52 protein-coding genes and 1 riboswitch (1 of these 53 running past the window's edge) are annotated in these 56,303 nt (G+C 72.2%); of the genes, 17 read left to right on the plus strand and 35 right to left on the minus strand.

The genetic code is table 11. The annotated features are described in order from the left end of the window. The first annotated feature begins 216 nt into the window (after positions 1-216). Together ACZ4NT_RS21160 and ACZ4NT_RS21165 are read left to right on the plus strand one after the other, a co-directional pair. Positions 217-1,941, plus strand: a complete 1,725-nt coding sequence (locus tag ACZ4NT_RS21160) for an AMP-binding protein (RefSeq protein WP_467727028.1) — start codon at positions 217-219, stop codon at positions 1,939-1,941. Between the two features lie 13 nt (positions 1,942-1,954). Further along, complete coding sequence (locus ACZ4NT_RS21165) at positions 1,955-2,779, plus strand: PaaX family transcriptional regulator C-terminal domain-containing protein (RefSeq protein ID WP_121406593.1); 825 nt, start codon at positions 1,955-1,957, stop codon at positions 2,777-2,779. 49 nt (positions 2,780-2,828) lie between these two features. Here ACZ4NT_RS21165 and ACZ4NT_RS21170 read toward each other — a convergent pair whose 3' ends face one another. Both ACZ4NT_RS21170 and ACZ4NT_RS21175 read right to left on the minus strand, forming a co-directional pair. Next, complete coding sequence (locus tag ACZ4NT_RS21170; protein ID WP_467726896.1) at positions 2,829-5,213, minus strand: bifunctional salicylyl-CoA 5-hydroxylase/oxidoreductase; 2,385 nt, start codon at positions 5,211-5,213, stop codon at positions 2,829-2,831. After that, positions 5,210-6,037 (minus strand): enoyl-CoA hydratase family protein, encoded by an 828-nt coding sequence (locus ACZ4NT_RS21175; protein WP_467726898.1) that lies wholly within the window; start codon positions 6,035-6,037, stop codon positions 5,210-5,212. The genes ACZ4NT_RS21170 and ACZ4NT_RS21175 overlap by 4 nt, the downstream gene beginning before the upstream one ends. 367 nt (positions 6,038-6,404) lie before the next feature. Here ACZ4NT_RS21175 and ACZ4NT_RS21180 point away from each other — a divergent pair, with 367 nt between their 5' ends. After that, complete coding sequence (locus tag ACZ4NT_RS21180; protein WP_121406590.1) at positions 6,405-6,875, plus strand: ATP-binding protein; 471 nt, start codon at positions 6,405-6,407, stop codon at positions 6,873-6,875. On the opposite strand, the gene ACZ4NT_RS21185 is transcribed toward ACZ4NT_RS21180, so the two are convergent. The 3 genes from ACZ4NT_RS21185 to ACZ4NT_RS21195 all read right to left on the minus strand — a co-directional run bounded on the left by ACZ4NT_RS21185 (position 6,820) and on the right by ACZ4NT_RS21195 (position 10,899). Beyond that, positions 6,820-8,352 (minus strand): amino acid permease, encoded by a 1,533-nt coding sequence (locus ACZ4NT_RS21185; RefSeq protein WP_467726900.1) that lies wholly within the window; start codon positions 8,350-8,352, stop codon positions 6,820-6,822. The genes ACZ4NT_RS21180 and ACZ4NT_RS21185 overlap by 56 nt on opposite strands. Positions 8,353-8,533: 181 nt before the next feature. Then, positions 8,534-9,541: an ornithine carbamoyltransferase gene (gene argF, locus ACZ4NT_RS21190; protein WP_467726902.1), complete on the minus strand. Its 1,008-nt coding sequence runs from the start codon at positions 9,539-9,541 to the stop codon at positions 8,534-8,536. 134 nt (positions 9,542-9,675) lie between these two features. Then, a complete protein-coding gene (locus ACZ4NT_RS21195; protein WP_183117057.1) occupies positions 9,676-10,899 on the minus strand; it encodes an arginine deiminase in 1,224 nt (407 codons plus the stop codon). Between the two features lie 163 nt (positions 10,900-11,062). Here ACZ4NT_RS21195 and ACZ4NT_RS21200 point away from each other — a divergent pair, with 163 nt between their 5' ends. Both ACZ4NT_RS21200 and ACZ4NT_RS21205 read left to right on the plus strand, forming a co-directional pair. Beyond that, positions 11,063-12,103, plus strand: coding sequence for an SPFH domain-containing protein (locus tag ACZ4NT_RS21200; RefSeq protein ID WP_121406586.1), 1,041 nt, complete (start codon positions 11,063-11,065; stop codon positions 12,101-12,103). Then, entirely contained in the window at positions 12,100-12,999 is a 900-nt protein-coding gene (locus tag ACZ4NT_RS21205; protein WP_121406585.1) for an NAD(+)/NADH kinase, read from the plus strand. The genes ACZ4NT_RS21200 and ACZ4NT_RS21205 overlap by 4 nt, the downstream gene beginning before the upstream one ends. A 353-nt stretch (positions 13,000-13,352) precedes the next feature. On the opposite strand, the gene ACZ4NT_RS21210 is transcribed toward ACZ4NT_RS21205, so the two are convergent. The 3 genes from ACZ4NT_RS21210 to ACZ4NT_RS21220 form a co-directional block, all read right to left on the minus strand. Further along, positions 13,353-15,908, minus strand: a complete 2,556-nt coding sequence (locus ACZ4NT_RS21210; protein ID WP_121406584.1) for a polynucleotide kinase-phosphatase — start codon at positions 15,906-15,908, stop codon at positions 13,353-13,355. Next, positions 15,905-17,503 carry a 3' terminal RNA ribose 2'-O-methyltransferase Hen1 gene (locus ACZ4NT_RS21215; RefSeq protein WP_121406583.1) on the minus strand — a complete coding sequence of 533 codons (1,599 nt, stop codon included), beginning with the start codon at positions 17,501-17,503 and terminating at the stop codon, positions 15,905-15,907. The genes ACZ4NT_RS21210 and ACZ4NT_RS21215 overlap by 4 nt, the downstream gene beginning before the upstream one ends. 212 nt (positions 17,504-17,715) lie before the next feature. Continuing rightward, positions 17,716-18,639, minus strand: coding sequence for an LLM class F420-dependent oxidoreductase (locus ACZ4NT_RS21220; protein ID WP_467726905.1), 924 nt, complete (start codon positions 18,637-18,639; stop codon positions 17,716-17,718). A gap of 239 nt (positions 18,640-18,878) precedes the next feature. On the opposite strand from ACZ4NT_RS21220, the gene ACZ4NT_RS21225 reads away from it, so the two are divergent. Beyond that, the gene (locus ACZ4NT_RS21225; protein ID WP_467726907.1) at positions 18,879-19,049 is read left to right on the plus strand and encodes a hypothetical protein; all 171 of its coding nucleotides are present in this window, start codon (positions 18,879-18,881) and stop codon (positions 19,047-19,049) included. 302 nt (positions 19,050-19,351) lie between these two features. Here ACZ4NT_RS21225 and ACZ4NT_RS21230 read toward each other — a convergent pair whose 3' ends face one another. The 5 genes from ACZ4NT_RS21230 to ACZ4NT_RS21250 form a co-directional block, all read right to left on the minus strand. Beyond that, positions 19,352-19,828, minus strand: a complete 477-nt coding sequence (locus ACZ4NT_RS21230) for a DUF6099 family protein (protein WP_121406581.1) — start codon at positions 19,826-19,828, stop codon at positions 19,352-19,354. Between the two features lie 197 nt (positions 19,829-20,025). Next, the gene (locus ACZ4NT_RS21235) at positions 20,026-20,358 is read right to left on the minus strand and encodes a nucleotide pyrophosphohydrolase (protein WP_121406580.1); all 333 of its coding nucleotides are present in this window, start codon (positions 20,356-20,358) and stop codon (positions 20,026-20,028) included. Then, complete coding sequence (locus ACZ4NT_RS21240; RefSeq protein ID WP_121407528.1) at positions 20,355-21,452, minus strand: ATP-binding protein; 1,098 nt, start codon at positions 21,450-21,452, stop codon at positions 20,355-20,357. The genes ACZ4NT_RS21235 and ACZ4NT_RS21240 overlap by 4 nt, the downstream gene beginning before the upstream one ends. A gap of 572 nt (positions 21,453-22,024) precedes the next feature. Further along, a complete protein-coding gene (locus ACZ4NT_RS21245) occupies positions 22,025-22,414 on the minus strand; it encodes a cell division protein SepF (RefSeq protein WP_121406579.1) in 390 nt (129 codons plus the stop codon). Between the two features lie 134 nt (positions 22,415-22,548). Further along, positions 22,549-22,908 carry a metalloregulator ArsR/SmtB family transcription factor gene (locus ACZ4NT_RS21250; RefSeq protein WP_121406578.1) on the minus strand — a complete coding sequence of 120 codons (360 nt, stop codon included), beginning with the start codon at positions 22,906-22,908 and terminating at the stop codon, positions 22,549-22,551. Between the two features lie 81 nt (positions 22,909-22,989). Beyond that, positions 22,990-23,228: riboswitch (cobalamin riboswitch) on the plus strand. A 28-nt stretch (positions 23,229-23,256) separates the two neighbouring features. Between ACZ4NT_RS21250 and nicT the strand changes: the two genes are divergently transcribed. The 3 genes from nicT to ACZ4NT_RS21265 all read left to right on the plus strand — a co-directional run bounded on the left by nicT (position 23,257) and on the right by ACZ4NT_RS21265 (position 25,726). Beyond that, entirely contained in the window at positions 23,257-24,348 is a 1,092-nt protein-coding gene (nicT, locus tag ACZ4NT_RS21255) for a Nickel transporter NicT (RefSeq protein ID WP_183117055.1), read from the plus strand. A 101-nt stretch (positions 24,349-24,449) separates the two neighbouring features. Further along, the gene (locus ACZ4NT_RS21260; protein WP_467726911.1) at positions 24,450-25,172 is read left to right on the plus strand and encodes a TetR family transcriptional regulator; all 723 of its coding nucleotides are present in this window, start codon (positions 24,450-24,452) and stop codon (positions 25,170-25,172) included. 104 nt (positions 25,173-25,276) lie between these two features. Next, positions 25,277-25,726, plus strand: coding sequence for a Zn-ribbon domain-containing OB-fold protein (locus ACZ4NT_RS21265; protein ID WP_467726913.1), 450 nt, complete (start codon positions 25,277-25,279; stop codon positions 25,724-25,726). Positions 25,727-25,815: 89 nt separating this feature from the next. On the opposite strand, the gene ACZ4NT_RS21270 is transcribed toward ACZ4NT_RS21265, so the two are convergent. The 5 genes from ACZ4NT_RS21270 to ACZ4NT_RS21290 all read right to left on the minus strand — a co-directional run bounded on the left by ACZ4NT_RS21270 (position 25,816) and on the right by ACZ4NT_RS21290 (position 32,493). Beyond that, the gene (locus tag ACZ4NT_RS21270; protein ID WP_467726915.1) at positions 25,816-27,327 is read right to left on the minus strand and encodes a cryptochrome/photolyase family protein; all 1,512 of its coding nucleotides are present in this window, start codon (positions 27,325-27,327) and stop codon (positions 25,816-25,818) included. A gap of 291 nt (positions 27,328-27,618) precedes the next feature. Continuing rightward, positions 27,619-27,762: a hypothetical protein gene (locus tag ACZ4NT_RS21275; protein ID WP_183117054.1), complete on the minus strand. Its 144-nt coding sequence runs from the start codon at positions 27,760-27,762 to the stop codon at positions 27,619-27,621. A 228-nt stretch (positions 27,763-27,990) separates the two neighbouring features. Continuing rightward, positions 27,991-28,821, minus strand: coding sequence for an SDR family NAD(P)-dependent oxidoreductase (locus ACZ4NT_RS21280; protein WP_467726916.1), 831 nt, complete (start codon positions 28,819-28,821; stop codon positions 27,991-27,993). Positions 28,822-29,020: 199 nt separating this feature from the next. Further along, positions 29,021-30,349 carry a class I SAM-dependent RNA methyltransferase gene (locus tag ACZ4NT_RS21285; RefSeq protein ID WP_121406573.1) on the minus strand — a complete coding sequence of 443 codons (1,329 nt, stop codon included), beginning with the start codon at positions 30,347-30,349 and terminating at the stop codon, positions 29,021-29,023. A gap of 98 nt (positions 30,350-30,447) precedes the next feature. Further along, positions 30,448-32,493 (minus strand): APC family permease, encoded by a 2,046-nt coding sequence (locus ACZ4NT_RS21290; RefSeq protein ID WP_121406572.1) that lies wholly within the window; start codon positions 32,491-32,493, stop codon positions 30,448-30,450. A gap of 379 nt (positions 32,494-32,872) precedes the next feature. Between ACZ4NT_RS21290 and ACZ4NT_RS21295 the strand changes: the two genes are divergently transcribed. Beyond that, positions 32,873-33,544: a potassium channel family protein gene (locus tag ACZ4NT_RS21295; protein WP_121406571.1), complete on the plus strand. Its 672-nt coding sequence runs from the start codon at positions 32,873-32,875 to the stop codon at positions 33,542-33,544. After that, the gene (locus tag ACZ4NT_RS21300) at positions 33,544-34,221 is read left to right on the plus strand and encodes a potassium channel family protein (RefSeq protein WP_121406570.1); all 678 of its coding nucleotides are present in this window, start codon (positions 33,544-33,546) and stop codon (positions 34,219-34,221) included. The genes ACZ4NT_RS21295 and ACZ4NT_RS21300 overlap by 1 nt, the downstream gene beginning before the upstream one ends. Before the next feature lie 84 nt (positions 34,222-34,305). Here the strand turns inward: ACZ4NT_RS21300 and ACZ4NT_RS21305 are convergent, their stop codons facing one another. The 8 genes from ACZ4NT_RS21305 to ACZ4NT_RS21340 all read right to left on the minus strand — a co-directional run bounded on the left by ACZ4NT_RS21305 (position 34,306) and on the right by ACZ4NT_RS21340 (position 42,127). After that, positions 34,306-35,022 (minus strand): DUF3159 domain-containing protein, encoded by a 717-nt coding sequence (locus ACZ4NT_RS21305; protein ID WP_121406569.1) that lies wholly within the window; start codon positions 35,020-35,022, stop codon positions 34,306-34,308. Positions 35,023-35,025: 3 nt separating this feature from the next. After that, entirely contained in the window at positions 35,026-35,424 is a 399-nt protein-coding gene (locus tag ACZ4NT_RS21310) for an OB-fold nucleic acid binding domain-containing protein (protein ID WP_121406568.1), read from the minus strand. Positions 35,425-35,470: 46 nt separating this feature from the next. Continuing rightward, the gene (locus ACZ4NT_RS21315; protein WP_467726919.1) at positions 35,471-36,187 is read right to left on the minus strand and encodes a response regulator; all 717 of its coding nucleotides are present in this window, start codon (positions 36,185-36,187) and stop codon (positions 35,471-35,473) included. Beyond that, on the minus strand, positions 36,175-38,727 hold the full coding sequence (locus ACZ4NT_RS21320) for a DUF4118 domain-containing protein (protein ID WP_467726921.1): 2,553 nt from the start codon (positions 38,725-38,727) through the stop codon (positions 36,175-36,177). The genes ACZ4NT_RS21315 and ACZ4NT_RS21320 overlap by 13 nt, the downstream gene beginning before the upstream one ends. A 150-nt stretch (positions 38,728-38,877) precedes the next feature. After that, on the minus strand, positions 38,878-40,098 hold the full coding sequence (locus ACZ4NT_RS21325) for an alginate lyase family protein (RefSeq protein WP_121406565.1): 1,221 nt from the start codon (positions 40,096-40,098) through the stop codon (positions 38,878-38,880). A gap of 169 nt (positions 40,099-40,267) precedes the next feature. After that, positions 40,268-41,029 (minus strand): DUF3710 domain-containing protein, encoded by a 762-nt coding sequence (locus ACZ4NT_RS21330; protein WP_121406564.1) that lies wholly within the window; start codon positions 41,027-41,029, stop codon positions 40,268-40,270. Between the two features lies 1 nt (position 41,030). After that, complete coding sequence (gene dut, locus ACZ4NT_RS21335; RefSeq protein ID WP_121406563.1) at positions 41,031-41,546, minus strand: dUTP diphosphatase; 516 nt, start codon at positions 41,544-41,546, stop codon at positions 41,031-41,033. Next, positions 41,543-42,127 carry a PaaI family thioesterase gene (locus ACZ4NT_RS21340; protein ID WP_121406562.1) on the minus strand — a complete coding sequence of 195 codons (585 nt, stop codon included), beginning with the start codon at positions 42,125-42,127 and terminating at the stop codon, positions 41,543-41,545. Before ACZ4NT_RS21340 ends, dut begins: the two co-directional genes overlap by 4 nt. A 58-nt stretch (positions 42,128-42,185) precedes the next feature. Here ACZ4NT_RS21340 and ACZ4NT_RS21345 point away from each other — a divergent pair, with 58 nt between their 5' ends. After that, complete coding sequence (locus tag ACZ4NT_RS21345) at positions 42,186-42,650, plus strand: DUF3093 domain-containing protein (protein WP_467726924.1); 465 nt, start codon at positions 42,186-42,188, stop codon at positions 42,648-42,650. A 60-nt stretch (positions 42,651-42,710) separates the two neighbouring features. Here the strand turns inward: ACZ4NT_RS21345 and ACZ4NT_RS21350 are convergent, their stop codons facing one another. The 4 genes from ACZ4NT_RS21350 to ACZ4NT_RS21365 form a co-directional block, all read right to left on the minus strand. Continuing rightward, positions 42,711-43,622, minus strand: coding sequence for a hypothetical protein (locus ACZ4NT_RS21350; protein WP_467726926.1), 912 nt, complete (start codon positions 43,620-43,622; stop codon positions 42,711-42,713). 13 nt (positions 43,623-43,635) lie between these two features. Continuing rightward, positions 43,636-43,932 (minus strand): DUF4193 domain-containing protein, encoded by a 297-nt coding sequence (locus ACZ4NT_RS21355; RefSeq protein WP_005481602.1) that lies wholly within the window; start codon positions 43,930-43,932, stop codon positions 43,636-43,638. 393 nt (positions 43,933-44,325) lie between these two features. Then, complete coding sequence (locus tag ACZ4NT_RS21360; protein WP_121406559.1) at positions 44,326-45,564, minus strand: sensor histidine kinase; 1,239 nt, start codon at positions 45,562-45,564, stop codon at positions 44,326-44,328. Between the two features lie 5 nt (positions 45,565-45,569). Next, positions 45,570-46,223 (minus strand): response regulator transcription factor, encoded by a 654-nt coding sequence (locus ACZ4NT_RS21365; protein ID WP_055615445.1) that lies wholly within the window; start codon positions 46,221-46,223, stop codon positions 45,570-45,572. 424 nt (positions 46,224-46,647) lie between these two features. Between ACZ4NT_RS21365 and ACZ4NT_RS21370 the strand changes: the two genes are divergently transcribed. Next, positions 46,648-46,821: a hypothetical protein gene (locus ACZ4NT_RS21370; protein WP_183117053.1), complete on the plus strand. Its 174-nt coding sequence runs from the start codon at positions 46,648-46,650 to the stop codon at positions 46,819-46,821. A 128-nt stretch (positions 46,822-46,949) separates the two neighbouring features. Here ACZ4NT_RS21370 and ACZ4NT_RS21375 read toward each other — a convergent pair whose 3' ends face one another. Together ACZ4NT_RS21375 and ACZ4NT_RS21380 are read right to left on the minus strand one after the other, a co-directional pair. Next, positions 46,950-47,762: an inositol monophosphatase family protein gene (locus ACZ4NT_RS21375; RefSeq protein ID WP_467726929.1), complete on the minus strand. Its 813-nt coding sequence runs from the start codon at positions 47,760-47,762 to the stop codon at positions 46,950-46,952. An 8-nt stretch (positions 47,763-47,770) separates the two neighbouring features. Then, on the minus strand, positions 47,771-48,898 hold the full coding sequence (locus ACZ4NT_RS21380) for a ferrochelatase (protein ID WP_121406557.1): 1,128 nt from the start codon (positions 48,896-48,898) through the stop codon (positions 47,771-47,773). Positions 48,899-49,025: 127 nt separating this feature from the next. On the opposite strand from ACZ4NT_RS21380, the gene ACZ4NT_RS21385 reads away from it, so the two are divergent. Together ACZ4NT_RS21385 and ACZ4NT_RS21390 are read left to right on the plus strand one after the other, a co-directional pair. Continuing rightward, entirely contained in the window at positions 49,026-50,264 is a 1,239-nt protein-coding gene (locus ACZ4NT_RS21385) for an MFS transporter (protein WP_121406556.1), read from the plus strand. After that, positions 50,224-51,543, plus strand: a complete 1,320-nt coding sequence (locus ACZ4NT_RS21390; RefSeq protein WP_467726931.1) for a D-arabinono-1,4-lactone oxidase — start codon at positions 50,224-50,226, stop codon at positions 51,541-51,543. Before ACZ4NT_RS21385 ends, ACZ4NT_RS21390 begins: the two co-directional genes overlap by 41 nt. On the opposite strand, the gene ACZ4NT_RS21395 is transcribed toward ACZ4NT_RS21390, so the two are convergent. Then, complete coding sequence (locus ACZ4NT_RS21395) at positions 51,467-52,267, minus strand: hypothetical protein (RefSeq protein WP_467726933.1); 801 nt, start codon at positions 52,265-52,267, stop codon at positions 51,467-51,469. The two genes, ACZ4NT_RS21390 and ACZ4NT_RS21395, sit on opposite strands and share 77 nt — an antisense overlap. 438 nt (positions 52,268-52,705) lie before the next feature. Here ACZ4NT_RS21395 and sepH point away from each other — a divergent pair, with 438 nt between their 5' ends. Beyond that, positions 52,706-53,785: a septation protein SepH gene (gene sepH / locus ACZ4NT_RS21400; protein WP_467726935.1), complete on the plus strand. Its 1,080-nt coding sequence runs from the start codon at positions 52,706-52,708 to the stop codon at positions 53,783-53,785. Between the two features lie 107 nt (positions 53,786-53,892). Here the strand turns inward: sepH and ACZ4NT_RS21405 are convergent, their stop codons facing one another. After that, a complete protein-coding gene (locus tag ACZ4NT_RS21405; RefSeq protein WP_121406552.1) occupies positions 53,893-54,720 on the minus strand; it encodes a sulfurtransferase in 828 nt (275 codons plus the stop codon). A 324-nt stretch (positions 54,721-55,044) separates the two neighbouring features. Here ACZ4NT_RS21405 and ACZ4NT_RS21410 point away from each other — a divergent pair, with 324 nt between their 5' ends. Beyond that, a complete protein-coding gene (locus tag ACZ4NT_RS21410; protein ID WP_121407526.1) occupies positions 55,045-55,848 on the plus strand; it encodes a VOC family protein in 804 nt (267 codons plus the stop codon). Positions 55,849-55,947: 99 nt separating this feature from the next. Here the strand turns inward: ACZ4NT_RS21410 and ACZ4NT_RS21415 are convergent, their stop codons facing one another. Then, positions 55,948-56,303 carry the 3' portion of a thymidine kinase gene (locus ACZ4NT_RS21415; protein ID WP_121406551.1) on the minus strand. Its footprint extends 292 nt past the window's final position, so the window shows 356 of its 648 coding nt (coding positions 293-648); the start codon falls outside the window, past its right edge; the stop codon is at positions 55,948-55,950.

Consider the following 56,303-nt stretch of genomic DNA (forward strand, 5'->3'; position numbering starts at 1 on the left):
CCGCCCCCCCCCCCCCCCCCCTCCCCTCCCCCCCCCCCCCCCCCCCCCCCCCCCCCCCCCCCCCCCCCCCCCCCCCCCCCCCGCCGCCACGCCGGCGCCCGCCGAGGCGGAGGCGGCTCCGAGTGCTCCCCCCGACCGTATCGCGGACCGTTGACTGTCGTCACCAACACGATACGCTCCTCGTGCGAGCCCACCACGACAAGGGGGCGAACGGCCATGGACCCCACCCAGCCCGGGGACGCCAGGACCCCGGCGAACGCCACGGGCACGACCGGCAGCCCACAGCAGTCGTCGGTCTCGGCCCACGTGGACACCTTCGCGCGCGACCATCTCCCGCCGCCGGACCAGTGGCCCGACCTCCTCTTCGAGCTGCCCGGGCTGCGCTATCCCGACCGGCTGAACTGCTCCGTCGAACTGCTGGACCGCACGGTGGAGCGGTTCGGCGCCGGGCGCCCGGTGTTCCGTACGGTCTCCGGCCCCGCGTGGACGTACGGGCAGCTGCTCGACCGCGTCGACCGGATCGCCCACGTCCTGACCGGCGAGCTGGACGTCGTACCGGGAAACCGCGTGCTGCTGCGCGGCCCCACCACGCCCTGGCTGGCCGCGTGCTGGCTCGCGGTACTGAAGGCCGGCGCGGTCGCCGTCACGGTGCTGGCCCAGCAACGCCCCCACGAGCTGCGGACGATGTGCGGGATCGCCCGGGCCACCCACGCGCTGTGCGACATCCGCTCCGTGGACGACCTGGTCAAGGCGGAGGTCGACGGACTGCGGGTGACGACGTACGGCGGGGACGCACCCGACGACCTGCTGTCGCGGATCACCGGCGCGCCCGCCGAGCCGTACCCGCCGGCCGACACCGCCGCGGACGACGTCGCGCTTATCGCGTTCACCTCCGGCACGACAGGACGCCCCAAGGGCTGTGTGCACTTCCACCGCGATGTGCTCGCGATCGCGGACACCTTCTCCGCGCACGTGCTGCGGCCGCGGGAGGACGACGTCTTCGCCGGCAGTCCCCCACTGGGTTTCACCTTCGGGCTCGGCGGGCTCGTGGTCTTCCCGCTGAGAGCCGGCGCCAGCTCCCTGCTGCTCGAACAGGCCGGTCCCCGGCAGCTGTTGCCGGCCATCGCCGAGCACCGGGTGTCGGTGCTCTTCACGGCCCCGACCGCGTACCGCGCGATGCTGGACGACCTGGACGCCCACGACGTGGGGTCGCTGCGCCGGTGCGTCTCGGCCGGCGAGAACCTGCCCGCCGCGACCTGGCGCGCCTGGCGGGAACGCACCGGCCTGCGGATCATCAACGGCATCGGCGCCACGGAGCTGCTGCACATCTTCATCTCCGCGGCCGACGAGGCGATCCGGCCGGGTGCGACGGGGCTGCCGGTGCCGGGCTGGCAGGCGCGCGTCGTGGACGACTCGGGCGAACCGGTCGCCGACGGCGAACCGGGACTGCTCGCCGTGCGCGGGCCCGTCGGCTGCCGCTACCTCGCCGACCCCCGGCAACGGGACTACGTGCGCGGCGGCTGGAACCTCACCGGCGACACCTATGTGCGCGACCCGGACGGCTACTTCCGGTACGTCGCCCGAGCCGACGACATGATCGTCTCGGCCGGGTACAACATCGCGGGACCCGAGGTCGAGGAGGCGCTGCTGCGCCACCCGGACGTGGTGGAGACGGCGGTGGTGGGGCATCCCGACGAGGCGCGCGGGCAGATCGCGGTGGCGTACGCGGTCCTGCGCCCCGGCGCGCGGCGGGACGCCGAGTCGCTGTGCGCGTTCCTCAAGTCCGAGCTGGCGCCGTACAAATGCCCGCGCCGGATCGTCTTCCTGGACGCGCTGCCGCGCACGGCGACGGGGAAGCTCCAGCGGTTCCGGCTGCGCGCGACCGTCCCGGGCACGCCGGGGGACGGCGATCGCACCCCCGGGGACGGCCGACCGGGATGATCTACGCTTTAGAGTGATCAACGTGTCCGAGCAGCACGCCCCCCGGTCCCTCATCGTCACCTTCTACGGCGCCTACGGCCGCTTCGCACCCGGTCCCGTGCCGGTCGCCGAGCTGATCCGGCTCCTCGCCGCGGTCGGCGTCGACGCGCCCTCCGTACGGTCGTCGGTGTCGCGGCTCAAGCGAAGAGGGCTGCTCCTGCCGGAGCGCACAGCGGGCGGCGCGGCCGGGTACGCGCTGTCGCCCGACGCACGGCAGCTGCTCGACGACGGCGACCGGCGGGTGTACGCGGCGGCGCCGCCGCGGGACGAGGGCTGGGTGCTCGCGGTGTTCTCCGTGCCGGAGTCGGAGCGGCAGAAGCGCCATGTGCTGCGCTCCCGGCTGGCCGGGCTCGGCTTCGGTGCGGCGGCTCCCGGTGTGTGGATCGCCCCCGCCCGGCTGTACGAGGAGACCCGGCACACCCTGGCCCGGCTGCGGCTCGACCCCTACGTGGATCTCTTCCGCGGCGAGCACCTGGGCTTCGCGGCGACCACGGAGGCCGTCGCGCGCTGGTGGGACCTCTCCGCGATCGCCAAGCAGCACGAGGCGTTCCTCGACCGTCACGCGCCCGTCCTGCTCGACTGGGAGCGGCGCGCGGACACCCCGCCGGAGGACGCGTACCGCGACTACCTGCTCGCCCTGGACTCCTGGCGCCACCTGCCGTACACCGATCCGGGGCTGCCGGCCGGGCTGCTGCCCGGGGACTGGCCGGGCGTGCGCTCGGCCGCCGTCTTCCGGGCGCTGCACGAGCGGCTGCGGGACGCGGGGGCGGAGTTCGCGGGCATCTCCCCGACGGAGTGACCCGGGCTGCCCGGCGACGGGTGGCACGCGTCCGACGGCACCGGCGCGTTCACGTCCCCAGTCCGTGGCGGGGCCTGGGGGCGTCCGTGCGGCCGGTCTGCGGGCGCCGGCTGCCCGCCCGGTACGGCTCCGGCCAGACGGCACCCGCCCCCGCATACCCTTGCTCGGCCGCCGCGTGCAACGTCCAGTGCGGGTCGTACAGGTGCGGCCGGGCGAGTGCGCACAGATCCGTACGCCCGGCCAGGATCAGGGAGTTGACGTCGTCCCAGGAGGAGATCGCGCCGACCGCGATCACCGGGACGCCCGTCTCGCTGCGGATCCGGTCGGCGAACGGCGTCTGGTAGGAACGGCCGTAGTCGGGCTGTTCGCCGGCGACGACCTGGCCCGTCGAGACGTCGATCGCGTCGGCACCGTGCGCGGCGAAGGCACGGGCGATCTCCACCGCCTCGTCGGCCGTGTTGCCCCCTTCGGCCCAGTCGGTCGCGGAGATCCGCACCGTCATGGGGCGCTCCGCCGGCCACACGGCCCGTACCGCGTCGAAGACTTCGAGCGGGAACCGCAGCCGCGCGGCGAGCGATCCTCCGTAGGCGTCGGTCCGCCGGTTGGTGAGCGGCGAGAGGAACCCGGAGAGCAGATAGCCGTGGGCGCAGTGCAGTTCGAGCAGGTCGAAGCCGCAGCGGGCGGCACGGCGCGCCGACTCGGCGAACTGCTCCCGGATGTCGGTGAGCTGGGACCGGCTGACCTCGCGCGGCGTCCGGCCGTCCGGCCGGTACGGGATCGGGGAGGCGGCCACCAGCGGCCAGTTGCCGTCGTCCAGCGGCTCGTCCATGCCCTCCCACATCAGCTTCGTCGACCCCTTGCGGCCGGAATGGCCGAGCTGGACGCCGATCGCCGTGCCCGGTGACCTGCTGTGCACGAAGTCGGCGATCCGGCGCCATGCCTCGCCCTGACGGGGGGTGTAGAGCCCGGCACAGCCCGGGGTGATGCGTCCCTCGGCGCTGACGCACACCATCTCGGTCATGACCAGCCCGGCGCCGCCCAGCGCCCGCGCCCCGAGGTGGACGAGGTGGAAGTCGCCGGGCACACCGTCCACCGCCGAGTACATGTCCATGGGCGAGACGACGACCCGGTTGCGCAGGACGAGGTCGCGCAGCCGGAACGGGGTGAACATCGGCGGCGTCCCGGGCGGGCAGCCGAACTCGCGCTCCACGGACTCGACGAAGTGCGCGTCGCGGAGCCGCAGGTTGTCGTGGGTGACGCGGCGGCTGCGGGTGAGGAGGTTGAAGGCGAACTGGCGGGCGGGCTGGTCGAGATGGAGACCCAGGTTCTCGAACCACTCCAGGCTGGCGCGTGCGGCGCGCTGCGTGGAGGCGACGACCGGGCGCCGCTCCGCCTCGTACGCGGCCAGCGCCCCGCCGAGCGTGGGCCGCTCCTCCAGACAGGCGGCCAGCGCGAGGGCGTCCTCGACCGCGAGCTTGGTGCCGGAGCCGATGGAGAAGTGGGCGGTGTGCGCGGCGTCGCCGAGGAGGACCAGATTGCCGTGCGACCAGCGGTCGTTGACGACGGTGCGGAAGGTGGTCCAGGCGGACCTGTGGGAGCGCAGGGGCCGCCCGCCGAGCGCCTCCGCGAAGATCTTCGCGCAGCGTTCCACGGACTCCTGCTCGTCCAGTCCGGCGAATCCGGCGGCCCGCCAGACCTCCTCGCGCATCTCGACGATGACGGTGGAGGAGCCGAGCGGGCTCTCCGGTCCCGTGGACCCCGTCGAGGGCTGCCGGCCCGGCGACGGGCGGGAGTAGGGGTAGCCGTGCAGCTGCATCACTCCGTACTCGGTCTCGGCGATCTCGAAGCGGAAGGCGTCGAGGGCGAAGTCGGCGGCGAGCCAGATGTAGCGGCAGCGGTGTTCCTCGACGGAGGGGCCGAACACCTCGGCGTGTGCCTGCCGGGTCGAGCTGTGCACCCCGTCGGCCGCGACGACCAGGTCGTGGGTCGCCGTCAGCTCCGCCGCGGGCGGCGCCGGGGTCCGGAAACGGAGCTCCACGCCGAGGGCACGGCACCGCTCGTGCAGGATCTCCAGGAGGCGGCGCCGGCCGAGCGCGGCGAAGCCGTGGCCGCCGGAGGTGTGGCACTCCCCGCGGTGCACGATGTCGATGTCGTCCCAGCGCACGAACTCGGCCCGCAGCGCCTCGTAGACGACGGGGTCGGCGTGCTCGATGCCGCCGAGTGTCTCGTCGGAGAGCACGACGCCGAAGCCGAAGGTGTCGTCGGGCGCGTTGCGCTCCCAGACGGTGACCTCGCGGTCGGGGCGCAGCCGCTTGAGGAGGGCGGCGGCGTAGAGGCCTCCGGGCCCGCCCCCGATGACGGCGACCCGCAGTCCCCGCCCGAGGGCCGCGTCCACGCCCCGCGACCGTGCCGTCGTGGCGCCCCGCACGGTCATCGCCCCTGCCACCTGGGCGCGCGCTTCTCGCTGAAGGCGGCGTGGAACTCCGCGTAGTCCTCGCCGTTCATGAGCAGGGCCTGGGTGGCGGCGTCCAGCTCCACGGCGGCGGCGAGCGGCATGTCCAGTTCGGCGGTGAGCAGCGCCTTGGTCTGGGCGTACGCGAGTGCCGGGCCGTCGGCGAGGCGGTGGGCGAGGGCCTGGGCCGCCTCGTCGGCGCGGCCCTCCTCGGTCAGCTCGCTGATCAGGCCGATCCGCTCGGCCTCGGGGGCCCGCACCGCTTCGCCGAGCATCAGCAGCCGGGTGGCGTGCCCGAGTCCGACCACGCGGGGCAGCAGATAGGCGGCGCCCATGTCGCCGCCGGACAGACCGACCCGGGTGAAGAGGAAGGCGAAACGGGCGGAGGGGTCGGCCACCCGGAAGTCGGCGGCGAGGGCCAGGACGGCTCCCGCGCCGGCGGCGATCCCGTGCACCGCCGCGATCACCGGGAACGGGCACTCCCGCAGCGCCCGCACAACCTGCCCGGTCATCCGGTTGAAGTCGAGCAGCCGCGCGGTGTCCATGGACAGAGTGGCGCCGATGATCTCGTCGACGTCACCGCCGGAGCAGAAGCCGCGGCCCTCGCCGGCCAGCACGAGCGCGCGCACGGACTTCTCGCGGGCCAGTTCGGCGAGCAGGTCGCGCAGGTCGGCGTAGGCGCCGAAGGTGAGCGCGTTGAGCTTCTCGGGGCGGGCCAGGGTGACCGTGGCGACGCCGTCGGCGATCGCGCACCGCACGTGCTCCCAGTCGGCGGTGCGGGCGGCGGAGCCGGTGAAGGGACTCATGACGGGCGGCCTCCTCGGACGGGGGCGGCGTCGGCGGCGCCCGACGGGCGGCCTCCCACGGCCGCCCACGGGTGCGTACGGCTGCACCACGAAGTTATCACTCGTCTGTGACTGTCGTCACGACTACGCGATAGGCCGGCCGGGAGCACCGCGGGCGCCGCGACGGGGTCACGGCGTTACGCATCCCGGAGTCACGGAGTCACGGATCATCGATAACCGCGTAACGGCGGGAGCATCCGTGGGAGGCGGGCCGTTCGCCTGGGTACGCAGCCCGGTAGGCGGGACGAACGTCCCGGCCACCGCCCGCCGAGCGCCTCTGTCCGGGCAAGCCGTACCATTCCTATGTTGAAAGCAGGACAGCCTGCTGATGAACGGACCCGCCTTGCACGAGCCGCCCCCCGCCCCCGCCTCCTGGCGCATCGCGCTGCCGCACACGGCTGCCGCGGTGCCCGTCGCCCGTGCGCTGGTCCGGACGGCGCTGGCGGAGCTGGAGCACGCGGCCGACAGCGACACCGCCGAACTTCTGACGGCGGAGCTGGTGGCCAACGCCGTGGAGCACACCGCCGGGGACGGTCCGATAGAGCTGGTGGTGGAGCTGCTGCCGTCGGGCTGTCAGGTCGAGGTCCACGACCCGGACCCGGCGCCGCCGGGGGACCTCACGATCCCGCACCAGGCCGGGCCGCCCGACCCCTGGCAGGAGCACGGGCGCGGACTGCTCCTCATCCGCACCCTCAGCTCCTCCTGCGGCCACCGCCCCACCGAGTCCGGCAAGGCGGTCTGGTTCAGACTTCCTGTCGTGCCGCCGCAGCGTCGGTACGCCCGGCCTCCGCGCCCGTAGCGGACCGCGCCGTCTCGTCGCCACCGGGAGCGCCCGCGAGCGGCCCGGCCGTGGCGAGCCGGGAGTGGCGGCGCCCGTAGCCCAGGTACACCAGGAGTCCGGCCACCAGGAACACCCCGAACTGGAGCCAGGTCGTCCAGCCGGTCTCGTACATCAGGTAGAGGCAGAAGCCGACGCCGAGCACCGGCACGACCGGGTAGAGCGGCACGCGGAACGTCCGGGCGAGGCCCGGTTCCCGGCGCCGCAGGGCGATCACCACGATGTTGACGACGGCCATGACGGCCAGGGTGCCGATGGTGGTCAGGTCGACGACCGCGTCCAGCGACGAGAAGGCCGCCGGGACCGCGAAGACCACCGCGACGATGAGGGTGCCCGACACCGGGGTCGAGGTCTTCGGGGAGACCCGCTCGAAGACGCGCGGAACGAGTCCGTCGCGGGCCATGGACATCAGGACGCGCGTCTGGCCGTACATCACGGCGAGGACGACCGAGGCGATCGCGACGACCGCGCCGAAGGCGACGATCCCGCCGCCGACCGTGGAGCCGGTGACCTCGTTGACGACGTAGGACAGCGCCGCGGGCCGGCCGCCGACCTGGTCCGCGCCGATGGCGCCGATCGCGGCGAGGGCGACCGCGCAGTACAGCAGGGTGACCAGGCCGATGCAGATCAGGATCGCGATCGGGATGTTGCGGCGCGGGTTCTTGGCCTCCTCGCCGGCGGTGGTGATCGCGTCGAAGCCGATGTACGAGAAGAAGGCCGCCGTGGTGCCCGCGCCGATGCCGCCGAGTCCGGCGGGCGAGAACGGGCTCAGGTTGCCGTCCTTGAAGGCGGTGAAGCCGATGGCGCAGAAGAGCACGAGGATGGCCAGCTTCAGGACCGCCATGGCGGCCGTCGCGCGGGCGCTCTCGCGCACTCCGCGGACCAGCAGGACCGAGGCCAGCGCGATCACGACGACCGCCGGGAGGTTGACGACTCCGCCGTCGGCCGGCCCCGCGGACACCGCGTCGGGCAGCTGCACCCCGATCACGCTGTTGAGCAGTTCGTTGACGTACTGGCTCCAGCCGACCGCGACGGCCGACACGGAGACGCCGTACTCCAGGAGCAGGCACCAGCCGACCAGGAAGGCCGTGCCCTCGCCGAGCCCGGCGTAGGCGAAGGAGTACGAGGACCCGGAGACCGGGATGGCTCCCCCGAGCTCCGCGAACGAGAACGCGGTGAAGACGCAGGTGAGCGCGGCGAGGACGAACGAGAGGACCACGGCGGGCCCGGCCTGGCCGACCGAGTCGGACAGGCCGACGAAGATGCCGGTGCCCACGATGGCGCCGACGCCGAAGCAGACGAGCTGGAAGAGGCCCATGGTGCGCTTGAGGCCATGGCCTTCGAGGTCCGCGCCGGATTCGGCGACCAGGAGCTCGGTGGACTTGATGCGGGGAGCGCGCCTGCTGCGGGCGGCGGTCTCGGTGCGTGGAGCGGGCATGCGGGTGGTGCTCATTTCGGTGGTGCGGGGGCGCGACGGGGTCGGTCGCGGGACGGGCCGCGGAAGGGATGGTTCCGGGCTCGCCGAGGATCGTACGGGGAGATGCGGCGGAAGCGTTAGACGAACGGTTGCGATCGGCCCCGGGGAGGCCCGGGCCCGCCTCGGTCGGCGGGCCCGCAGGTCAGGCGAGGGTCGCGACCAGGATCGCCTTGATCGTGTGCAGCCGGTTCTCCGCCTCGTCGAAGACGACCGAGTGCGCCGACTCGAAGACCTCGTCGGTGACCTCCAGCGAGTCGAGCCCGTGGGTCTCGTGGATCTCCCGGCCGACCTTGGTGCCCAGATCGTGGAAGGCCGGCAGGCAGTGCAGGAACCTGACGTCGGGATTGCCGGTGGCGCGCAGGACCTCCATGGTCACGGCGTACGGGGCCAGGGCGGCGATCCGCTCGTCCCACACCGCCTTGGGCTCGCCCATGGAGACCCAGACGTCGGTGGCGACGAAGTCGGCGCCACGGACGCCCTCGGCGACGTCCTCGGTGAGCGTGACGGTGCCGCCGCTCTGCTCGGCGAGCTTGCGCGCCCGGGCGACGATCTCCTCGGCCGGCCAGTACGCCCGCGGTGCGACGATCCGCACGTCCATGCCGAGCAGCGCGCCGGTGACCAGGTAGGAGTTGCCCATGTTGAAGCGGGCGTCGCCGAGGTAGGCGAAGGCGATCCCGTCGAGCGGCTTGGTGCTGTGCTCGGTCATGGTGAGCACGTCGGCCAGCATCTGGGTGGGGTGCCAGTCGTCGGTCAGGCCGTTGTAGACCGGCACTCCGGCGTACGCGGCGAGCTCCTCGACGCCGGCCTGGCTGTCGCCCCGGTACTCGATCGCGTCGAACATGCGCCCGAGCACGCGCGCGGTGTCCTTCACGGACTCCTTGTGCCCTATCTGCGAACCGGACGGGTCCAGGTAGGTCGTGGAGGCACCCTGGTCCGCGGCCGCGACCTCGAACGCGCAGCGGGTCCGCGTCGAGGTCTTCTCGAAGATGAGCGCGATGTTGCGCCCGCTCAGGTACCGCGTCTCCGTGCCCGCCTTCTTGGCCGCCTTGAGCTCCGCGGCCAGCTCGATCAGACCGCGGAACTCGTCCGCGGTGAAGTCGAGCTCCTTGAGGAAGTGGCGGCCGGCGAGGGCGGTCGGGACTGTCGCCATGGGGGCGCTCCAGGGTTACGAAGACGGGGACCTTGGAATTCTATACGACCCTCAACATTTCTATACGGCGCCGTTCGCCGCGTGCGCCCGAGCCCGCTCGCCGTCCGCCCTCTCCCCGCGCAGGACCGTGCGGCCTATACGGCGTCCCGCTCGACGGGACAGCTCATGCAGCGGGGGCCGCCCCTCCCCCGGCCGAGTTCGCTGCCCGGGATCTCTATCACCTCGATGCCCTGCTTGCGCAGATGCGTGTTGGTCGTCGAGTTCCGCTCGTAGGCGATGACGACGCCCGGCTCGACCGCGAAGACGTTGCAGCCGTCGTCCCACTGCTCCCGCTCCGCCGCGTGCACGTCCTGGGTGGCGGTCAGGACGCGGATCTCGCTGAGCCCGAGGGCCGCGGCGATCGCGCGGTGCATGTGCTCCGGCGGATGGTCGGTGACCTTGAGTTCCCTGTCCCCGGCACCCGGCTCGATCGTGTAGGAGCGGAGCATGCCGAGCCCCGCGTACTGCGTGAAGATGTCGGCGTCGACCATCGTCATCACGGTGTCGAGGTGCATGAAGGCCCGCCGCTTGGGCATGTCGAGCGCCACGATGGTGCGGGCCGAGCCCGCCGCGAACAACTTGTGCGCGAGCATCTCCACCGCCTGGGGCGTCGTCCGCTCGCTCATGCCGATGAGGACCGCACCGTTGCCGATGACGAGGACGTCACCGCCCTCGATGGTGGACGGGTAGTCCGCCTGCCCCTCCGACCAGAGATGGAAGGACTCGTCGCGGAAGAGCGGATGGTGCCGGTAGATCGCCTCGAAGTGCACGGTCTCCCGCTGGCGCGCCGGCCAGCGCATCGCGTTGATGGACACCCCGTCGTAGATCCAGGCGGAGGTGTCCCGGGTGAACAGGTGGTTGGGCAGCGGGCCGAGCAGGAAGTCGTCGAGGTCCATGACGTGGAAGCGCACGGAGATCGGCTCGGAGTGGGCCTCCAGGAACTCCCGCTTGGTCATGCCGCCGACCAGCGCGGCGGCCAGGTCGGGGGCGGACATGACCTCGAAGGCGGCACGCAGGTGGTCGGTCGCCAGCGGACCGTACTCCTTCTCCTCGAACACCCGGTCCAGCACGAGGGAGCGGGCCGCCGGGATCTCCAGGGCCTCGGTGAGCAGGTCGCCGAAGAGGTGGACGGCGACGCCGCGGTCACGCAGGACGTCCGCGAACCCGTCGTGCTCCGCGCGCGCCCGGCGCACCCACAGCACGTCGTCGAAGAGCAGGGCGTCCTTGTTGCTGGGGGTGAGCCTTTTGAGCTCGAGGTCCGGCCGGTGCAGGATGACGCGGCGCAGCCGCCCGGCCTCGGAGTCGACGTGGAATCCCATGACTCCATCCTGACCATCCGGACGCGTGTTCACCCGCCGATCGGCACGAACCCGCCCACTTGATTTCGTCCTCTTGACGATAAGCGGCTCCTCCCTTTATCGTCTCAGTGACGACAACGACCGGAGCGTTCCGCGGACCGCCCGGCGACGAGGGGGTTGTTCCATGGCCGACATCACCCGGCGCCTCGGCTGGCGCCACCTGCGGGGTGCGCCGACCACTCATGTACGCCACCATCGGTCGGGCCGGCTGGTCCACGACGGGCCCGGGCTCAGCTTCTGGTACCGCGCACTGAGCGCCGCGCTCTCCGAAGTCCCGGTCGACGACCGCGAGTTGGCGATGACCTTCCACGCCCGCACCGCCGACTTCCAGGACGTCGCCGTCCAGGCGACCGTCACCTACCGAATCAGCGACCCCGGCCTCGCCGCCGGCCGGCTCGACTTCTCCATCGACCCCGACACGGGCGTGTGGCGCGGCGCGCCCCTCGAACAGCTGGGCACCCTGCTGACCGAGACGGCCCAGCAGCACGCGCTGGACGTGCTGGCCCGGACGCCGCTGGCGTCGGCACTGGTGGACGGGGTCGCCGCGGTGCGCGAGCGGATCGCAGGCGCCCTCGCGGCGGAGCCGCGCCTGCCCGCGACCGGCATCGAGGTGGTCGCCGTCCGGGTGGTGGCCCTGCGCCCCGAGCCCGAGGTGGAGCGGGCCCTGCGGACCCCGGCGCGGGAGCAGATCCAGCAGGACGCGGACAAGGCGACGTACGAGCGCCGCGCCGTGGCGGTCGAGCGGGAGCGGGCCATCGCCGAGAACGAACTGGCCAGCCAGATCGAACTCGCCCGCCGCGAGGAGCAGTTGGTCGATCAGCGCGGGACGAACGCCCGCCGCGAGGCGGAGGAGCACGCGGCGGCGGACGCCGTGCGTGCCACGGCGGAGGCGGCCCGGACGGTGCGCCTCGCCGAGGCCGAGGCCACGCGGACGGTCCGCCTCGCCGCGGCGGAGGCCCAGGCGGCGCGGGAGGTCGGCGAGGCGCGTGCCGAGGCGCAGGCCGCCTGGCTGCGGGTCCACGGGGAGGCGGACATCGCCACGCTGCACGCCCTGACGGGCACCCGGCTGGCGGAGAACCTGCCCAGGATCGACAGCGTCACGGTGTCGCCGGACGTGCTGACGGGGCTGCTGGCCAGGTTCGGCGGCTCCGGGGACCCGGCGTGAGCCTGGCACCCCGCGCGGTGCTGGTGCACCGCACCACGGAGTACGAGGAGTTGCTGGCCCGGCACGGCACGCACGGCCAGGCGGCGTTCTTCCTGGCCTCCCGGGGGCGGGATGTCACGGAGGTCGCCGAGCGGCACCGGCGTACCCGCGAGGCGCTGGCCGAGGTCGCCGCGGCGGTGCCCCTGACCTGGCGTCAGGCCCGAGTGGAGCGGCGCGACCTGGACCGCTTCCTCTTCGCGCCCGAGGACGTCGTGGTCGTGGTCGGCCAGGACGGGCTCGTGGCCAACGTCGCCAAGTACCTCTCGGGGCAGCCCGTCGTCGGGGTCGACACCGACCCCGGCCGCAACCCGGCGGTGCTGGTGCGTCATCGGCCCCGGGACGCGGGCGCGTTGCTGGCCTCCGTGGTCGCCCGGAGCGGGCGGACCGACGACCTCACCATGGTCGAGGCGGTGGCCGACGACACCCAGCGGCTGGTCGCCCTCAACGAGATCTACCTCGGAGCCGCGGGCCATCAGACGGCCCGCTACCGGCTGGGGCTCGACGGCGACAGGGGTGCCGTCGAGCCCCAGGCCTCGTCCGGGGTCCTCGTGGGGACCGGGACGGGCGCGACCGGGTGGCTGCGGTCCGTGTGGCAGGAGCGGGGCGGCCGGCTCCCCCTGCCGGGCCCCACCGAGGACCGGCTGCTGTGGTTCGTCCGCGAGGCCTGGCCGTCGCCGGTCACCGGCACGTCGTTCGTGGCCGGCGGCCTCGCGGCCGGGGCCCGCCTCTCCCTCACCGTCGAGTCCGACCGCCTCATCGCCTTCGGCGACGGGATGGAGTCCGACGCGGTGGAACTGACATGGGGACAGACGGTCCGGGTGGGAGTGGCGGAGTCTCGGCTGCGCCTGCTGGCCTGAGCGGCCCCGAACGCGACCCGTCGCAGGCCGAACCACCCACCGGAACGCAGCCCCGGCCGGGGAATTCAGCACCTCCGGCGTTTGAGGAGCGGGGCCTGGGGCGGAGCCCGTCGGAGCCCGCCCCGGGCCTGACTCGGAGCCCCACGTCGGAGCCCGCCCCGGCCTGACACGGAGCCCCACGTCGGAGCCCGCCCCGGCCTGACACGGAGCCCCGCATCAGAGCCCGCCCCGGCGTAGGGCGGAGCCCCACCCCAGAGTCCGCCCGGGCCAGGGCAGAACCGGGGTCGAGGGCAGGGACCCGGCGCCCCGGCCACCCCGCCTCAGGCCGGAGCGGGCCGAGGAGGACGGACCGGTCAGAGACGGGGATCCACCGGTTCGGACTCCAGCGCCAGCACCCCGAACACCGCCTCGTGCACCCGCCACAGCGGCTCACCGTCGGCGAGCCGGTCCAGCGCCTCCAGCCCCAGCGCGTACTCCCTGATCGCCAGGGACCGCTTGTGGTTCAGGAAGCGCCCGCGCAGCCGCGCGAGGTTCTCGGGCCGCGTGTACTCGGCTCCGTAGATGATCCGCAGGTACTCGCGCCCCCGGCACTTGATCCCGGGCTGCACCAGCCGTCCCTGCGGGGACCGCACCACGGCCTGCACCGGCTTGACGACCATGCCCTCGCCGCCGCGCCCCGTCATCTCCAGCCACCAGTCGACGCCCGCCTGCACGGACTCCGCGTCGCCGGTCTCCACGAACAGCCTCCGGGTGGTCTGCAGCAGACCGCTCCCGTCGTGCTCGACGAGCCGGTCGATGAGCGCGAGCTGCTCGTCGTGCGGGAGAGCGGCGAGGCTGCGGCCCTGGACGGCGAGGATCTGGAAGGGCGCCAGACGCACGCCCTCCAGACCGTCCGTGGTCCAGCAGTAGCGCCGGTACGCGGCCGTGAACGCCGCCGCGTCCGCCGCCCGTTCACGCTGCCGGGCCAGCAGGTCCCGTACGTCGACCCCCCGGGCCGCCGCCCCCTCGAGCGCCGCCAGCGCGCCCGGGAACACGGCCCCGGAGGCCGCTCCCACGGCCGCGTACTGGGTGCGCAGCAGCCCGGACGCCTTCAGCGACCACGGCATCAGCTCGGCGTCGAGCAGCAGCCAGTCGGTCTCCAGCTCCTTCCACAGTCCCGCCTCGGTCGCGGCGGTCCGCAGCCTGCCGAGGATCTCCTCGGTCACCGCGGAGTCGTCGAAGAAGGGCCGGCCGGTGCGGGTGTACAGCGCTCCGGTGGGCCCCTCCTCGCCGCCGCCGACACCGAACCGTTCACGGGCCGTCCGGGCGTCGCGGCAGACCAGCGCGACGGCCCGCGATCCCATGTGCTTCTCCTCGCACACGACCCGCGCGACCCCGTCCTCCCGGTACTGCGCGAAGGCCTCGGCGGGGTGCTCCAGGTAGCCGTCGACGTGCGAGGTGGCGGTCGGCGCCATGGTCGGGGGCAGGTACGGAAGCAGCCGGGGGTCCACGGCGAACCGGCTCATCACCTCGAGCGCCGCGGCCGCGTTCTCCTCGCGGACGGACACCCGTCCGGCGTGCCGGGTCTCGACGACCCGCCTGCCGTGCACGTCCGCGAGGTCGAGCGGGCGCCCCTCGTGCCCGCCGGGCGCCTCGGTGGCCAGCGGCCTGGTCGGCTCGTACCAGACCTGCTCGGCGGGTACGTCGACCAGTTCGCGCTCCGGCCAGCGCAGCGCGGTGAGCTTGCCGCCGAAGACCGCGCCCGTGTCCAGGCAGATGGTGTTGTTCAGCCAGGTGGCCGTGGGAACCGGGGTGTGGCCGTACACCACGGCCGCGCTGCCCCGGTAGTCCTCCGCCCACGGGTAGCGCACCGGCAGGCCGAACTCGTCCGTCTCACCGGTCGTGTCGCCGTAGAGCGCGTGCGAGCGCACCCGGCCCGACGTGCGCCCGTGGTACTTCTCGGGCAGTCCGGCGTGGCAGACCACGAGGCGCCCGCCGTCCAGCACGTAGTGGCTGACCAGCCCGTCGACGAACTCCCTTACCTGCCGCTTGAACTCCTCGCTCTCCCCCTCCATCTGCTCGATCGTCTCGGCGAGGCCGTGCGTGTGCTGGACCTTGCGGCCCTTCAGGTAGCGGCCGTACTTGTTCTCGTGGTTGCCCGGCACGCAGAGCGCATCGCCGGACCCGACCATCGACATCACGCGCCGCAGCACGCCCGGGGAGTCCGGGCCGCGGTCGACGAGGTCGCCGACGAAGACGGCCGTACGCCCCTCGGGGTGCACCCCGTCGACGTAACCGAGTCGGGTGAGCAGCGTCTCCAGCTCCGAGGCGCAGCCGTGGATGTCGCCGATGATGTCGAACGGCCCGGTGAGGTGGGTGAGGTCGTTGTACCGCTTCTCGGTGCGGACCTCGGCGCGCTCGATCTCCTCCACGCCGCGCAGGACGTGCACCTTCCGGAACCCTTCCCGCTCCAAGTGCCTGAGCGAGCGCCGGAGTTCGCGGGTGTGGCGCTGGATGACGCGGCGCGGCATGTCGGCGCGGTCGGTGCGCGCGGCGTTGCGCTCGGCACAGACCTCCTCCGGCACGTCGAGCACGATGGCGATGGGCAGTACGTCGTGCTCCTTCGCCAGGTCGATCAGCTGGCGGCGGCTCTCCTGCTGCACGCTGGTCGCGTCGACGACGGTGCGCCGGCCGCTCGCGAGGCGCTTGCCCGCGATGTAGTGCAGCACGTCGAAGGCGTCGCGGCTGGCGCTCTGGTCGTTCTCGTCGTCGGCGACGAGGCCGCGGCAGAAGTCGCTGGATATGACCTCCGTCGGCTTGAAGTGGCGCCGGGCGAACGTCGACTTGCCCGAGCCGGACGCCCCGATCAGCACCACGAGGGAGAGGTCGGTGACGGGCAGGGTACGCGTCGTGCGGGTCTCGTCCGTCATGCGGCCTTCTCCTCCTTCGTGACCGGGGTCTTCGCCGGCTTGTCGTGCGGTGCGGCGCGCAGGGTGAACACGGCCATCTGGGTCGGGGGCCCCACCTCGGGGTCGTCGGGGCCGACGGACGTGAACTCCACGTCGTAGGCGTGTCGTTCGCCCACCGCCGCGGCCCAGGTGCGGAACTCCTCGCGGGTCCACTCGAAGCGGTGGTCGCCGTGCCGGGTGTGACCGGCCGGGAGGGTTTCCCAGCGGACGTTGTACTCGACGTTCGGCGTCGTCACCAGGACGGTCCTCGGACGTGCGGAACCGAAGACGGCGTACTCCAGCGCCGGCAGTCGGGGCAGGTCGAGGTGTTCGACGACCTCGCTCAGCACCGCGGCGTCGTACCCCTTGAGCCGCTTGTCGGTGTAGGCGAGCGAGCCCTGCACGAGCTTGACACGTGCCGCCTGCCGCTCCCCGAGGCGCTCCAGCTTGAGCCGGCGCGCGGCGATGGTGAGCGCCCGCATCGACACGTCGACCCCGACGATCTCGGTGTACCGGGGGTCCTTGAGCAGCGCCTGCACCAACTGGCCCTGGCCGCAACCGAGATCGAGTACGCGCCCGGCGCCGGAGGACTGCAGTGCGGCGAGGATGGCGTCGCGCCGCAGCACCGCGAGCGGCACCGGCTTCGCCTCGGCGCCCTCGGTGCCGCCGACGGTCCCGGCGCCCGCTGCCTCACCGGCGGCAGGCCCACCGACGGCACCCGGCCCGTCGGAGTCGTCCGGCTCCCCGGTGCCGGACTGGTCCTCGACCGCGTTGTCGATCTCCTCGACCGCGCTGTCGTCGGCCTCGGCCAGCCGTACGAGCTCCAGTCGCTCCATGGCCTCACGCGTCAGCGACCAGCGGCGTGAGAGGTAGCGGCTGGTGATCAGGTGCTGCTCCGGGTGGTCCGGGAGCCAGCCGTCGCCGGCCCGCAGCAGCTTGTCGACCTCGTCGGACGCCACCCAGTAGTGCTTGGCGTCGTCGAGGACCGGCAGCAGGACATAGAGGTGGCGCAGCGCCTCGGCCAGCGTCAGGTCCGTCTCTCCGGACTCCAGCACCAGGCGTACGTAGCGGGAGTCGCCCCATTCGGGGAACTCGGTGTCGAGGGCCACGGGTTCCACGGCGACCGTCCAGCCGAGCGGCTCGAACAGCTTGCGCACGAGGTCGGCGCCGCCGCGAGCGGGCAGCGCGGGCACCTCGATCCGCAGCGGCAACGGCTGCGCGGGCAGGTCCGGCCGGGCGTTGCACTGCCCCTTCATCGCGCTGGTGAACACGGCGCTCAGCGCGACGGCGAGCAGCGAGGACGCCGCGTACGGGCGGTCGTTGACGTACTGCGCGAGGGCTGCGTCGGGAGCACCGCCGCGGCCCTTGCCCTTGCCGCGCCGCACCAGCGCCACCGTGTCCACCTCCAGCAGCAGCGCCGCCGTGCACCGCTCGGCGGACGCCTCCGGATAGACGACGTGCGCCCTGCCGTAGGAGGTGGAGAACGCCTGCGCCTTGTCGGGATGCTTGTGCAGCAAGAAACCGAGGTCGGTCGCGGGTCGCTCCGGGGTGCCGGTGGTACTGATCGTCAGGAACACGGTAGGTAGGCCTCAAGACGTCCGATGGGATGGCGCGCCCTCGGGCGGGGCCCCGGCGCGCCCGCTCAACCTACAGCGAACCCCCGCGGTACCCTCGGGGATTTTCCACCCCCCGAATCCGCTTCCTTGCAGGCATGTTGCGCCACGTCGCAAAAGCGTCCATTGGCGGCGTGGGCGCCCGCGCCGACCCGCACCCGTACCGGCGCGGTTCGTCACGTCAGCTGCGACTGCACCTGCGCCGAGATCAGATCGAGGTGGTCCAGGTCGCCGAGGTCGAGGATCTGCAGGTAGATCCGCCCGGCACCGATCTCCGCGTACCGTCCGATCTTGTCGACCACCTCGTCCGGCGAACCCGCGAGGCCGTTGGCCTTCAGCTCGTCCACGTCACGGCCGATCGCGGCGGCACGGCGGGCCACCTCGTGGTCGTCCTTGCCGACGCAGGCCACGAGCGCGTTGGAGTACACCAGGTCGCCGGCCTTGCGCCCGGCCCGCTCGGCCGCGGCACGCACCCGGCCGAACTGGCGCTCGCTGTCCTCGACGGAGGCGAACGGGATGTTGAACTCGTCGGCGTACTGCGCGGCGAGCCGCGGGGTGCGGGTCGCGCCGTGACCGCCGATCAGCACCGGAATCCTGGCCTGGGCCGGCTTCGGCAGCGCGGGCGAGCCGGTGAGGTCGTAGTACGTGCCGTGGTGGTCGAAGGTCTCGCCGACCTCGGTGGCCCAGAGCCCGGTGACGATCGCCAGCTGCTCCTCCAGGCGGGCGAACTTCTCCTTCGGGAACGGAATGCCGTACGCCTTGTGCTCCTCCTCGAACCAGCCCGCGCCCAGGCCCAGTTCGACCCGGCCGCCGGACATCTGGTCGACCTGAGCGACCTGGATGGCGAGCACACCGGGCAGCCGGAAGGTGCCGGCGGTCATCAGCGTGCCGAGCCGGATGCGCTTGGTCTCGCGGGCGAGGCCGGCCAGGGTGATCCAGGCGTCCGTCGGACCGGGGAGCCCGTCGGCCGTACCCATGCGGAGGTAGTGGTCGGAACGGAAAAAAGCGTCGAAACCGAGGTCTTCGGTGGCCTTGGCGACGGCGAGGAGGGTGTCGTAGGTGGCGCCCTGCTGGGGCTCGGTGAAGATGCGAAGATCCATGCCTCCATCCTGCACGGTCGTAGGCGGGTCGACCCCACTGGTCGTGCCGGTCACTCCTGTCCACGGTCGGGTGAAAGCCGTCAACCTCGGGCGCGGCGCGGGTCCGGGCCAGTGACCGGGTCGGCGGGTGATCGTTGGCTCGGGCGGAGCCGGGCCGCCCGGCGCCCGTCGCCGGCGGTCGCCGGTGCGTCATCCGCGCCGGCCCCGCCTCACGGGGCCCGAGGGCCGAGGAGGCCGTCATGTCCCAGGAAGCCACGCCGGAGCAGGCGGTTGCCGAGCAGCCCAAGGGGCTGCTGCAGCAGATGGAGGAGCTGATGGCGGCACTCAACGCGGACCTGTCGCAGCTCGACGCCCACTTCCAGGCGTCCGGCGCCCGCCCGGCCTTCGCGGACGACCCCGAGCCCGCCTGAGCCGCGCCCCGCCACCGGGCTTCCGGCGTCCCCGCCCGGCCACCGGCGTCGCCCGGTCACCTGATCGCCCGACCACCGGCCTCACCCGGTCACCTGATCGCCCGACCACCGGCCTCACCCGGCCATCCGGTCGCCCGACCACCGGCCTCACCCGGCCATCCGGTCGCCCGGCCACCGGGCCTCGCGGCCACCTATCGCCGACCTGCACCCGCCGTCCGACAGCCGCCAGCCGCCAGCCGCCACCCGCGTAACTGACGCCCGCGCCCCCGGTACACGCCGGCCCGGCAGATCACCGCCTCTCCTCACCCCGCCGCGCGATCCCGTTCCACCACCTCCTCCTCCCGGACGGCGAGGCGGCGGAGCATCTCCAGCACCCGGTCGCGGGACTCGTCCGCCGCGTCGATGGCCTCCATGCACTGCCAGTACGTCCCCTCGTCGTCGGCGGCGCAGGCGATACCGACGAGGGCGATGCCGACTTCGCCGAGCAGGCACCCCAGGTCGAGGAGGGTCTGCCGGGCATCGCCCAGGTCCGTGAGCTGGGCGGCCCGCATATCGCCCACTCCGAGGGACGGCGCGTCGAGCACGCCGCAGCCTCTGCCCGCCAACTCCGTGAGCCCCAGGGCCTCACCACGTAGTTCCGGGGGCCCGGACACGGCGAGGCGGCTGCCGATCGCCTGCGCCAGGGCCTGCGCCTGCCACACCTCCGTCATGATCTGCGGCATCTCGCCGCTTCCCGCCAGGGCACGCCTGCTCGTCACGATGAGCCGCACCGCGTCCATGCGCTGCCCCCGTCTGTCCGACGCGCTCTCACACGTCCGCCCGAACTCCTGTGTCCACTACCCAGAGTGAGGGCGCGCGAGACGAAAAGCCAGAGGAAGCCCGAAATCTGTGGACAGAGAATCGACTGTGGACAACTCAACCACTACTTAGAGTGACAAGCGGCCCGGATCGGACCGGTGCCGCGGGGCGCGTCCGGTCAGGGGACCTCCGGGGGCGGGAACCGCCGTTCGTTGCGGTCGATCTTGGCGTCGAGTGCCGCGAGCGGATCCACGTCGAGCACGGCACACAGCTGGAGCAGATAGGCGAGCACGTCCGCGACCTCGTCCGTCACGCGGTGCGCCGTCTCCGGGTCGTCCATCACCCGGGCCGACTCCTCGGGCGTCAACCACTGGAAGATCTCGACCAGTTCGGACGCCTCCACGCTGAGCGCGGCGACCAGGTTCTTGGGGGTGTGGTAGGGCTGCCAGTTCCGTACGGCCGCGAACTCGGCCAGTCGGCGCTGCAGATGCGCCACGTCCAGTTCCTTCACACCCCCAGGTCTACCACCGTGACCCCGTCCACCTCCGCCGCCCCGGACGCATCGCTCACGGCTCCCACCAGCCGGATGTGTCCCCTCTCGCACATCCGCGCCGCGAGCCGCAGCAACTCCCCCGTCTGCCGGACGTCCAGAGAGCGGTCGAAGCCGTCGGCCAGCACCGTCAGCGTCTGCAGCGCCGCGGGGACCTCCCCGGCCGGGTCCACCTCCAGCACTCCGGGCCCGGTGAGCAGCACCAGGCACAGGGCGAGGTACCTCAACTCGCCGTCCCCCAGCAGCCCGACGTCCGTACGGCGGCCGCCACCGCGGTCGAGCAGCCCGCGGACCGTACCGTCGCGCAGCGGCTCGGCGAGAAGGTCGGCGACCGGGCCCGCGCAGCCGGCCCGGAGCGCCCCGACCAGCAGGCCGTGCCGCCGCGTGCACTCGGATCGGGTGCGCCAGAGCACGTCGGCCACGTTGTCGCAGCCGCGCAGCAGGCGGCCGCCGCCGACCGGCACGGGCGCGCGCATGTGCGACGGCCGGGGATCGCAGGCGAAGACGGAGCGCAGCGCGATCACCATCTGCTCTGCGGCGGCGAGCACTTGGCGCTGCCCGTCCGTCTTACCCGCCACACGCAGCGGCAACAGCGAGGTGCCGAGCCGGTCGTCGGGGAGCGGGGCGCGGGTCACCGGAGAGCTGCCCGCCGTGTGCCAGGCGGCCTGGACGGAGCGTCGGCTCGGATCGCGCAACGCCGTCTCCAGCAACGTCAGGCCGCCCGCGGTCAACCGCTCGCCGACGATGCGCAGTTCGGGCTCGGCCTGCACGGCGACATCGAGCCGTACGGGTCCCTCGGGGCCATCGGCCGTGCAGCCGATACGGAATCCGCGTCGCCGCTGGGCGTCCGGGCGGGCCGTTTCGGGCACACACGCGACCGGGTCCGGGAACACCTCGCGCAGTTCGGCTCCGCCGGCGAGCCGCGCCAGTGCCTCGTACGCCTGCAGGGCGGTGGTTTTGCCGCTGCCGCTGGGGCCGGTGAAAAGGGTGAACGGACCCAGGGCGAAGGCGGCACCGCGGTGTCCGGCGAAGGCGGAGAGCCTCAGGTGGGTGATGCCCGGCCGATCCGGCCGATCCGATCGATCCGGCCGATCCGGCCCGGACTGCGGCTCGCCGGGTGCGACACGAGGCGTCTCGGCGGCACGCGGCCCGCCAGGAGACACCACCGCGGCCTCCGACCCGACGGACGAAGTCCAGGCGTCAGCCGCCCCGGCGGCAGCCCCTGCGCCACCCGCCCCGACGGACGAGGTCCCCACGCCCTCCCACCCGGCGGAAGAAGTCCCAGCGTCACCTGGAGGGGCCGGACTCGGTTCGGTGGCACGCGACGCGGCCGGGCGGTCCTCGACGGCGCCCGCCGCCGCACGCGGTGCGGGGACCCGCTCCTGGGGACCCGGCACGGGAAGCCGGTCCTGTGGGCTCCGTACGGGGTCGAGGGGCCCGCCCGGGCGTACCCCGGCGTCCGGGCGGGGTCCGGCGGGCGGCAGGGGCGGTAACGGTGGCGCGGTCATATCCGGACGGTAGGACTCCGCAGGCAGGCGAACCGTTCCACCCGCGTGACCTTCCTTCGTTCGGGGGATCACGCCCGTTGATCACGCCGCTCCGATCTCGCCGTCTCCCGGCGCCCGGCTCACAGCCCGGGAACCCCGGCCCCCTCCATCAGCCCCCGCACCTCGGTACCCGGTGGCGTCAGCAGGAAGACGTTCCGGTCGACCCGGTGCATCCCGCTCGCCAGACCGAAGACCACGCCCGTACTGAAGTCCAGTACCCGCTTGGCGACATCGGTCTCCGCGCCGGTCAGGTCGAGCAGCACGGGGATGCCCGCCATCAGCGTCTCGGCGACCTCGCGGGCGTCCGCGAACACGTTGACCCGCAGGACCACGAAGCGGCGCCGCGCCTCGGTCGGGGCCTCGGGTATCGACCGGTGGCCGACGGCTGAGGGCCAGGCGTCCCGGCCGCGCAACGGAACGACCTGGGCGAGCCCTTCCCACTGTTCATCGGTGACGTCGTGGCTGTTCACTGGCCATCCCCGCCCTGGCTCGCCATGGTTGTCTGCACCAGGCAATTCTTACGCATGGTCACCCGTTCGGCCGAACAGCGACACGGTCCGCGACAGCCCTCGTTGCCGCTCCGCGCCCGGACACACCTCCGGAATCAGGCCGTTCCCGCGGTGCAGTGCTCCAGCAGGGCGGCGGCCGGACCGTCGACCAGCCGGTAGCGCACGACACGACCCTGCCGCTCACCGGCGACCACGCCGGCGGTCCGCAGGAGCCTCAACGCCTGTGACACGGCAGGGTCGTTCATGCCGGTGGCCACGGCGAGATCGGAGACGGCGAGGGGGCCGGCCCGGTGCAGTGCCAGCAGCAGGGCGAGCCGACCGGGGTCGGCGAGCAGCGCAAAGCGGTCGGCCCAGGCGCGTACGGCCGCGGGCTCGCCGATGGCGGCGACGGCGTCGCAGACCCGGTGGCCGTCGATGGTGCGCCGGTCGGCGCGGTCGGCGGGGACGAGATGCATGGCGGCATTGTTCCAGTCGACGCCGTGTGATCTTCGATACCTGCGCAACTGTGCAGGCTTGCAGCCGTTCACGGGCGGCACCTAAGGTTGGCGGGCCGTGGTGTTCGGGAAGACCGGTGACAGCCTTTCAGGGGCTCAGTCCGGAGCGGCCCTCGCCACTGTGACCGGGGAGTTCTCGTCCCGTGCCGCCCCAGGGCGGCGCCACTGGCCGGACGGCCGGGAAGGCAGGGGCGGGCGCGTCGACCCTCCACCACGCTCGGCTTCGGCTCGCGCGGGAGGTACCCGCAAGCCAGGAGACCGGCCACGGCATCTCACGAAGTGATCCACGAGGTGCTGGAGCGTGACCGCATGACCCTGCCCACCGGGCCCACCGCCTTCCAGTGGCGGCGCGAGGACACCGTAAGGACCGCCGGACTGCTGGCGGTGATCGCCGCGCTTCACGTGGTCGCGTTCGGGGTGCTGTTCCTGCTCGTGGTGCCGGCTCACTACGAGGTGGGCTCCAAGGCGTTCGGCATCGGGCTGGGCGTCACCGCGTACACCCTGGGCATGCGGCATGCCTTCGACGCCGATCACATAGCGGCCATCGACAACACGACCCGCAAGCTGATGGCCGACGGCAAGAGGCCGGTGTCGGTGGGGTTCTGGTTCGCCCTGGGCCACTCCAGCGTGGTGGTCGTCCTGGCCGCGCTGATCGCCGGCGGCACCCAGCTGGCCGGGCGCATCATGAACGAGGGCTCTCGTACCCACCAGGTGCTCGGTGTCATGGGGACGACGGTCTCGGGCGTGTTCCTCTACCTCATCGCGGCGCTCAACCTCGTGGCACTGACGGGCATTCTGCGCGTCTTCCGGGCGATGCGGGCGGGGACGTACGACGAGAGGGCGCTCGAAGAGCACCTGGATTCCCGGGGGTTCATGAACCGGATCCTCGGCCGCTTCACCAAATCCGTCAGCAGGCCCGGCCAGATGTTCCCGCTGGGCTTCCTCTTCGGTCTCGGCTTCGACACCGCGACCGAGGTCACGCTCATGGTGATGGCGGGCAGCGGTGCGGCGGCGGGGCTGCCCTGGTACGCGATCCTGTGCCTGCCGCTTCTGTTCGCGGCGGGGATGAGCCTGTTCGACACGCTCGACGGCACCTTCATGAACTTCGCCTACCAGTGGGCCTTTTCGAATCCCGTGCGCAAGGTGTTCTACAACCTCACCATCACCGGTCTGTCGATCGCGGTGGCGTTCCTGATCGGCACCATCGAGCTGGTCGGCGTCCTGCACGACAAGCTCGCCCTGCGGGACGGGGTCACGGGCTGGATCGCCGGTCTGGACCTCGGCAACGTGGGATTCGTGATCGTCGGCCTCTTCGTGGTCGTCTGGGCCGCGGCCCTGGCCTACTGGCGGCTGGCCAGGGTCGAGCAGCGGTGGGCGGCCCGCCCCGCGGACGGCGGCTGACGTCACCAGCTGGGGACTCTCCGGCTCCGAGGTATGACACTCAGTCCCCTGATGGTCAGGCACTGAGTGTCATACACGCACGCCGATGCTAGTTTTCCGGCATGAGCGAGACATCCCGCCGAGGCTCGTCGGCCGGGGCGGGCGCCCCCAAACCGCCGATGCGAGACGCCCTGGTCGCGGCCGCGTTCCAGCTGTTCCTGGAGCGCGGGTACGAGCAGACCACGGTCGACGACATCGTGAAGCTGGCCGGGGTGGGGCGCCGTTCGTTCTTCCGGTACTTCCCGTCGAAGGAGGACGTGGTCTTCCCGGACCACGAGCGCTGCCTGGCCGAGATGACCGAGTTCCTGGAGTCCGGTTCCGGCCCGGACGACCCGGTCGAGCGGGTCTGCGAGGCGGCCCGGCTGGTGTTGCGGATGTACGCCGAGAACCCGACGTTCTCCGTGCAGCGCTACCGGCTGACGAAGCAGGTGCCCGGACTGCGGGCGTACGAGCTGTCCGTGGTCTGGCGCTACGAGCGCGCCCTCGCCGACCACCTGCGGGTCGGCCTCGCGGGCCGGCACGACGGCACCCTGCACGCCGACGTGATCGCCGCCGCCGTGGTCGCGGCCCACAACAACGCGCTGCGCTCCTGGCTCCGCGCCGACGGCAAGGGGGACGCCGACGAGCGGGTGGACCGGGCCCTGCGCTACGTGCGCCGCACCTTCGGCTCGGACGGCTCGCCCGGCGGTGCGCAGGACGAGGAGGACGTGGTGATCGTCGTCTCCCGGCGCGGCGTCCCCATGTGGCGGGTGATCCGGGAGATCGAGTCCGCCTGGGCCGATTGAGGGTACGGAGTGCCTTTACGACTGGCACTCAGTGCCATACCCTGTGGCTCGTGCACGGCGATCCGAGCACATCAGATTCCGGCCGAGTGCAGGGAGATGACATCGTGTTCCACCCGGGAATCGGGATCGCGGCGGACGTGCTGGACGCCGACACGCCCGAGAACAACGCCACCGCGCCCGCCGAGACCGGCGCCCCCGCACGGGCCGGTACGCGGGGCGAGGAGCCGCTCGCCTTCCAGCGCTGCCGCTGGTGCGGGACCACCATGTTCCACCGGCTGCTCTGTCCGGTCTGCGCGTCGAGCGACCTGCGCACCGAGCGCAGCCAGGGCATGGGCATCGTGCGCCGCACGACGGTGGTGCGCCGCAACACCCCCGGCGCGCGCAACGTCTCCCTCATCGAGATGGCGGAGGGCTTCACGGTCCGCGGCCGGGTGAAGGGTCCGTTCATCGCGATCCACCCGGGCGGCCGGGTCCGCCTCACCGTCGCCGAGGACCCGGTCCGCGGCGAGCCGGTCTTCGAACTGTGCGACGACCCGTACGGGTTGCGCCACTGACCACGTCGCGACCCGGTCCCCGAGCCCGCGCGGACGTCCCTGGTACCCGCGGCCTCCCGCACCGCTGAGCCGGCCGTCCCGCCGACCGCTCAGTCCCGGCGATCCCGCTCCTGCTCCAGCAGTTCGTCGAGGTCGCGGAGGCGGTCCAGTCCGCGTACCGCCTGCGTCATCCGCGCGTTGTGCTCGAAGCGGTCCCGGTGGCGGTGCAGGAGGTTCCAGTAGCCGGCGGTGAAGGGGCAGGCGTCCTCACCGACCCGCACGGACGGCTTGTACCGGCAGGGGCCGCAGAAGTCGCTCATGCGGTCGATGTACGCCCCGCCGGACGTGTAGGGCTTGGTGGTCATGCGGCCCCCGTCCGCGTACTGGGACATGCCCACCACGTTCGGGACCATCACCCAGTCGTAGCCGTCGACGAAGCTGCGGTGGAACCAGTCGGTGACGGCCCGGGGTTCCCACGCCCGTTGCAGGGCGAAGCTGCCCAGGATCATCAGCCGCGGGATGTGATGCGTCCAGCCGGTCGTCCTGACCTGCTCCAGGACGTGCGACAGGCAGTTGGCCCCGGTGGCGTCCTGCGCGAGGTCCGTGAACCAGTCCGGCAGCCGCTCGTGATGACCCAGGGCGTTGCTCCCGCGGTAGTCGGTGCCGAAGTACCAGTACACCTGCCAGACGAACTCTCGCCAGCCGGCGACCTGCCGGACGAACCCCTCGGCGCTGTTGAGCGGCACCTCGCCCGACCGCCAGCGGGCCTCCGCCTGTGCGACGACCTCGGCGGGGTCCAGCAGCCCCAGGTTCAGCGACGAGGAGAGCAGGCTGTGGCTCATCGTCGGATCCCCGGCAAGGATCGCGTCCTCGTGGGCGCCGAAGGTGGCGAGGCGGTGCTCGGTGAAGCGCCGCAGGGCGGCGAGGGCCTCGCGGCGCGTGGCGGGGAATCTGCGGGGGCCGTCCTCACCGACGAACTCGACGTCCCCCTCGCGGGACCAGCGGTCGAGGTCGGACCGCACCTCGGCGTCGATGTCGCTCTCGCGGGGCCGGTAGGGCGGCGGGACGCCCAGGTCGGTACGGCCGCGCGGCGGGGGCTGCCGGTTGTCGTGGTCCAGGTTCCAGCGGCCGCCGGCCGGCCGGTCGCCCTCCATCAGCAGGTCGTGCGCCTGGCGGACCCACCGGTAGAAGTCCTCCTGCCGGAGGTGCTTCGTCCCGCGGGCGTCCGCCCACTCCCGGAAGGCGTCGTGCGTCACCAGGAAGCCGCGCGCGGGCAGGACGCGCACGGAGGGCAGTCCGCGCACGAAGGCGTGGGCCGCGTGGGAGGTGGGGTGATGGACGGTCACCGGACCCTCCCCCAGCGCCTCGCGCAGACCTTCGCGATAGGTGTCCGTCCTGATGTACCGCACGCGGTCGCCGAGTTCGGCGGCGCGATGGCGCATCGCCGACAGGATCAGCTGGGCCTTGGCCCGATGGAAGCGGCGCCGCCGGAAGACGCTCTTCGACTCGATCATCAGCAGCGGCGCGTGCCGGTGCGGTCCACCCCGCGCCGGATCCACGAAGTGCGGTCCGAGCTGATCGCCGAACAGCCAGTGGGGGATGCCGGACTCTTCTTCGGTCATGCCGAGCGCTCCGTGGACGATCCGTTGCCGGGTCGGCGTACCGCGCGGGGCGGCGCACCGTCTCCCGAGATCAAAGCGCACGACGCCGCGAGCGGTACGCGACACACGCCGCACGCGTCGCGGACACGCGAACGGCGCCCGCCCCGCCGTGCGGCCGAACCGTCACGCCCGCACGCGGAGCGGACGGCCCGACACGAACCGAGCCGCCCCGTCGGACAGCCCGCGCCCTCAATGGAGCCCGCTGTGGCGCGACCTCGTCGGGGCAGTGCCCCAAGTGGCGCTCGCGAGCCCTCAGCGGACCCGGTTCCGGGAGGTGCCGGTGCCTCGTTCGCGACCGGCGCTGCGGGCGTGGCGCACCGGCAGACCGTCGAGAAGGACGACGCGCTCCTCGATCTCCACCAGTACGTCCGGCCCGGCGCATACGAGCGGGCGCACCGGCCCGCCCGGCAGACAGCAGACAGCAGACAGCAGACAGGGGTACGGGACGACAGGCTCACCGCTGCCGCACGCGCCGGGGAGCTCGACCCGGCCCGGCGCGCCGGGCTCGTGCGCTGTCCGGCTCCGGCCCCCTGCCCGGCGGTCCGGGACAAGGCTCGGGATCGCCGGGATGTGGCCCACCAGGGCGGACGCGCTGCCGGTTCACGGCCGGCCCGGCGGTGGTGGTCAGGGAGCGTCGGCGACCTCGCTGCCGCGTGGCGCGATGTGGAAGTCGAATGCCAGCGTCCCGGGGTCCAGGGCCGTGGCCCCGCCGTCGACGGTGAGAACGGCACCGTTCACGTACGACGCCGCCGGCGACAACAGCCAGGCGACGGCCTCCGCGATCTCACGCGGCTCACCCGGTCGCCCCACTGGCAGCGGCCTGGTCACCTCCGCGTAGGCGGTGCGGGCACCGCCTCCTCCCAAGTCCGCCTCCTCGGCGAAGCGCGTCATGCGACGGTCGGCCATCTCGCTGCGCACCCAGCTCGGGCACACGATGTTGGCTCGTACTCCTCGACGCCCGTAGTCGACGGCGACGGAACGGCACAGCTGGAGCAGGGCAGCCTTGGACGTGGCGTACGGGACGTTGCTCGTGCCGTTGCGCAGGGCGGAGACCGAAGCAACGGCGACCACCGCTCCCCTCGATTCCAGCAAGTGCGGGATCGCCGCGCGCAGGAGCAGCAGAGGGCCGGTGACATTGGTGCGCATCACCTCGTCCCAGTCGTCCAGCAACAGGTCGCCGACGGTGCCGCCCCGGCCGATGCCCGCGTTGAGCACCACCCCGTCGATTCGTCCGTGGGCAGCCAATGCGGCTCGGACGAGGCCGTCGGCGGCATCCGGATCGCCGACGTCGGACGGATGCGCGAGTACGCCGATCTCCCGTTCGAGGCGCCGCAACGGCTCGCTCCGCCGACCGGAGACCACCACCTGGTGCCCCCCTTCGCGGAGAAGCCGGGCGGTGGCCTCTCCAATGCCTGATCCTCCACCGGTCACGATGACGACTCGCTCGTCGGTCACTGCTGTCCTGGCTCCTTCCGGATGGCGTCACACGTTCGAGACCAGGCTCGCGAACTCCCTTGCCGGCAAGGAGCCGGCAAGGAGGGTGTGCACCGCCGACCGCGCGGCCCGGCGGGCCGCCGTGCCGGAAGCGCTGCACCACGCGGGTCCGGAGCGGAAAGATGCCCACGCACGACCGGTGAGGAAACCAGCACGCAGGTCAGAGCCCCTTCGCCACCGGCTCCAGAATCGCCACGCACTCCACGTGATGCGTCATCGGGAACAGATCGAACGCCCGCAGCGTCCGCACCTTGTAGCCGCCGTCGCGGAAGTACGCCAGGTCGCGGGCGAGGGCCGCCGGGTCGCAGGCCACGTACGCGATCTTGCGTGCGTCCAGGGACACCAGGTGCTCCACCGTCTTCTTGCCCGCCCCCGCGCGCGGCGGGTCCAGGACGATCAGGTCGACCTCGGTGATCCCGGTGCGCGGGAGGACGCTCTCCACCTTGCCCTGCTCGATGCGGACGCGGTCGAACGCGGCGAGGTTGTGCCGGGCGTCCTCCACGGCACGCTTGCCGGACTCGATCCCGAGGACCGCGCCCTTGTCGCCGAGGCGGTCGGCGAGCGCGCCCGCGAACAGGCCCACCCCGCAGTACAGGTCGAGCGCCATGTCGCCCTTGCGCGGCAGCAGCCCCTGCATGACGGCCTTGACCAGGGTGTCGGCCGCCTTCGGGTGGACCTGCCAGAAGCCGCCGCTGCCGACCCGGTAGGTGCGGTCGTCGGCCCGCTCGCGGACGAAGGCGCGGCCGTGGACGCGGTGGATTCCGCCGTCGTGCTCCTCGACCCGCATCACGGACACGGGCCGGTCGAGCTCGACCAGGGGCAGCCGGGCGCCGGGCCGGGGTTCCAGGATCACCATGCGGTCCTGGGAGCCGGTCGCGGCGATCGCCTCGACGGAGGCCATCCCGGACCAGTCGCGCTGCTCGATGCCCAGCTCGCTCACGCCGTCCGCGGCGATCATGCAGTGCTCGATCGGCTCCACCTCGTGCGAACGGTGCCGGCGCAGTCCGGCGTTGCCGTCCGGGTCCACCGCGTACTGCACGCGCGTCCGCCACGAGGGCACCTCCCCGGCGGGCAGCTTGTCGCCCTCGGCGGGCATCACCGTGCCGTCCCAGCCGGCCTCCTCGGGCGTGAGACCCGCGAGCCGCTGCAACTGCTCGGCGACGACCTCGCCCTTCAGCCGCCGCTGCGCGCCCGGCTTCGCGTGCTGCCAGTCGCAGCCACCGCAGCGGCCGGGGCCCGCGTAGGGGCAGGGCGCCTCGACGCGGTCCTTGGACGCGTCCAGGATCGTGACGGCGTCCGCCCGCAGGAAACGCGCGCCCTCCTCGCCCTCGGTCACCCGGGCGACGACCTTCTCGCCGGGCAGCGCGTGCCGGACGAACAGGACCTGGCCCTCGGACGTACGGGCGATGCAGTGCCCGCCGTGGGCGACGGGGCCGATCTCGACCTCGTACTCCTCCCCCACCAACGACTTCTTCGGTTCTGCCTGCATGGCGGGGTGACTCCAGATGCGAAAGGGGAACGGCCGGACAACAGCCCACCAGTCTACGTGGACGTCACCCGGCCGCTCACCACGAGCCCGTCGGCCCGTCAGCCCTTCGAGGACTCCTTGTGCCGTTCCTCGGCGGGGCCGCGGCGCACCGCGCCCGGCGCGTTCCACTCCTGGCGCCTGCGGGCCCGCTTCTTGGCGGCCTCGGAGGACTCCAGCTGGTAGGGCACGGAGGTGACCATGACGCCCGGGGTGAACAGCAGCCGGCCCTTGAGGCGCAGGGCGCTCTGGTTGTGCAGCAGGTGCTCGTACCAGTGGCCGACCACGTACTCGGGGATGATCACGGAGACCGCGTCCCGCGGGGACTCGCGGCGCAGGCCCTTCACGTACTCGATGACGGGCCGGGTGATCTCGCGGTAGGGCGAGTCGAGGATCTTCAGCGGGACGGTGATGCCGCGTCGTTCCCACTCCTCGCGGAGGGTCTTGGTCTCCGCCGGGTCGACGTTGACGCTGAGCGCCTCCAGGGTGTCGGACCGCATCAGCTTGGCGTACGCGAGGGCGCGCAGCGTCGGCCGGTGGATCTTCGAGATCAGGACGACGGAGTGGACCCGGGACGGGCGGACGCTGTCGTCGGAGGGGCCCTCGGGCGCGGCGATCTCCTCGGCCACCCGGTCGTAGTGCTTACGGATGGCGCTCATCGTCGCGTAGAAGATCACCATGCCGAGCAGGGCGACCCAGGCGCCGTGCGTGAACTTGGTGACGAGGACGACGACCAGCACGAGTCCGGTGAAGAAGGCGCCGAAGGCGTTGATCGCCCGCGACTTGATCATGTGGCGGCGCTTGTCCTGGTCCCGCTCCTCGGCCAGGTGCCGGTTCCAGTGCCGCACCATGCCGGTCTGGCTGAGCGTGAAGGAGACGAAGACGCCGACGATGTAGAGCTGGATCAGCCGGGTCGAGTCGGCTCCGTAGATGACCACCAGGAGGATGGCCGCGCCCGCCAGGAGCACGATGCCGTTCGAGAAGGCGAGGCGGTCGCCGCGGGTGTGCAGCTGGCGCGGCAGATAGCGGTCCTGCGCGAGGATCGAGCCGAGCAGCGGGAAGCCGTTGTACGCGGTGTTGGCCGCGAGGAAGAGGACCAGCGCGGTGGCGGCGGCCAGGACGACGAAGAAGAAGCTGTCCTTGCCGAAGACGGCCTCGGCGACCTGCGAGATCACCGGGTTCTGCACATAGTCGGAACCCACCGCGACGCCGTTGTCGAGCAGGTCGACGGCCGGGTTCTCGGCCATGCGGACCTTGGTCACCATGGCCAGCGCGATGATTCCGCAGAACATGGTGACGGCGAGCAGACCCATCGCGGCGAGGGTGCTGGCGGCGTTCTTGGACTTGGGCTTGCGGAAGGCCGGGACGCCGTTGGAGATCGCCTCGACGCCGGTCAGCGCGGCACAGCCGGAGGAGAAGGCGCGCAGCAGCAGGAACACGAGGGCGAAGCCGGCGATCCCCTGGTGCTCGGCGACGATGTGGTAGTCGGCGGTCGGCGCCCGCATGGTGTCGTCCAGGACGAGCCCGCGGAACGCACCCCACGCGATCATGATGAAGACGCCCGCCACGAAGACGTACGTCGGGATCGCGAAGAGCTTGCCCGACTCCTTCACCCCGCGCAGGTTCATCAGGGTCAGCAGCACGATGACGGCGACCGCGCAGAACACCTTGTGCTCGACCACGAAGGGGACGGCGGAGCCGAGGTTCTCGATGCCGGAGGAGATGGACACGGCGACGGTGAGGACGTAGTCCACGAGCAGGGCACTGGCGACGGTGAGGCCCGCCCGGGGACCGAGGTTGGTGTTGGCCACCTCGTAGTCGCCGCCACCGCTGGGGTAGGCGTGCACGTTCTGGCGGTAGGACGCCACCACCGTGAACATGAGCACGACGACCGCGAGCGCGATCCACGGACTGAAGTGGTAGGCCGACACACCCGCGATGGACAGCACCAGGAGCACTTCCCCGGGTGCGTACGCCACGGAGGAGAGCGGGTCGGAGGCGAAGACGGGGAGTGCGATGCGCTTCGGCAGGAGAGTTTCTCCGAGCCGGTCACTGCGCAGTGCGCGCCCGATCAAGATCCGTTTGGGCACGTCGGTCAGTTTGGACACGCAGAGGATCGTAAGCGTTCGAACGGGCGGCCGCCCACCCGCCACCCGGCATCTGCTCTACGAGTGAAAACGCGGACCGTTCCCGCTGCGGATTCCGTGGTCGACGATATCCGCATGCCTATATGACAAAACCCCGTCCTTTGCCTGCTTCTGGAGGTTCCATGCACACGACCGCGGAGCTCATCGGAGCCGCCGCCGGCCTGGTCGGCCTCGGAATCCTGACACTTGTGAGTGTGCGCAGCATCAGCCGCCGCTGAGGAGGAAAACCGCAGGCGACGTGCACAGGGGTGCCCTCCGCGTACCGCGCGTGTGTAGCTTGGGCGGCGGTCTGAGACCCTGTTCCACCTGAGCCGTGACCATTGACATCGGAAGGACGGTCGTGCACATCGTCATCATGGGCTGCGGAAGAGTGGGATCCGCTCTTGCCCAGACCCTGGAGCAACAGGGGCACACGGTCGCCGTGATCGACCAGGACCCCACCGCCTTCCGACGACTGGGCTCCGGGTTCGGCGGACGCCGTGTCACCGGAGTCGGCTTCGATCAGGACACCCTGCGCGAAGCGGGCATCGAGGAGGCCGGCGCCTTCGCCGCCGTCTCCAGCGGTGACAACTCGAACATCATCGCCGCCCGGGTGGCCCGCGAGATGTTCGGCATCGAGAACGTCGCGGCCCGTATCTACGACCCCCGCCGCGCCGAGGTCTACCAGCGCCTCGGCATCCCGACCGTCGCCACGGTCCGCTGGACCGCCGACCAGATGCTGCGCCGGCTGCTGCCCTCGGGCTCCGAGCCGCTGTGGCGCGACCCCACGGGCGGGGTACAGCTCGCCGAGGTGCACGCCTCCGCCGCCTGGGTGGGCCACAAGATCAGCCGGCTGCAGGACGAGACCGGCGTGCGCGTCGCCTTCCTCACCCGGCTCGGCGAGGCGATGCTGCCGTCCTCGCAGACGGTGCTGCAGGAGGGCGACCTGGTGCACGTGATGATGCGCGCGGACGACGTCGAGAAGGTCGAGGCGGCGTTCGCCGAGGGCCCTGAAGAGGAGACCGGTCACTGATGAGGGTCGCCATTGCCGGTGCCGGAGCCGTGGGCCGCTCGATCGCGGGCGAGCTCCTGGAGAACGGTCACGAGGTCCTGCTGATCGACAAGGCTCCGACCGCCATCTCGGTCGAGCGCGTCCCGCAGGCGGAGTGGCTGCTCGCCGACGCCTGCGAGATCACCTCCCTGGACGAGGCGGCGCTCCAGCGCTGCAACGTGGTCATCGCGGCCACGGGCGACGACAAGGTCAACCTGGTCGTCTCCCTCCTCGCGAAGACCGAGTACGGCGTCCCGCGGGTCGTCGCCCGCGTCAACAACCCGAAGAACGAGTGGCTGTTCAACGAGTCGTGGGGCGTCGACGTCGCCGTCTCCACGCCGCGTCTGATGTCGGCGCTCGTCGAGGAGGCCGTCAGCGTCGGCGACCTGGTCCGTCTGCTGCGCTTCAGCCACGGCGACGCCAACCTCGTGGAGCTGACGCTGCCGCCGGAGTCCGCCCTGGCCGGTACGCAGGTCGGCGACGTCGAGTGGCCCGAGGACACCTCGCTGGTCACGATCATCCGCGGCACCCGCGTCCTGACCCCCTCCCGGGAGGACTCCCTGGAGGCGGGCGACGAACTCCTCTTCGTGGCCGCGCAGGCCCGTGAGGAGCAGCTGGAGGACCTGCTGTCGGTGCGCCGCGAGGACGCGACGAGCTGACGCACAGGGGTACGACGAAGGGGGCGCCCGGATTTCTCCGGGCGCCCCCTTCATGCTGCCGATGCGGTGATCCGGGCCGGGGTTCTACTCGGCGGAACGGGCGGCGGTCTTCGCGTGCTCCGCTCGCTCCGCCGCCTCCATCTCCGCGAAGACGTCGATCGGTGCGGGCGCCTTCGCCAGGAAGACCCAGGTGAGCCAGACGGCGAGCAGGAAGGGCGGGATCTTCAGCGCGACCAGGACCCAGCCGAGCTGCGTGGTGTCGGCCCACCAGTAGAGCGGGAAGAGCACCGCGCACTTGGCGAGCAGGATCAGGCCCCAGGCCCAACTGGCCTTCGCGTACGCCTTCTTGCGGCCGGGGTTGCGGGTGCGCCAGGAGAGGTTCTCCTTGAAGACCGGGCCGAGGATCAGGCCGATCAGCGGGACGCCGCACAGGGTCGTCACGATGTAGGCCAGCGCCAGGCCGAGCGTGTAGAGCATGCCCGGCAGGTAGAAGTCCTTGGCGTTGCCGGTCATCATCGCGAAGACCACGCCGAACGCGACGCCGAAGACGCCGCTGAAGGCGTGCTTGACGGTGTCCTTGGTGACCAGGCGGACCACGACGAGCAGCAGGGACACGGCGAGGGCGGCGATCGCCGACCAGTGCAGGTCCTTGGTGAGCGTGAAGATGGTGACGAAGAGGAGGCCGGGCAGGACCGTCTCGACCATGCCCCGCACGCCGCCGAACGCCTCGAAGAGAGCGGCCTCGGTCACCGCCCTGGAATCCTGCTGGGCGTCTTCGGTCGGCTTGTCGAGCGACGTCACCGGCTACTCCCGTCCGAGCGGTCTGAGTTCGTACTTCGGGTTGAACAGCACCCTACGGCCCCGGCTCATGGAGACCCGGCCGGATGCGATGAGTTTGCGGCCCGGTTCTATGCCCACGATGGAACGCCGGCCGAGCCACACCACGTCCAGGGGGGCCGAGCCGTCGAACAGCTCCGCCTCCAGGGCCGGGACTCCCGCCCGCGGCCGCAGCGTGACCGTGCGCAAGGTACCAGTTACCGTGACGATCTGTCGGTCCTGGCAGTCGCCGATGCGCGTACATCCGGTGGTGTCGGTGTCCTCCCGCAGCTCCTCCGACTCCAGGTCCTCCTGGGAGGAGGAGAGCCGGTCGAGCATGCGCCGGAACCGGCCCACCGGCTTTTCGGAACGAGGAACAGCACTCATACCGAAAGCGTACCGGGGGGCGCCGACAGCTACGTACCCGCACAGGTCAGCGTTCGAACCGGTAGCCCATGCCGGGTTCCGTGACGAAGTGGCGCGGGTGCGCGGGGTCCGCCTCCAGCTTCCGCCGCAGCTGGGCCATGTAGACCCGCAGGTAGTTCGTCTCGGTGCCGTAGGACGGCCCCCACACCTCCTGGAGCAGCTGCTTCTGTCCGACCAGGCGGCCCGGGTGGCGCACCAGCACCTCCAGCAGATGCCACTCGGTGGGGGTCAGCCGCACGTCGCCGCCGTCGCGGCGGACCTTCTTGGCCGCGAGGTCGACGGTGAAGGTGTCCGTCTCGACGACCACGTCCTCCTCGCCCGCGCCGGCCGGCTCGGCCCGGCGGACCGCGGCCCGCAGCCGGGCCAGCAGCTCGTCCATGCCGAACGGCTTGGTGACGTAGTCGTCGGCGCCCGCGTCGAGGGCCTCGACCTTCTCGTCCGAGGAGTGCCGGGCGGAGAGCACGAGGATCGGCACGCGCGTCCAGCCGCGCAGGCCCCTGATGACGTCGACACCGTCCATGTCGGGCAGCCCGAGGTCGAGCACCACGACGTCCGGGGGCCGGGCCGCGGCCAGCCGCAGGGCGGTGGCGCCGTCGGGGGCCGCCTCCACGTCGTACCTGCGCGCCCTGAGGTTGATCACGAGGGCGCGGGTGATCTGCGGCTCGTCGTCGACCACGAGCACCCTCGTGGGGGTCCGGGCGTCCGCCCCGGTCAGGCGCCGCATGGGGCCCGCCTTTCGTCCGTCTCGGTGGCCGGGCCGGACCGGCGGTCCGCGGCCCGGAGGGTGAGCACCATGGTGAGGCCGCCACCCGGGGTGTCCTCGGCCTCCAGGGCGCCGCCGACGGCCTCGGCGAAGCCCCGGGCGACCGCCAGGCCGAGTCCCACGCCGGTGCCGCGTGGGGCGTCGCCGTAGCGCTGGAAGGGCGCGAAGATCCGGTCCTTGGCCTCGTCCGGGACGCCCGGGCCGCGGTCCACGACGCGCAGCTCGACCCGGTCCGCGAGGGCGCTGGCGGAGACCAGGACGGGTTCGCCGGGAGGGCTGTACTTGACGGCGTTCTCGACGAGGTTGGCGACCGAGCGTTCCAGCAGGCCGGCGTCGACGGCGACCATCGGCAGCGTTTCGGGGATCTCCAGCGCCACGCTGTCCTCGGGTACACCTCCGAGTGCCATCGGCACCACTTCGTCGAGGTCGGTCTCGCGGATCAGCGGGGTGACGGTGCCGGTCTGGAGGCGGGACATGTCGAGCAGGTTTCCCACCAGGTGGTCGAGCCGGTCGGCGCCGTCCTCGATGCCCTCCAGCAGGTCCGCCCGGTCCTGCTCCGACCAGTCCACCTCGTCGGAGCGCAGCGAGGAGACCGACGCCTTGATGCCGGCGAGCGGGGTGCGCAGGTCGTGGCTGACGGCCGCCAGCAGGGCCGTGCGGATGCGGTTGCCCTCCGCGAGCGCGCGGGCCCGGCCGGCCTCGGTCTGCAGCCGCCGGCGGTCCAGGACCACGGCGGCCTGGGCGGCGAAGGCCGCGAGCACCCGCCGGTCCTCGGCGGGCAGGACCCGTCCGGAGAGGGCGAGCGCCAGGTGGGCGCTCACGGGGACGTCCACGTCCGCGTCCTCGGGCCGCCGCGGCGGGCGGGGACCTGAGCTGCCGGCGCTGGTCCACGGGTCGACGTCGCTGTTCCGCTCCAGCAGCGCCGCCGATTCCATCCCGAAGGTCTCCCTGACCCGCTCCAGCAGTGCCTCCAGGCTGGTCCCGCCGCGCAGCACGCTGCCGGCGAGGAAGGACAGGATCTCCGACTCGGCGCGCAGCCGGGCCGCCTGCTGGGTCCGCCGGGCCGCCAGGTCGACCACCGAGGCCACCGAGACGGCGACCCCGAAGAAGACCGCGATCGCCAGGATGTTCTTGGGGTCGGAGACGGTGAGGCGGTGCAGCGGCGGGGCGAAGTAGTAGTTCAGCAGCAGGGAGCCGAGGGCCGCCGAGGCGAGCGCCGGGAGGAGCCCGCCGAGCAGCGCGGCGGCCACCGTGAACGACAGGAACAGCAGCATGTCGTTGGCGATGCCGAGATCGGTGTCGGTGTGGGTGAGCGCCAGCGTCAGCAGGGCCGGTCCCGCCGTGCCCACCAGCCAGCCCCCGATGATCCGGGAGCGGCCGAGCCGTGCGCCCCGGGCGACCGGGAGGCCGCGCCCCTTCGCCGCCTCCTCGTGGGTGACGATGTGCACGTCGAGGTCGGGGCCGGACTCGCGGGCGACCGTGGCGCCGACGCCGGGCCCGAAGGCGTACTGCCAGGCCTTGCGGCGGGAGGAGCCGAGCACGATCTGGGTGGCGTTGGCGCCCCGGGCGAAGGCCAGCAGGGCGGCCGGGGCGTCGTCGCCGACGACGTGGTGGAAGGTGCCGCCGAGGTCCTCCACGAGGATGCGCTGGACGGCCAGCTCCTTGGGTGAGGCCGAAGTCAGTCCGTCGCTGCGGGCGATGTGGACGGCGAGCACCTCGCCGCCCGCGCCCTTCTCCGCGAGGCGGGCCGCCCGGCGGATCAGCGTCCGCCCCTCCGGTCCGCCGGTCAGTCCGACCACGATCCGCTCGCGCGAACCCCAGATCGCCGAGACCCGGTGTTCGCGGCGGTACTCGGTCAGCCGCGCGTCGACCCGGTCCGCGACCCACAGCAGCGCCAGTTCGCGCAGTGCGGTCAGGTTGCCCGGGCGGAAGTGGCGCGACAGGGCGGCGTCGATCTTCTCAGGCCGGTAGACGTTGCCGTGCGCCATCCGGCGGCGCAGGGCTTCCGGGGACATGTCGACCAGTTCGATCTCGTCGGCCCGGCGCACGACTTCGTCCGGGACGGTCTCGCGCTGCCGCACCCCGGTGATCGACTCGACGACGTCGCCGAGCGACTCCAGGTGCTGGATGTTGACGGTGGAGACGACGTCGATGCCGGCCGCCAGCAGTTCCTCGACGTCCTGCCAGCGCTTGACGTTGCGCGAGCCGGGGACGTTCGTGTGGGCCAGCTCGTCGACCAGGGCGACGGCCGGGGCGCGCTCCAGGACGGCGTCCACGTCCATCTCGGTGAACCGGGCGCCCCGGTGGTCGAGCTCTCGGCGCGGGACCCGGTCCAGGCCGTGGAGCAGGGTCTCGGTGCGCGGCCGGCCGTGGTGTTCGACGAACGCGACGACGCAGTCGGTGCCCCGCCCGGTCCGGCGGTGCGCCTCGGACAGCATGGCGTACGTCTTGCCGACGCCCGGTGCCGCACCGAGGTATATCCGAAGCTTGCCGCGTCCCATGGCCCCATTGTCTTCCCGTGCCGGCGAAGTCCGCCGTGTCGACCCTACGGCCGCCGGACCGGGCAAAAGGGGCGCGGGGCCGGGTGACGGAGGTCCTTGACGCAACCCTGACGGCCGGGCGCACCGGTGCCCGGCCGTCAGGGGCCGGGATCAGTTCGGGTTGTCCCCGTGGGTGAGCGTCTCCCAGGCCGCGAAGAGGTTGTTGCTGCCCGCCGGGCGGTTCTGCCGGGTGAGCGCCTCGGTGTTGGTCATCGCGTGGCCGAGGCGGTTGTGCAGGGCGTTGTACCCGACCTCGGTGACCGGTCCGAGTCCCAGGTGGAGGGCGCCCCCGCACAGCCAGCTCGGCGCCGCCTCGCCCAGCTGGTACCTGGACTGGAAGCCGAGCGCCTGCCGCAGCCGCTCGCCCACGTCCGTGGAGTAGAGGTCCGTGCCCTGGATGCGGCTGGTCTCGGCGACGTGCGAGATGGCGGAGATGCCGTAGCCGGTGTGTGTGAAGTCGCGGCAGGTCTCCTGGGTGAGGCCGGTGACGAAGGTGGACTGACCCTGCCAGTAGTTGACGATCTTCGCCGTGGTGTCGAGGTTCTGGCTCGGCACCGTCTTCGGCACGGAGCCGTCGGAGGCCAGGTAGACGTACGCGGCGGTGCGCGTGCGGAACTTCGCCATGGCCTTGTCGTACGACGTCCTGTCCTCGAGGAAGACGGAGATGCCGACGGCGGCCTCCATCATCGACAGCTCCCAGTTGCCGTTGGAGTTGGAGCCGTTGATGATCTCGGGCAGGTAGACGGTGCGGAGCATGGTCGCGAAGCGGCCCGAGTCGGCCCAGGTCCCCGTGTACGTGTACTTGATGATCTCGGCGGCCCGCGGCCAGGTGGAGCCGGCCCAGCCGGTCTGCAGCGGCGCGTTGCTGTTGGTGTGGTCCTTGATCGTGGCCGACCAGGCGTCCATCAGCTCGATGGCCTTCTTCGCGTACCGCTCGTCACGGGTGATGTACCAGGCGAGGGCGTCCGTGTACGCCGCGATGGCGTCCTCGCGCTCGTCGGTGCAGCCGTAGTTGGGGTTGGAGTACGAGCCGCACTCGACGGTGGCACGGGGCTTGGGGGTGCGGGACAGCGCGGCGTACTTGCTCGCCATCATCTGGTCGTAGGCACCCTTCCAGGGCTGGGCGCCCGCGTTGACCTGGCTGCGCGCGAAGTCCAACTGCCCCTTGGAGACGGTCACTCCGGGGTGCGCGAAGGTCACCGGGGCGGCCTCGGCCCGATGCGCGGCGGGCCAGGCGAGGAATCCGGCGACCAGGGCGGTGGTCACGGCGGTGACGGTGGCGAGCAGGGCCGGGCGCCGCCTGCGCCGGTGAGTGGCGGGGGTCTCGGGCATGTGGGGGGCCATCCGTTCTCGTATGTGAACGATGAGCGCGTCTTTGAACGCGACTGATGGCCGGGACCCTAGGTATGGACCAACTCCCCGTCAAGAGGCCGGACATGAGAAAAGGCCGCACCCCCACAGGGATGCGGCCCGTTCACCTACGGACGCGTGTGCGCCGCGGTCAGCGCACCTCGGTGATCTCCGGTCCGCGCTGCAGCTGGCCCATGCCGCCGGAGAAGCGGGAACCGGCCTGGTCCTCCTGCTGGACTCCCTCGGGAACCATCTGCGCGTCGTTCGGCAGCTTCAGGACGATGGGGTCGCGCGGGGCCATCGGGCCCTCGCCGCGGACGACCACCGTGTCCCGGAAGATCTGCTCCAGCAGACCCGCGGCCTGCGGCTGCACCGCCCCCTGCCCGGAGATCACTCCGCGCAGGAACCAGCGGGGGCCGTCCACACCGACGAACCGGACGACCTGGAAACCGCCCGTGCCGTCGGGCAGCTGCACCGGCACCTGCGCCCGCAGCTCCCAGCCCAGCGGCCCCTCGACCTCGTCGATGACACCACCCTGCTGCGTGATGCCCGAGGCGATCTCCTCGCGGACCTCGCCCCAGATGCCCTCGCGCTTGGGGGCGGCGAAGGCCTGCAACTGGATCGCGCTGTCCTTGAGGACGACGGTGGCCGCGACGATCGCGTCGCCCGCGACCTCGACGCGCAGTTCCATGCCGTCGACTCCGGGCACGAAGAGACCACCGAGGTCCACCCGGCCCTCGGCCGGGTCCCGCACCTCAGAGTCGTCCCAGGGCCCGTCGGGGCGCGGTTCCGGCTCCAGCCTCACGCGCTCCCGCTCCGTTTCGTCCGCCTCGGTGTCGGCGACGTCGACGACCTGCTCGGCCTCGCCCGCCGCGTCCTCGGCGGCACTGCCCTTCTTGCGACGTCCGAACACGTCACTGTCCTTCCCGGTCGGATACGACCGAAGCGTATCGATTCCCACCCGCCCCGCCGCCCACGGCGGCATGACCGCCGGTGGACCCGAAGCCCCCTGCGGCCCGCTCCGAGTCGGGAAGCTCCGCGACCTCGTGGAAGCGGACCTTCTCGACCTGCTGGACGACCAGTTGGGCAATCCGGTCGAAGCGCTCGAACCGCACGGACTCGTGCGGGTCGAGATTCACCACGATCACCTTGATCTCCCCACGGTACCCGGCATCCACCGTCCCCGGGGCATTCACGAGGGCGACACCGCAGCGGGCGGCGAGGCCGGAACGCGGGTGCACGAAAGCCGCGTACCCCTCCGGGAGCGCGACAGACACCCCCGTGGGGAGAACGGCTCGCTCGCCCGGCTTCAGTTCGCGCTCCTCGGTCGTCCGCAGGTCCGCTCCGGCGTCACCGGGGTGCGCGTAGGCGGGCAGCGGTACATCCGGGTCCACGCGCCGGATCAGCACGTCCACGGGGTCACGGCTCACGGGTTCACCTCGAAGGCGCGGGTACGCCGGATCTGGTCCGGGTCGTCCATGGCGGCCCGGATCTCCTCGGGCCGGCCGTTGTCGATGAAGTGGTCGACCTTCACCTCGATGAAGAGGGCGTCCGCCCGGACGGCGACGGGCCCCTCGGGGCCGCCGATGCGTCCGGTGGCGGTCGAGTAGATCTTGCGCCCGGCGACGGCGACGACCTCGGCCTCCAGGTGCAGCACGGTGCCCACGGGCACGGGCCGCACGAAGTCGGTCTCCAGCCGGCCGGTGACCGCGATGGTGCGCAGCAGCCAGTTCAGCGAACCGAGCGTCTCGTCCAGCGCGGTGGCCAGCACGCCGCCGTGGGCGAGGCCCGGGGCGCCCTGATGGGCGGGGCGCACGGTGAACTCCGCCGTGATCCGCACCCCCTCCCCCGCGCGGGCTTCGAGGTGCAGCCCGTGGGCCTGCCCCTCACCGCACCCGAAACACTGTCCGTAGTGCGCGCCGAGGAGCACCCCCGGGGCGGGCGCGTCGGGGTGCCGCACCGGCGCGACGGCGTCGGCCGGGGGCTTCAGAGCTGCGGAAGTACCACTCACAGGCGCAGACCTTACCCGCGCGTCGGCCGACCGCCGACACCGTGCCAAGCTTGGTTTCATGCAGCTCTCCGCCTCGCCGTACGAAGAACGCCTCACCGCACCCCGCAGCTGGTGGCTGATCTGCCTGCTGGTGGGGATCGCGGCGGCCCTGATCCTGCTCCCCTTCGGCACGCTGCCGCTGCTCGGCGGGCTGGTCGGCGGCACCGCGGTCTCGGCGGTCGTGGCGAGCTCGTACGGCTCGGTCCGCATCCGCGTGGTGGGCGACTCCCTGATCGCGGGCGAAGCGAGGATCCCGGTGGCGGCGCTCGGTGCGGCCGAGGTCCTGGACCCGGAGGAGACCCGGGCCTGGCGCACCTACAAGGCGGACACCCGCGCCTTCATGCTGCTGCGGGCGTACATCCCGAGGGCCCTGCGCGTGGAGGTCACCGACCCCGAGGACCCGACGCCGTACCTGTACCTGTCGACGCGGGAGCCGGAGCGCCTTGCGGCGGCGCTGGAAGCGGCACGGACGGCGGCCCGGTAGGACCCGGCCGCCGGCCTCCCCGCGGGCGCACATGCACCCGAACGGGTCTGCCTGCGCGGCTCAGGGGCCCAGCTCCTTGGTGATCTTCTCGGGGCTCAGCGGATCCGCGGGCTGCTCCAGCGGCGGAAGCTCCGGCAGCGCGTCCCACGGCACCTGCGCCTTGCGCAGATCCTTGCGGATGCGCTCCGCGACGCGTCTGGTGTCGCGGCGGTTCATGACCGCTCCGACCGCGGCTCCCACCATGAAGGGCAGCAGGTTCGGCAGGTCGCGGACCATGCGCTTCATGATCTGCTGGCGCAGCTCGCGCTTCATCCGGCCGCCCAGCGCGTCGTTGACCGTCGACGGTTTGGTCACGTCGATCCCGCGCTCCCCGGACCAGGAGTTCAGATACGCGGTGCTGCGCTGCTTCAGGTTCCCCGGCGGCCGTACGCCGTAGACCTCGTGCAGCTCGGCGATCATCTTCAGCTCGATCGCGGCGACGCCGGTGATCTCGGCGGCGATCTCGGTGGGCATGGCGGGCGGCACGGGCAGCATGGCGGCCGCTCCGATGCCCGCTCCCACGGTGGACGTCGCGGCGGCGGCGCCGGCGACGATCTTGTCCGCGAGCTGCTCGGGCCCGAGGCCCGGGAACTGCTTGCGGAGGGTCGCGAGGTCCCGGACGGGAACGCGCGGGGCGATGTCGATGATGCGGTCGGCGAGATAGGCCAGGGCCGCCCTGGCCCGGCTGCCGCCCTTGCGGACGCCTTCCTTCACTCCGTCCCGGACGACCGCGGCGCGGCGCCTGGCGGCGGGCGCAGGGGTCTCCACGGGGGTCGGCAGTCCGTCGGTGGCGGGCGCCGGTTCGAGCGAGGCTGATCCTGATGCGGAAGAGCCTCGCCCGTCGTCACGCGCGCCTTCAGAGCCGCTGGACGGCCCGTCGGCCGCTTCCGTCCTGTGGAAGCGGCGCTTCCAAGGTGGGGTCGAGCCAGTCACGGCCGACCCTGCCTCAGTCGCAGTCGCGGCAGATCGGCTGACCGTTCTTCTCGCGGGCCAGCTGACTGCGGTGGTGCACCAGGAAGCAGCTCATGCAGGTGAACTCGTCCTGCTGCTTGGGCAGAACCCGGACGGCCAGCTCTTCGTTCGAGAGGTCCGCGCCGGGCAGTTCCAGGCCTTCGGCGGCCTCGAACTCGTCGACGTCCACTGCGGAGGTCGACTTGTCGTTCCTCCTGGCCTTCAGTTCTTCAAGACTGTCCGAGTCGACGTCGTCGTCGGTCTTGCGTGGGGTGTCGTAATCCGTTGCCATGTCGCTCTCCCCCTCTGGGTGTCTGCGGTGTCTCCAGCGCACGTAACGCGTGAGAGGCCGGACTTGTGCCCGACCCGAGGCGGAGATTTTGCCTCACATCAAGGTCTGTTACTCAATCGACACCCAACCGGACTCCTCAGGAGTGATCGGCTTGGATGGCGATGGGGACCGTACACGGTCCGAATGTCGCACTTCAAAGCGGTCTCACCGTGTACTTCCCGTGATCAAGACCCTCGAAAACCCGGATTTTCCCGGCTTTCCGGCAGCCTCCATGATCACGGAGAGTATATGGCCAGAAAATCGTGCTTGTGATCGATCACACACGGGTCTCCCGGACGGGTGACCCGAAAATTCCGCGCAAAGCGAACATCGACGGTTGTCGGCGACATGATCTCAGATCGGCAGGGTGACCCGCATCACGAGACCACCTCCCTCGCGTGGCTCCGCGAAGATGTGCCCGCCGTGCGCGCGGGCCACGGACCGCGCGATGGACAGGCCGAGTCCGACGCCCTTGTCGCTGCCCGTGCGCTCCGTGCGCAGCCGCCGGAAGGGCTCGAAGAGGTTGTCGATCTCGTAGGCCGGCACCACGGGCCCCGTGTTCGTGACGACCAGGACCGCGCGGCCGTGCTGGACCTCGGTGGTGACCTCGACCCAGCCGTCCTCCGCCACGTTGTACCGCACGGCGTTCTGGATCAGGTTCAGGGCGATCCGCTCCAGCAGGACGCCGTTGCCCTGGACGACCGCGGGCGCGCGCTCGCCGCGGATCTCCACGCCCTTGGCCTCCGCCTCGGCCCGCACCTGGTCGGTGGCCTGCGAGGCGACCTCCGCCAGGTTCACCGGCTTGCGCTCGACGATCTGGTTGTCGCTGCGGGCGAGCAGCAGCAGACCCTCCACCAGGAGCTCGCTGCGCTCGTTGGTCGCCAGCAGGGTCTTGCCGAGCTGCTGCAGCTCCACGGGCGCGCCCGGGTCGGACAGGTGCACCTCCAGCAGCGTGCGGTTGATCGCCAGGGGCGTCCGCAGCTCGTGCGAGGCGTTGCCGACGAACCGCTGCTGCGCCGTGAAGGCCCGCTGCAGCCGCTCCAGCATGTCGTCGAAGGTGTCGGCCAGCTCCTTCAGCTCGTCGTCCGGGCCGTCCAGCTCGATGCGCCGGGACAGGTCCGAGCCGGCCACGGCGCGGGCGGTACGGGTGATCCGGCCGAGCGGCGAGAGGACCCGGCCCGCCATGGCGTAGCCGAAGGCGAAGGCGATCACGGCGAGGCCGAGGAGCGCGAGCAGCGAGCGGCTGAGCAGACCGTCGAGCGCGTGCTGGCGCTGGGCGGCGTTGCACTGCTTGAGAATGTCGTTCAGCTGGCCGTTGGTGTCCACCGCGTCCAGCTGCGGGCAGGTGGTGCTGGTGATGTCGATGTTGGTGCCGGTGACCTGGAAGGACTGGCCGCTGCCCTCGTGCAGCGCCTGCGCGGCCAGCAGGTAGATGATCGACAGCAGCAGGATCCCGGCGATCAGGAACATCCCGCCGTACAGCAGCGTGAGCCTTATCCGGATCGTCGGGCGCAGCCACGGGAACGGCGCCTGCGGCTTCCTCGGGTCCCAGGTGGGCTTGGGGGGCGCCGTCGGGGGCGCGGGAGCGGCCACGGGGGTCAGATCCGGTAACCGGAGCCGGGCACGGTGACGATCACCGGGGGCTCGCCGAGCTTGCGGCGCAGGGTCATCACGGTCACGCGGACGACGTTGGTGAACGGGTCCGTGTTCTCGTCCCAGGCCTTCTCCAGGAGCTGCTCGGCGGAGACAACCGCGCCCTCGCTGCGCAGCAGCACCTCCAGGACGGCGAACTCCTTGGGCGCGAGCTGGACCTCCTTGCCGTCGCGGAAGACCTCGCGGCGGTTCGGGTCCAGCTTGATGCCGGCCCGCTCCAGGACGGGCGGCAGCGGCATGCTCGTACGCCGTCCGAGCGCCCGCACGCGCGCGGTGAGCTCGCTGAACGCGAACGGCTTGGGGAGGTAGTCGTCGGCGCCGATCTCCAGGCCCTCGACGCGGTCGCTCACGTCACCGGAGGCCGTGAGCATCAGCACGCGTGTGGGCATGCCGAGTTCGACGATCTTGCGGCAGACGTCGTCGCCGTGGACGAGCGGGAGGTCGCGGTCGAGGACCACCACGTCGTAGTCGTTGACGCCGATGCGCTCCAGGGCGGCCGCGCCGTCGTACACGACGTCGACGGCCATGGCCTCCCGGCGCAGTCCGGTGGCCACCGCATCGGCGAGCAGCTGCTCGTCCTCGACGACGAGTACGCGCACGTCGCTTGTCCTTCCTCTGTCCACCCGCGCAGCGCCGATCGGGCGCCCGCGGGCAGGGTCTGACGGGGGTCCCCCCGCTCGAACGCAGCCGAGATGGGGGGCTGAGGCATCCATCCTGCCCTTTTCGGCCATAAGTCGGCTGTAAGGCGGGTGCGGGGCCCGGGGATGCGGGATTTTCTCGTGCGGTTCAGGTTTCCGCGGAAGAAAGCGGGGGGAGGACGGCTTTACACCCCGCGATCACGCTCTGCTTGTGGCACGCCACCTCGTGGTTGTCCAACCGCTTCCGCAGAGCGGGCGTGGGTGTCCGGCACCGTCGCCGCCCGGCCCTGGGTAGCGCTGGGCACCCATCCGGAGACGTGATCGCCCCTTCCGAACGGCACACCCCCGTGCCACCGACCCACGACCCAGGACGAGGGGGCGCAGCATGGACGCATTCACCGCAGGACTTCTTCAGCGCATACAGGCGACCGAGTCCGACCTGACGCGGGCTCGCGAGACAGGCGACGACTTCCTCGTGGAGGTCGAGCAGGGAGAGCTGGACGACCTGCGCCGCCTGGCGGCCGAGCACGGCGTGCAGGTCGGCGCCGCGCACGTCTGAATCCTTTCGTACGAGAGCGGGGCCCCGGCATCGATCCAGTGCCGGGGCCCCGCTTCGTGTGCGGCGCCGTCCGCCGGCGGGTGCCGTTCGGATCGCCCGGGGTCCGCGGAGACCCGAACCGGCGCCCCCTAGTCGTGCCAGGCGCCGAGCTCTTCCAGGCGGGCCTGGAGGACCTCGAAGAGGCCGGGCGGGGCCGCGACGGTCAGCTCGGTCGAGAGGGGCTCCCCGGGGCGGCCGCCGGTCAGGGCGCCCGCCTCGCGGGCGATCAGGTCGCCGGCCGCGTAGTCCCAGGGGTTGAGCCCGCGCTCGTAGTAGGCGTCGAGGCGGCCCGTCGCCACGTCGCACAGGTCGATCGCGGCCGAGCCGCCCCGACGGATGTCCCGCACCTCGGGGACCAGCTCCCGCAGGACCTCCGCCTGCCGGGCCCGGCGGGCGGCGAGGTAGCCGAAGCCGGTGCCGACCAGGGCCTGGCCGACGGGCGGCGCGGGCCGGACCCGCGCGGGACGGTCGTTCACGAACGCGCCCCCGCCGAGCACCGCGCGGCAGGTCTCGCCCCGCACCGGCGCGTGCACGACGCCGACGAGGGTCTCGCCGTCCTTGCGGGCCGCGATGGAGACGGCCCAACTGGGCAGGTCGTACAGGTAGTTGACGGTGCCGTCGATCGGGTCGATCACCCACTGGACACCGCTGGTGCCCTCGACGCTGGCGCCCTCCTCGCCCAGCACGCCGTCGTCCGGCCTGCGGTCGGCGAGCAGGCCGGTGATCAGCTTCTCGGAGGCGATGTCCATCTCGGTGACCACGTCGACGGCGCTGGACTTGGTGGCGGCCACCCCGAGGTCGTGGGGGCGGCTGTCGCGCAGGAAGTGGCCGGCGCGGTGGGCGGCCTCCAGTGCGAGCTCCAGCAGTTCCGCCTTGAGACGGTCGTGCGCGGTGTCGGTCACGGTGTTCCTCACGCGTAGGGGCTGTCGGCGCCCGCGGCGGCGGGGCGGGGGGCGCGGGCCGGGCAGCAGCCCACGGGGCACAGCCGGTGACTCGCGCCCAGGGCGCCGAGGGCGCAGGGCGTCACCTGCCGGCCGCTCTCGGCGGCGGCGCGCTCCAGGACGAGGTCGCGGACGGCGGCGGCGAACCGCGGATCGGCGCCCACCGTCGCCGAGCGGCGGACCGGGAGGCCGAGCTCCCCGGCCTTGGCGGTGGCCTCCGTGTCGAGGTCGTACAGGACCTCCATGTGGTCCGAGACGAACCCGATGGGGGCCATCACGACGGCCGGGACCCCGGCGCCGTGCAGCTCCTCCAGGTGGTCGCAGATGTCCGGCTCGAGCCACGGGATGTGCGGGGCCCCGGAGCGCGACTGGTAGACGAGCCGCCAGGGGTGGTCGACGCCCGTCTGCTCGCGCACGGCGTCGGCGATCAGGCGCGCGACCTCCAGGTGCTGGCGGACGTAGGCACCGCCGTCGCCGTGGCCCTCGACGGGGCCCGAGGTGTCGGCGGCCGCGTCCGGGATGGAGTGCGTCGTGAAGGCGAGATGGGCGCCCCCGCGCACGTCCTCCGGCAGCTCGGCGAGGGACTTCAGGACACCGTCGACCATGGGGCGTACGAAGCCGGGGTGGTTGAAGTAGTGCCGCAGCTTGTCGATCCTCGGCACGTCCAGGCCTTCGGCCTCCAGGGCGGCCAGGGCGTCGGCCAGGTTCTCGCGGTACTGGCGGCAGCCCGAGTAGGAGGCGTACGCGCTGGTGGCCAGGACCAGGATGCGCCGGTGACCGTCGGTGACCATGTCACGCAGGGTGTCGGTCAGGTAGGGCGCCCAGTTGCGGTTGCCCCAGTACACCGGCAGGTCGAGTCCGTGCTCGGCGAAGTCCTTGCGGAGGGCCTCCAGCAGGGCACGGTTCTGCTCGTTGATCGGGCTGACCCCGCCGAACAGGAAGTAGTGCTGCCCCACCTCCTTGAGCCGTTCCTTGGGGATGCCCCGGCCGCGGGTCACGTTCTCCAGGAACGGGACCACGTCGTCCGGGCCCTCCGGGCCGCCGAACGAGAGCAGGAGCAGGGCGTCGTAGGGGGTGGCATCGAGCGCGTCTGGCATGTCTCGATCCTGCCACCCGCCTCCGACAGCGGGGATCCCGGCCCGCTTGCGCGCGTGCATTAGGGTTACCTAACCAGTAAGCTGTATCAGCCTTCTTCGCGCCTTACCGGATCCCCGGAGACCCTTCGTGCCCAGCCCCTACGTCGCCCTGTTCGCCGCCCCCGGCTCCAAGGGATTCTCCGCCGCGGGCTTCCTCGGCAGGATGCCGCTGTCGATGATGGGCATCGGCGTCGTCACGATGATCTCCCAGCTCACCGGCCGGTACGGACTCGCGGGCGCCCTGTCGGCGACCATGGCGCTGGCCGCCGCGGTGATGGGCCCTCAGGTCTCGCGCCTGGTCGACCGCCACGGGCAGCGCCGGATCCTGCGCCCGGTCACGCTGTTCGCGCTCGCCGCGGCGGCCGGACTGCTGTTCGCCGCGCACTACGCGTGGCCCGACTGGGTGCTGTTCGTGTGTTCGGCCGGCATCGGCTGCGTGCCGAGCATCGGCGCGATGATCCGGGCCCGCTGGGCGGCCCTCTACCGGGACACCCCGCAGCTGCACACCGCGTACTCCTTCGAGTCCGTGGTGGACGAGGTCTGCTTCATCTTCGGGCCGATCATCTCCATCGGCCTGTCGACCGCCTGGTTCCCGGAGGCAGGCCCGCTGCTGGCCGCGTGCTTCCTGGCGGCCGGAGTCTTCTGGCTGACGTCCCAGCGCGCCACCGAACCGGCGCCCCATCCGCACGAGCACCACTCCCGCGGCTCGGCGCTGCGCTCGGCCGGACTCCAGGTCCTGGTGGCCACCTTCGTGGCGACAGGGGCCATCTTCGGCGCGGTCGACGTGGTCACCGTGGCCTTCGCGGAGGAGCAGGGCCACAAGGGGGCCGCGAGCGTGGTCCTCGCGCTGTACGCGGCGGGTTCCTGCGTGGCGGGCGCCGTGTTCGGGCTGCTGCGCTTCTCGGGGGCGCCCGAACGCCGGTGGCTGCTGGGCATCTGTGCGATGGCCGTGAGTATGATCCCCCTCCTACTGGTCGGGAACCTGCTGTTTCTGGCCGTGGCGCTGTTCCTTGCGGGCCTGTCCATCGCACCCACGATGATCACGACGATGTCCCTCATCGAGCAGCACGTTCCACGCGCGAAACTGACCGAGGGCATGACCTGGGTGAGCACCGGACTCGCGGTCGGGGTCGCGCTCGGCTCCTCCGTGTCCGGCTGGGTGATCGACGCCGCCGGCGCGAAGGCCGGGTACGGGGTTCCGGCGGTGTCCGGAGCCGTCGCGGTCGCGGTGGGTTTCCTCGGGTATCGCCGGCTCAACAGGCCGGTTCCGCAGCGGGGAGGGACCCATGAGCAGCACAGCGAGCGGGAAGAGCGGAACGTGGCGTAACTGGGCCGGGAACGTCACCGCCCGCCCGGTCCGGGAGGTCGCTCCGGCGTCCGTCGAGGAACTGTCCGCGGCCGTGCGCGCGGCCGCCGCGGACGGGCTCCGCGTAAAGGCCGTCGGCACCGGGCACTCGTTCACCGCCGCCGCCGCGACCGACGGGGTGCTGGTGCGCCCCCATCTGCTGACGGGCATCCGCGCGATCGACCGCGAGGCCGGCACCGTCACCGTCGAGGCGGGGACCCCGCTCAAGCGCCTCAACATCGCTCTCGCGCGCGAGGGACTGTCCCTGACCAACATGGGCGACATCATGGAGCAGACGGTCTCCGGCGCGACCAGCACGGGCACCCACGGCACCGGCCGCGACTCCGCCTCGATCGCCGCCCAGATCAAGGGCCTCGAACTGGTCCTGGCGGACGGTTCGGTCCTCACCTGCTCCGAGAAGGAGAACCCCGAGGTCTTCGCCGCCGCCCGCATCGGTATCGGCGCCCTCGGGATCGTCACCGCGATCACCCTCTCCGTGGAGCCGGTCTTCCTGCTCACGGCGCGCGAGGAGCCGATGACCTTCGACCGGGTCACCGCGGACTTCGACGCGCTCTTCACCGAGAACGAGCACTTCGAGTTCTACTGGTTCCCGCACACCGGCAACTGCAACACCAAGCGCAACAACCGCAGTGCGGGACCCGAGAAGCCGGTGAGCCGGATCAGCGGCTGGATCGAGGACGAGTTCCTCTCCAACGGCGTCTTCCACGCGGTGAACCTGCTCGGCCGCGCCGTGCCCGCCACCATCCCGGCGGTCGCGAAGGTCTCCAGCCGCGCCCTGTCCGCGCGGACGTACACCGACATCCCCTACAAGGTCTTCACCTCCCCGCGCCGGGTGCGCTTCGTGGAGATGGAGTACGCCGTTCCGCGCGAGGCGCTGGTCGAGACGCTGCGGGAACTGAAGGCGATGGTCGACCGCTCGTCGCTGCGGGTCAGTTTCCCGGTGGAGGTGCGCACCGCCCCCGCGGACGACATCACGCTCTCCACGGCGTCCGGCCGGGAGAGCGCGTACATCGCCGTCCACATGTTCCGGGGCACTCCCTACCAGGCGTACTTCACCGCGGCCGAACGGATCTTCACGGCGCACGGGGGGCGGCCGCACTGGGGCAAGGTGCACACCCGGGACGCGGAGTACTTCGCCGAGGTCTACCCGCGCTTCGGCGAGTTCACCGCTCTGCGGGATCGGCTGGATCCGGATCGGCGCTTCGGGAACGACTACTTGCGTCGGGTGCTGGGGTCGTAGCCCCGGTGGACTGCGGGGCCGGCGTGGAGGCCGCGCCGCCGGGCTCCTCGTCGGTGCTGCCGGCGTCCGGGTCCGCGCTCCGGGTGGGATCGGGAGCGGGTGCCGGGGTCCGGCCCGACTCGCCGTCACCGCTCGGCGAGGGGGTCCCGCCGCCGGGGGCGGGGCCGTTCGTCGTGGTGGAGGGTGTCGGCGAGGGATCCGGAGAGGGCGTGCCGTCCGACGCGGGCGCCCTGTTGTGACCTGACAGAGCGTCACCCACCGTCGTGGCTCCGCCGCCGCTGAAGCTGTCGCCGGACACCAGCTCGTACGTGGTGATGCCGCCCATGGTGACGCCGAAGACGAGCGCAGCGGCGACCATGGGCCGCTTCCAGCTTCCGGCCCGGGCGCGGTAGACGGTTCCCGCGCCGAACTCGTGCGCCGGAAGCACCGGTTCCCCGGGCCGCGGCAGCCCGGCCCGCGTCTGCGGCACCGGTTTCGGCCGGCCCTGGACGGTCACGTCCCGTAGCTGCTCGCCGGTGCGCTTGAAGAAGTGCTGGAAGACCGTGCCCCCGCAGGTCGCGATCGCGCTCACCACCCCGGCGCCCAGGATCGTCCCGTAGACCCCGAAGTACGAGGCGAGTTTGGCCGCCACCACCGCGGCCACGGCACTCCCCGCGACCTGCGGGACACTCAGGTCCACCCGCTTTCCCCTCGGCCCCTCCGGGGCATCCGGCTTCTCACCCATTCCCGAACCTTGCCTGCCTTTCCCGTACTTGGTCGTCCAACTGCACGGGAAAAGGACGTATGGGCGAAACGAATGGTTCCGTTTCTGGTCGTTTCGTGAAGTGCGCCACGTTTGCGCGCACGAAGGGCACACTTCGGACGGCCAACTCCGCGCCTCCAGCAGAAGTTGAGCGGCGCGCCGATCCACGCAGGTGGCCCGAATGGAGTACTGTTGCGAGCCCTGGGTCCGGACTCCCGCCAGGGTGTCCGGGGCCTTGCAGGACCGCCGGGAGGGGGATCGTTGCACAGGGTGATGAGGTTCGTCACTTAGCGTTGCGAACAGGTAACCGTGCCATAACGGCGATCACGGGCCCGTGCCCGACACGCCGGGCAACTCGGCAAGGTTGTGGCAGGCTGCACCCGGGCAGGCCACACTCGACTAGCGGAAGCAGCGACGCACGTGACGTCGGCAGGCACCACCCGGGAGGTCCCCATGCCCGAACTGCGTGTCGTGGCCGTCTCCAATGACGGCACACGGCTGGTGCTGAAGGCTGCGGACAGCACGGAGTACACGCTTCCGATTGACGAACGGCTCCGCGCCGCCGTGCGCGGCGACCGTCCCCGCCTCGGCCAGATCGAGATCGAGGTGGAGAGCCATCTCCGCCCGCGAGACATCCAGGCGCGTATACGTGCAGGCGCCTCCGCCGAGGAGGTCGCACAGTTCGCCGGCATCCCCGTCGACCGTGTGCGCCGCTTCGAGGGACCTGTACTCGCCGAGCGCGCCTTCATGGCCGAGCGGGCCCGGAAGACTCCGGTCCGCCGCCCCGGCGAGAACGCCGGACCCCAGCTCGGCGAGGCCGTCCAGGAACGGCTGTTGATCCGCGGGGCCGAGAAGGACACCGTCCAGTGGGACTCCTGGCGTCGTGACGACGGCACTTGGGAAGTGCTGCTGGTCTACCGCGTCGCGGGTGAGCCGCACTCGGCGAGCTGGACGTACGACCCGCCCCGGCGGCTCGTACAGGCCGTCGACGACGAAGCACGCTCGCTGATCGGCGAGTCCGAGGACCTCGCGGCGCCCGAGCCCAGTTTCCCGTTCGTGCCGCGGATCGCCCGGCTGCCGCGCGACCGGCCGCTGGACCGCGCCCTGGACCGGCAGATGGAGCGGCCGAGCCTGCCCTCGGCCGAACCGGTCGAGGAGAGCGAGCGCGATTCGCTCACCAGCCTGCTGGAGGCGGTGCCCAGCTTCCGCGGCGACATGGTCGTGCCCGAACGCCCCTCCACCACCGAGCGTCCCGACACGGAGGAGCCCCCGGAGCCCGAGCCCGAGGTGGAGGAGCCGCCGGCTCCCGCGGCCTCGGCCGGCGCCGGATCGGCGTACGCGGACGTCCTCATGCCCCGGTCGGTCGGCAGCCACCGCGACCGGCTCGTCGGCTCCACCGACCGCCAGGCCGAGGCCGACGGAGTCCGGCCGGGCCGCCGGGCGGCCGTCCCGAGCTGGGACGAGATCGTCTTCGGCACGCGGCGCAAGAAGCAGGAGTAGTCCCGCGTACGTCGCGTCGCACCGTGGCGTACACAGGAGGAGAACCACGTGGAAGGGGCCGCGCCCGGCTGGGGCGCGGCCCCTTGCTCTTCCCCCGGGACCCCGCGTTACCGGGGGTCGGGGCCGACCGCCACGGGGCGGGCCGCGTCCCGGGACCACTCCGACCACGAGCCGACGTAGAGAGCCGCCGGAATGCCCGCGATCGCGAGCGCGAGGACCTGCTGGGCGGCCGACACCCCGGAACCGCAGTACACGCCGACCTCCGTCCCGTCCGTCGCCCCCAGGGACGTGAAGCGCTCGGCTAGTTCCTCGGCGGGCAGGAAGCGTCCGCTTTCGGCCAGATTCTCGGAGGTGGGCGCCGAGACCGCTCCGGGGATGTGGCCCGCGACGGGATCGATCGGCTCGACCTCGCCGCGGTAGCGCTCGGCGGCCCGTGCGTCGAGGAGCAGTCCCGTGCGGGCGAGCGCGGCGGCACCGTCCGCGTCCAGCAACGGCAGCCCTCCGGGCGCGGGCACGAAGTCCCCGGGCGCCGGCTCCGGCACCTCGGAGGTCACCGGTCCGCTCCAGGCGGCGAGGCCGCCGTCAAGCACACGCACCGACGCATGCCCCGTCCAGCGCAACAGCCACCAGGCGCGTGCGGCGGCCCAGCCGAGGCCGCCGTCGTACACCACGACCTCGCGGTCCGCGCGGACCCCGGCGGCCCGCATCGCCGCGCCGAACACCGCCGTGTCCGGCAGCGGATGGCGGCCCCCGGCACCCGCCGGACCTGCGAGCTCGGATTCCAGGTCGACGAAAACGGCTCCCGGCAGATGCGCCTTCTCGTACTCGGGCCGCAGGCTCGGACTGCCCAGCTGGTAACGGACGTCGAGGAGCACCGGCGGGTTCGGGCCGGTCAACTCGGCGGCGAGTTCGGAGGCGGAGATGATGGCGTTCATGGCCACCATCCTCGCGCACGGGGTGGCCGCGTCGTCCAGGTCCGGCTACTCTGCTCCGCCGGACAGCCCCGATCACGAGGCGTATGGGATCGAGCACATGCTGTACAGCTGATGGTCACCGGTCGACCATGTCGCGGAAACGGATGAGTGCCCGCATATCGGGCATCCTCTCGCGGTAGTACGGCGCCCGGCGGCGCGGCCGGAGCGCTCGGCGCGACCGGTGGTGCCAACATCGGCACGGGGCGTGCATGCACCTGGCTGACGTACGCGCATGCACTGGCGGAAGTCGACCGGCCACCGCAAGGGGCCGAGAAGAGAGTGACGATGACCGAGGCATGGGGGTCGGCCGGCCTGAACGGCACCACGCACGCTCGGCGCACGCCCGGCACGCCCTGCTGGGTGAGCCTGATGGTGCACGGGACGGCCGCGACCCAGGACTTCTACGGAGCGCTGTTCGGCTGGGAGTTCCAGCCGGGACCCCAGCAGCTCGGCCCGTACGCGCGGGCGCTCCTGGACGGCCGCGAGGTGGCCGGGATCGGTCAGCTGCCGCCCGACCGGGAACTGCCCGTCGCCTGGACTCCCTACTTCGCCTCGGACGACGTGAACCTGACGGCGGAGACGGTGCGGCACTCCGGCGGCACCGTCGGGGTCGGTCCCCTGGACGCGGCGGACGCCGGCCGGATGGCCATCGCGTCCGATCCGACGGGAGCCGTCTTCGGCGTCTGGCAGGCGGCGGCCCATCTGGGCACCGGCATCACCGGGGTGCCGGGGACGCCCGCCTGGAACGAGCTGCTGACCCGCGACTCGGCGAGCGTCGCCAAGTTCTACCAGGGTGTCTTCGGCTTCGAGCTGGAGCCAGTCGTCTCCGCCGACTTCGACTACGTCACGCTCCACCTCGAAGGCCGCCCGGTGGCCGGCATCCACGGAGTGGGGCGGGCGCTGCCCCGCGACCGGGGTGCGCACTGGTTGACGTACTTCGAGGTGGCCGACACCGAGGAGGCCGTCGTGCGGGTCGTCGAGCTGGGCGGTCAGGTGCTCAAGCCGCCGCACGACTCGGCCCACGGCCGCCTGGCCACGGTGGCGGACCTGGAGGGCGCGGTGTTCTCGGTGCTCCACACGGCGTCCTGAGCAGACCCGGCCCCGACGGGCCCGGCGGGCGCGCCGCCGCGACCGGTGTCGTGCGGCGGCGGGCGGCGCCGGATCAGGTGTCGTGCGGCGGGACCGGTGTCAGGCGGAGCCGATGGGCAGGACGTCCGGGGAGAGGGCGCTCGCGCGGGCGGTCGCCGCCGTCATGCGGCGCCGGTGATGGCGGCGGCACAGGACCTCGTAGCCGACCGCGTCGGACTGGTTGACGTCGCCGACCACCACCTGGGCGCCCTCCACGACCATCTCGCCGCCTATCGTGCGGGCGTTGTGCGTGGCGCGGGCGCCGCACCAGCACAGGGCCTCCACCTGGAGGACCTCGACCCGGTCGGCCAGTTCGACAAGGCGCTGCGAGCCCGGGAAGAGCTTGGAGCGGAAGTCCGTGGTGATGCCGAAGGCGAAGACGTCGACGGCGAGGTCGTCCACGATGCGGGCCAGCT

The organism is Streptomyces sp. NPDC026417 (assembly GCF_055567695.1).

Coding starts and splice junctions, on each gene's coding strand:
- ACZ4NT_RS21160 (WP_467727028.1), top strand. CDS start 217: ATGGACCCCACCCAGCCCGGGGACGCCAGGACCCCGGCGAACGCCACG.
- ACZ4NT_RS21170 (WP_467726896.1), bottom strand. CDS start 5,213: ATGACCGTGCGGGGCGCCACGACGGCACGGTCGCGGGGCGTGGACGCG.
- ACZ4NT_RS21175 (WP_467726898.1), bottom strand. CDS start 6,037: ATGAGTCCCTTCACCGGCTCCGCCGCCCGCACCGCCGACTGGGAGCAC.
- ACZ4NT_RS21180 (WP_121406590.1), top strand. CDS start 6,405: ATGAACGGACCCGCCTTGCACGAGCCGCCCCCCGCCCCCGCCTCCTGG.
- ACZ4NT_RS21185 (WP_467726900.1), bottom strand. CDS start 8,352: ATGCCCGCTCCACGCACCGAGACCGCCGCCCGCAGCAGGCGCGCTCCC.
- argF (WP_467726902.1), bottom strand. CDS start 9,541: ATGGCGACAGTCCCGACCGCCCTCGCCGGCCGCCACTTCCTCAAGGAG.
- ACZ4NT_RS21195 (WP_183117057.1), bottom strand. CDS start 10,899: ATGGGATTCCACGTCGACTCCGAGGCCGGGCGGCTGCGCCGCGTCATC.
- ACZ4NT_RS21200 (WP_121406586.1), top strand. CDS start 11,063: ATGGCCGACATCACCCGGCGCCTCGGCTGGCGCCACCTGCGGGGTGCG.
- ACZ4NT_RS21210 (WP_121406584.1), bottom strand. CDS start 15,908: ATGACGGACGAGACCCGCACGACGCGTACCCTGCCCGTCACCGACCTC.
- ACZ4NT_RS21220 (WP_467726905.1), bottom strand. CDS start 18,639: ATGGATCTTCGCATCTTCACCGAGCCCCAGCAGGGCGCCACCTACGAC.
- ACZ4NT_RS21225 (WP_467726907.1), top strand. CDS start 18,879: ATGTCCCAGGAAGCCACGCCGGAGCAGGCGGTTGCCGAGCAGCCCAAG.
- ACZ4NT_RS21230 (WP_121406581.1), bottom strand. CDS start 19,828: ATGGACGCGGTGCGGCTCATCGTGACGAGCAGGCGTGCCCTGGCGGGA.
- ACZ4NT_RS21250 (WP_121406578.1), bottom strand. CDS start 22,908: ATGCATCTCGTCCCCGCCGACCGCGCCGACCGGCGCACCATCGACGGC.
- nicT (WP_183117055.1), top strand. CDS start 23,257: ATGACCCTGCCCACCGGGCCCACCGCCTTCCAGTGGCGGCGCGAGGAC.
- ACZ4NT_RS21260 (WP_467726911.1), top strand. CDS start 24,450: ATGAGCGAGACATCCCGCCGAGGCTCGTCGGCCGGGGCGGGCGCCCCC.
- ACZ4NT_RS21270 (WP_467726915.1), bottom strand. CDS start 27,327: ATGACCGAAGAAGAGTCCGGCATCCCCCACTGGCTGTTCGGCGATCAG.
- ACZ4NT_RS21285 (WP_121406573.1), bottom strand. CDS start 30,349: ATGCAGGCAGAACCGAAGAAGTCGTTGGTGGGGGAGGAGTACGAGGTC.
- ACZ4NT_RS21300 (WP_121406570.1), top strand. CDS start 33,544: ATGAGGGTCGCCATTGCCGGTGCCGGAGCCGTGGGCCGCTCGATCGCG.
- ACZ4NT_RS21310 (WP_121406568.1), bottom strand. CDS start 35,424: ATGAGTGCTGTTCCTCGTTCCGAAAAGCCGGTGGGCCGGTTCCGGCGC.
- ACZ4NT_RS21315 (WP_467726919.1), bottom strand. CDS start 36,187: ATGCGGCGCCTGACCGGGGCGGACGCCCGGACCCCCACGAGGGTGCTC.
- ACZ4NT_RS21320 (WP_467726921.1), bottom strand. CDS start 38,727: ATGGGACGCGGCAAGCTTCGGATATACCTCGGTGCGGCACCGGGCGTC.
- ACZ4NT_RS21325 (WP_121406565.1), bottom strand. CDS start 40,098: ATGCCCGAGACCCCCGCCACTCACCGGCGCAGGCGGCGCCCGGCCCTG.
- ACZ4NT_RS21345 (WP_467726924.1), top strand. CDS start 42,186: ATGCAGCTCTCCGCCTCGCCGTACGAAGAACGCCTCACCGCACCCCGC.
- ACZ4NT_RS21355 (WP_005481602.1), bottom strand. CDS start 43,932: ATGGCAACGGATTACGACACCCCACGCAAGACCGACGACGACGTCGAC.
- ACZ4NT_RS21370 (WP_183117053.1), top strand. CDS start 46,648: ATGGACGCATTCACCGCAGGACTTCTTCAGCGCATACAGGCGACCGAG.
- ACZ4NT_RS21380 (WP_121406557.1), bottom strand. CDS start 48,898: ATGCCAGACGCGCTCGATGCCACCCCCTACGACGCCCTGCTCCTGCTC.
- ACZ4NT_RS21390 (WP_467726931.1), top strand. CDS start 50,224: ATGAGCAGCACAGCGAGCGGGAAGAGCGGAACGTGGCGTAACTGGGCC.
- ACZ4NT_RS21395 (WP_467726933.1), bottom strand. CDS start 52,267: ATGGGTGAGAAGCCGGATGCCCCGGAGGGGCCGAGGGGAAAGCGGGTG.
- ACZ4NT_RS21405 (WP_121406552.1), bottom strand. CDS start 54,720: ATGAACGCCATCATCTCCGCCTCCGAACTCGCCGCCGAGTTGACCGGC.
- ACZ4NT_RS21410 (WP_121407526.1), top strand. CDS start 55,045: ATGACCGAGGCATGGGGGTCGGCCGGCCTGAACGGCACCACGCACGCT.